This window comes from Streptomyces sp. WMMB 714 (assembly GCF_900090125.1).
GTDB classification, from domain to species: domain Bacteria; phylum Actinomycetota; class Actinomycetes; order Streptomycetales; family Streptomycetaceae; genus Streptomyces; species Streptomyces daqingensis.
Window position 1 is genome coordinate 56,307 of sequence record NZ_FMHJ01000018.1, and the last position, 56,283, is coordinate 112,589.

Annotated in this window: 39 protein-coding genes, 1 rRNA gene, 1 other RNA gene and 1 pseudogene (1 of these 42 cut by a window edge); 14 read left to right on the forward strand and 28 right to left on the reverse strand. The window is 70.7% G+C overall.

Features of this window, described 5'->3' with window-relative positions; all coding sequences use genetic code 11:
- From H181DRAFT_RS26420 to ftsE, 10 genes are all read right to left on the reverse strand, one after another.
- Window positions 1-242, reverse strand: partial view of an ABC transporter permease gene (locus tag H181DRAFT_RS26420; protein ID WP_045866959.1) — the beginning only. 610 nt of this gene lie to the left of the window's left edge; the window shows 242 of its 852 coding nt (coding positions 1-242); it begins with the start codon at window positions 240-242; the stop codon falls past the left edge of the window.
- Complete coding sequence (locus H181DRAFT_RS26425; protein ID WP_045866960.1) at window positions 239-1,348, reverse strand: ABC transporter substrate-binding protein; 1,110 nt, start codon at window positions 1,346-1,348, stop codon at window positions 239-241. The genes H181DRAFT_RS26420 and H181DRAFT_RS26425 overlap by 4 nt, the downstream gene beginning before the upstream one ends.
- 149 nt (window positions 1,349-1,497) lie before the next feature.
- Window positions 1,498-1,731, reverse strand: a complete 234-nt coding sequence (locus H181DRAFT_RS30305; protein WP_368073300.1) for a putative leader peptide — start codon at window positions 1,729-1,731, stop codon at window positions 1,498-1,500.
- Window positions 1,688-2,671: an oxygenase MpaB family protein gene (locus H181DRAFT_RS26430; RefSeq protein WP_045866961.1), complete on the reverse strand. Its 984-nt coding sequence runs from the start codon at window positions 2,669-2,671 to the stop codon at window positions 1,688-1,690. Before H181DRAFT_RS26430 ends, H181DRAFT_RS30305 begins: the two co-directional genes overlap by 44 nt.
- Before the next feature lie 20 nt (window positions 2,672-2,691).
- Window positions 2,692-3,360 (reverse strand): GOLPH3/VPS74 family protein, encoded by a 669-nt coding sequence (locus tag H181DRAFT_RS26435; RefSeq protein ID WP_045866962.1) that lies wholly within the window; start codon window positions 3,358-3,360, stop codon window positions 2,692-2,694.
- Window positions 3,361-3,851: 491 nt separating this feature from the next.
- Window positions 3,852-4,222, reverse strand: a transfer-messenger RNA (tmRNA) gene (gene ssrA, locus H181DRAFT_RS26440).
- 206 nt (window positions 4,223-4,428) lie between these two features.
- On the reverse strand, window positions 4,429-4,953 hold the full coding sequence (gene smpB, locus H181DRAFT_RS26445; RefSeq protein ID WP_045866963.1) for an SsrA-binding protein SmpB: 525 nt from the start codon (window positions 4,951-4,953) through the stop codon (window positions 4,429-4,431).
- Window positions 4,954-4,971: 18 nt separating this feature from the next.
- Window positions 4,972-6,189 carry a S41 family peptidase gene (locus H181DRAFT_RS26450; protein ID WP_045866964.1) on the reverse strand — a complete coding sequence of 406 codons (1,218 nt, stop codon included), beginning with the start codon at window positions 6,187-6,189 and terminating at the stop codon, window positions 4,972-4,974.
- Window positions 6,190-6,344: 155 nt separating this feature from the next.
- On the reverse strand, window positions 6,345-7,256 hold the full coding sequence (ftsX, locus tag H181DRAFT_RS26455) for a permease-like cell division protein FtsX (RefSeq protein ID WP_045866965.1): 912 nt from the start codon (window positions 7,254-7,256) through the stop codon (window positions 6,345-6,347).
- 96 nt (window positions 7,257-7,352) lie between these two features.
- Window positions 7,353-8,042 carry a cell division ATP-binding protein FtsE gene (ftsE, locus tag H181DRAFT_RS26460; RefSeq protein WP_045866966.1) on the reverse strand — a complete coding sequence of 230 codons (690 nt, stop codon included), beginning with the start codon at window positions 8,040-8,042 and terminating at the stop codon, window positions 7,353-7,355.
- A gap of 315 nt (window positions 8,043-8,357) precedes the next feature.
- On the opposite strand from ftsE, the gene H181DRAFT_RS26465 reads away from it, so the two are divergent.
- Window positions 8,358-8,552 carry a hypothetical protein gene (locus H181DRAFT_RS26465; protein WP_045866967.1) on the forward strand — a complete coding sequence of 65 codons (195 nt, stop codon included), beginning with the start codon at window positions 8,358-8,360 and terminating at the stop codon, window positions 8,550-8,552.
- Between the two features lie 252 nt (window positions 8,553-8,804).
- Here the strand turns inward: H181DRAFT_RS26465 and H181DRAFT_RS29585 are convergent, their stop codons facing one another.
- The 4 genes from H181DRAFT_RS29585 to H181DRAFT_RS26485 all read right to left on the reverse strand — a co-directional run bounded on the left by H181DRAFT_RS29585 (window position 8,805) and on the right by H181DRAFT_RS26485 (window position 14,075).
- Window positions 8,805-9,554, reverse strand: coding sequence for an LPXTG cell wall anchor domain-containing protein (locus H181DRAFT_RS29585; RefSeq protein ID WP_045866968.1), 750 nt, complete (start codon window positions 9,552-9,554; stop codon window positions 8,805-8,807).
- 251 nt (window positions 9,555-9,805) lie between these two features.
- Window positions 9,806-10,912, reverse strand: a complete 1,107-nt coding sequence (gene prfB, locus H181DRAFT_RS26475) for a peptide chain release factor 2 (RefSeq protein WP_052708755.1) — start codon at window positions 10,910-10,912, stop codon at window positions 9,806-9,808.
- Window positions 10,913-10,992: 80 nt separating this feature from the next.
- On the reverse strand, window positions 10,993-12,309 hold the full coding sequence (locus H181DRAFT_RS26480) for a serine/threonine-protein kinase (RefSeq protein ID WP_045866970.1): 1,317 nt from the start codon (window positions 12,307-12,309) through the stop codon (window positions 10,993-10,995).
- 119 nt (window positions 12,310-12,428) lie between these two features.
- Entirely contained in the window at window positions 12,429-14,075 is a 1,647-nt protein-coding gene (locus tag H181DRAFT_RS26485; protein WP_045866971.1) for a serine/threonine-protein kinase, read from the reverse strand.
- Between the two features lie 527 nt (window positions 14,076-14,602).
- Between H181DRAFT_RS26485 and H181DRAFT_RS26490 the strand changes: the two genes are divergently transcribed.
- The 4 genes from H181DRAFT_RS26490 to H181DRAFT_RS26505 all read left to right on the forward strand — a co-directional run bounded on the left by H181DRAFT_RS26490 (window position 14,603) and on the right by H181DRAFT_RS26505 (window position 22,414).
- Window positions 14,603-18,322: an FHA domain-containing protein gene (locus H181DRAFT_RS26490; protein WP_045866972.1), complete on the forward strand. Its 3,720-nt coding sequence runs from the start codon at window positions 14,603-14,605 to the stop codon at window positions 18,320-18,322.
- A 176-nt stretch (window positions 18,323-18,498) separates the two neighbouring features.
- Window positions 18,499-19,887, forward strand: coding sequence for an ABC transporter substrate-binding protein (locus tag H181DRAFT_RS26495; RefSeq protein ID WP_254666979.1), 1,389 nt, complete (start codon window positions 18,499-18,501; stop codon window positions 19,885-19,887).
- A 290-nt stretch (window positions 19,888-20,177) separates the two neighbouring features.
- Window positions 20,178-21,458 (forward strand): carbohydrate ABC transporter permease, encoded by a 1,281-nt coding sequence (locus H181DRAFT_RS26500; RefSeq protein WP_045866973.1) that lies wholly within the window; start codon window positions 20,178-20,180, stop codon window positions 21,456-21,458.
- On the forward strand, window positions 21,455-22,414 hold the full coding sequence (locus tag H181DRAFT_RS26505) for a carbohydrate ABC transporter permease (protein ID WP_045866974.1): 960 nt from the start codon (window positions 21,455-21,457) through the stop codon (window positions 22,412-22,414). Before H181DRAFT_RS26500 ends, H181DRAFT_RS26505 begins: the two co-directional genes overlap by 4 nt.
- Before the next feature lie 54 nt (window positions 22,415-22,468).
- Here H181DRAFT_RS26505 and H181DRAFT_RS26510 read toward each other — a convergent pair whose 3' ends face one another.
- Window positions 22,469-23,449, reverse strand: a complete 981-nt coding sequence (locus tag H181DRAFT_RS26510) for a class I SAM-dependent methyltransferase (protein ID WP_078895999.1) — start codon at window positions 23,447-23,449, stop codon at window positions 22,469-22,471.
- A gap of 367 nt (window positions 23,450-23,816) precedes the next feature.
- Here H181DRAFT_RS26510 and H181DRAFT_RS26515 point away from each other — a divergent pair, with 367 nt between their 5' ends.
- A complete protein-coding gene (locus H181DRAFT_RS26515) occupies window positions 23,817-26,402 on the forward strand; it encodes a glycosyltransferase family 4 protein (RefSeq protein WP_045866975.1) in 2,586 nt (861 codons plus the stop codon).
- Here the strand turns inward: H181DRAFT_RS26515 and H181DRAFT_RS26520 are convergent.
- The 4 genes from H181DRAFT_RS26520 to H181DRAFT_RS26535 all read right to left on the reverse strand — a co-directional run bounded on the left by H181DRAFT_RS26520 (window position 26,360) and on the right by H181DRAFT_RS26535 (window position 35,520).
- Complete coding sequence (locus tag H181DRAFT_RS26520; RefSeq protein WP_139131764.1) at window positions 26,360-28,642, reverse strand: hypothetical protein; 2,283 nt, start codon at window positions 28,640-28,642, stop codon at window positions 26,360-26,362. The genes H181DRAFT_RS26515 and H181DRAFT_RS26520 overlap by 43 nt on opposite strands.
- A gap of 202 nt (window positions 28,643-28,844) precedes the next feature.
- On the reverse strand, window positions 28,845-33,869 hold the full coding sequence (locus H181DRAFT_RS26525; RefSeq protein WP_045866976.1) for an NAD-glutamate dehydrogenase: 5,025 nt from the start codon (window positions 33,867-33,869) through the stop codon (window positions 28,845-28,847).
- Between the two features lie 288 nt (window positions 33,870-34,157).
- Window positions 34,158-34,844, reverse strand: coding sequence for an HAD family hydrolase (locus H181DRAFT_RS26530; RefSeq protein WP_045866977.1), 687 nt, complete (start codon window positions 34,842-34,844; stop codon window positions 34,158-34,160).
- A gap of 163 nt (window positions 34,845-35,007) precedes the next feature.
- Window positions 35,008-35,520, reverse strand: coding sequence for a DUF6912 family protein (locus H181DRAFT_RS26535; protein ID WP_045866978.1), 513 nt, complete (start codon window positions 35,518-35,520; stop codon window positions 35,008-35,010).
- 586 nt (window positions 35,521-36,106) lie between these two features.
- Between H181DRAFT_RS26535 and H181DRAFT_RS26540 the strand changes: the two genes are divergently transcribed.
- Window positions 36,107-36,529: an Rv3235 family protein gene (locus H181DRAFT_RS26540; RefSeq protein ID WP_254666980.1), complete on the forward strand. Its 423-nt coding sequence runs from the start codon at window positions 36,107-36,109 to the stop codon at window positions 36,527-36,529.
- Window positions 36,530-36,676: 147 nt separating this feature from the next.
- Here the strand turns inward: H181DRAFT_RS26540 and secA are convergent, their stop codons facing one another.
- Window positions 36,677-39,508 (reverse strand): preprotein translocase subunit SecA, encoded by a 2,832-nt coding sequence (gene secA, locus H181DRAFT_RS26545; protein ID WP_045866979.1) that lies wholly within the window; start codon window positions 39,506-39,508, stop codon window positions 36,677-36,679.
- A gap of 172 nt (window positions 39,509-39,680) precedes the next feature.
- Here secA and H181DRAFT_RS26550 point away from each other — a divergent pair, with 172 nt between their 5' ends.
- Window positions 39,681-40,262, forward strand: a complete 582-nt coding sequence (locus tag H181DRAFT_RS26550) for a GNAT family N-acetyltransferase (RefSeq protein ID WP_045866980.1) — start codon at window positions 39,681-39,683, stop codon at window positions 40,260-40,262.
- A 104-nt stretch (window positions 40,263-40,366) separates the two neighbouring features.
- The gene (locus H181DRAFT_RS26555; RefSeq protein WP_045866981.1) at window positions 40,367-41,551 is read left to right on the forward strand and encodes a winged helix-turn-helix domain-containing protein; all 1,185 of its coding nucleotides are present in this window, start codon (window positions 40,367-40,369) and stop codon (window positions 41,549-41,551) included.
- A gap of 125 nt (window positions 41,552-41,676) precedes the next feature.
- Here H181DRAFT_RS26555 and H181DRAFT_RS26560 read toward each other — a convergent pair.
- From H181DRAFT_RS26560 to mtnA, 7 genes and pseudogenes are all read right to left on the reverse strand, one after another.
- Window positions 41,677-42,336 (reverse strand): annotated as a pseudogene (locus H181DRAFT_RS26560) (response regulator); the annotation flags it as partial.
- A gap of 251 nt (window positions 42,337-42,587) precedes the next feature.
- Window positions 42,588-43,280, reverse strand: coding sequence for a ribosome hibernation-promoting factor, HPF/YfiA family (raiA, locus tag H181DRAFT_RS26565; protein WP_045866983.1), 693 nt, complete (start codon window positions 43,278-43,280; stop codon window positions 42,588-42,590).
- 285 nt (window positions 43,281-43,565) lie between these two features.
- Window positions 43,566-44,165, reverse strand: a complete 600-nt coding sequence (locus H181DRAFT_RS26570; RefSeq protein ID WP_175439831.1) for a ComF family protein — start codon at window positions 44,163-44,165, stop codon at window positions 43,566-43,568.
- Window positions 44,166-44,506: 341 nt separating this feature from the next.
- Window positions 44,507-46,348 carry an LpqB family beta-propeller domain-containing protein gene (locus H181DRAFT_RS26575; protein ID WP_045866985.1) on the reverse strand — a complete coding sequence of 614 codons (1,842 nt, stop codon included), beginning with the start codon at window positions 46,346-46,348 and terminating at the stop codon, window positions 44,507-44,509.
- Window positions 46,338-48,311, reverse strand: a complete 1,974-nt coding sequence (mtrB, locus tag H181DRAFT_RS26580; RefSeq protein ID WP_107068859.1) for an MtrAB system histidine kinase MtrB — start codon at window positions 48,309-48,311, stop codon at window positions 46,338-46,340. Before mtrB ends, H181DRAFT_RS26575 begins: the two co-directional genes overlap by 11 nt.
- Window positions 48,312-48,378: 67 nt before the next feature.
- Complete coding sequence (gene mtrA / locus H181DRAFT_RS26585; RefSeq protein ID WP_045866986.1) at window positions 48,379-49,056, reverse strand: two-component system response regulator MtrA; 678 nt, start codon at window positions 49,054-49,056, stop codon at window positions 48,379-48,381.
- Window positions 49,053-50,195, reverse strand: a complete 1,143-nt coding sequence (gene mtnA, locus H181DRAFT_RS26590; RefSeq protein WP_175439832.1) for an S-methyl-5-thioribose-1-phosphate isomerase — start codon at window positions 50,193-50,195, stop codon at window positions 49,053-49,055. Before mtnA ends, mtrA begins: the two co-directional genes overlap by 4 nt.
- Window positions 50,196-50,577: 382 nt before the next feature.
- On the opposite strand from mtnA, the gene H181DRAFT_RS26595 reads away from it, so the two are divergent.
- The 5 genes from H181DRAFT_RS26595 to H181DRAFT_RS26615 are packed head-to-tail and all read left to right on the forward strand — an operon-like array spanning window position 50,578 to window position 55,924.
- Window positions 50,578-51,558 carry a DUF7847 domain-containing protein gene (locus H181DRAFT_RS26595; protein WP_368073301.1) on the forward strand — a complete coding sequence of 327 codons (981 nt, stop codon included), beginning with the start codon at window positions 50,578-50,580 and terminating at the stop codon, window positions 51,556-51,558.
- Between the two features lie 4 nt (window positions 51,559-51,562).
- Window positions 51,563-52,342, forward strand: coding sequence for a DUF4129 domain-containing protein (locus tag H181DRAFT_RS26600; RefSeq protein WP_074468063.1), 780 nt, complete (start codon window positions 51,563-51,565; stop codon window positions 52,340-52,342).
- The gene (locus H181DRAFT_RS26605) at window positions 52,339-53,625 is read left to right on the forward strand and encodes a DUF4350 domain-containing protein (RefSeq protein ID WP_045866988.1); all 1,287 of its coding nucleotides are present in this window, start codon (window positions 52,339-52,341) and stop codon (window positions 53,623-53,625) included. Before H181DRAFT_RS26600 ends, H181DRAFT_RS26605 begins: the two co-directional genes overlap by 4 nt.
- Window positions 53,626-53,666: 41 nt before the next feature.
- Window positions 53,667-54,587 (forward strand): AAA family ATPase, encoded by a 921-nt coding sequence (locus tag H181DRAFT_RS26610; protein WP_078896004.1) that lies wholly within the window; start codon window positions 53,667-53,669, stop codon window positions 54,585-54,587.
- 29 nt (window positions 54,588-54,616) lie between these two features.
- The gene (locus tag H181DRAFT_RS26615) at window positions 54,617-55,924 is read left to right on the forward strand and encodes a DUF58 domain-containing protein (RefSeq protein WP_045866990.1); all 1,308 of its coding nucleotides are present in this window, start codon (window positions 54,617-54,619) and stop codon (window positions 55,922-55,924) included.
- Between the two features lie 85 nt (window positions 55,925-56,009).
- Here H181DRAFT_RS26615 and rrf read toward each other — a convergent pair.
- Window positions 56,010-56,126 (reverse strand): 5S ribosomal RNA (gene rrf / locus H181DRAFT_RS26620).
- Between the last annotated feature and the right edge of the window lie 157 nt (window positions 56,127-56,283).

Below are 56,283 nucleotides of genomic sequence, written 5' to 3' on the forward strand. Positions count from 1 at the left end.
CCGTCGGCGATCAGGTCTCCCGCGGTGGACACGACGGTCCAGGGCGGCGACAGCAGACGGGGCTCTATGAGACCCGCCGCGGAACCCGCCGACCAGACGGCGACCAGCACCACGGGCCCGAGCGCCTTGCCGAAGCGGCGCGGACGGCCCGGAGCGAGGCGCGGGCCCCGCGCCCCGGGTGCGCGCCCCGGCCGGTCCCCGCCGGCGGCACGCCCCGGGGCGGGTTTCGTCAGGGTGCTCACGGCTTCTCCTCCCCTTCCGTGCGCAGGGCCTTTGCCGCCACGGGCTCGAAACGGCGGTCGTAGAGCGTCGCCGCGTCGAAGCTGTCCTGGCCGGTCTCCCTCGCCAGCAGGTCGATCGTCTTCTGGTGCCGTCCGATGACCTCGTCCCAATCGGCGGGGATCCCCGGGGCGCCGTTGTGCTTGTGCAGGTAGGCACCGTCGGCGCGGCTCAGGCCCTGGTCCCGCACCGCGTACTCCTCGACCCACTCATCGGGGTGCTCGTAGGCCCACACCTGGGCCCGCGCCCAGTGCTCGACGAACTCCCGCACGGCGGCGGCCTTCCGGGGATCGGCGACGGTCTCCGTCGGCGCCCACAGGTGCGAGGCGTCGTCACGTATCCCGTGCGGGATCGTCTTGCCGCCCTCCTTGCCGTACTTGGCGGGGTAGCGCTTGAGGTTGACCGCGCCCAGCGGCGCGGCGTCGACCTGTCGCTCGCCGAGAGCGGTGGAGTAGACGTCGCCGGTGCTGGGCATCTCGACGAGCTTCACGTCGCTCTTCTCCAGTCCGGCCTTCGCGAGGATGCGCAGCACCAGCGCGCCCTGGGCCTGGCCGGGGCTGAAGGCGATCTTCTTCCCGCGCAGGTCCTTCAGTGAGTCGATGCCCGCTCCGGGGGCGATCCCCAGCCGGTAGACGGGATTCCGGAGAGGGTGCTTCCGTACCTCTGCGGCAACGAGCTTCGTGTCCAGCCCGGTCCAGCGGGCGTGCACGGACGGCACTTCGGCGGACGCGCACAGGTCCAGCGAGTGCGCCCGGAATGCCTCGGAGCACTGCGGGCCGCCGCTGATGTTCGCCCACTTCACCTTGAAGCCCAGCTTCTTCACGGCTCCGGTGAGCCGGAGGAGGACGCGGTCCTCGGGCGCTCCGACAGTGAGTGTCGTCCTGGGCGAGACCTTCGGGGGGATCTCGGTTTTCGCGAGCTTCGCGTCGCTGACCCCGCTGTCCTCTTGCTGGGCGCAACTGACGAGCGCAGCGGGGAGGGTGAGGGCGGCGAGCAGTACGAGAGGCCGTCGTACGCGGGTCTGTTCACGGCGACGGCGCTGCCGGTCGGCAGAGGGAGGGCTGGGCATGTCGGTGTCCCGGTTCGTTCTGGTGCGGCTGATCGGGGAACGCGCGCAACCGGCCCGGAGCACGGGAAGGAGAACGCGCGAACTGCCTGCGAGACGGCAGGAGCAGAGAAGACGCGGAGGCACGGCGAGGGCGTGCCTCCGGAAAGAGATCAGCTACACAGCGCCGAGGCGACGCGCCGGAGATCCACAGCGCGTCGCTGTGTGAGACGGGATCTGCGCATGGCGTCGAAGCTAACGACGCCCCTGACCAGGGTCAACAGCCCGCGCACCCGGCTGAGGGAACGCAACGCGGACTTCGTACGCGGGCCATCCGCCCGCAACAGAGCAGCCGCAGCGCCCCTACTCCTGCCGGCGCCCGGGCTGCCAACCTCCCGGCGGCGCATAGTGCTTGGGCGAGTCACGTTCGTCCGGGAGGGGCGCGTACCGCTCAGGGGACTCGACGCGAGGCGCGTGCGCGGACCGCCGCCCCGCCTCGCGCTCCCAGCCCGCCCTGGCCCGCGGGTGGTAGCGGAACCTGAAGGGCACCAGCCGCCACACGTGGTGCACGGCCCTGCCGATACGCCGCAGCCGGCGCTCGTCCCGCACGGTCCACCGGTAACCGAGGCGCTCCCGCACCGCGGGCGGGAAGAGACCGACCGTGAACCAGACGGTGAAGCGTGCCTGCGGCCCGCGCAGCGCCCGCCACACCGCGTGCGGCATCCACGACAGGGCCGGGGGCCGGGCGATGCGGCGGATGTCGAGGACGTCACGGGCAGGCCGGTTGTCCTCCAGCACTTCGGACGCCATCCGGTCCCAGTACGCGAGGAAGGCGGGCCAGCTCTCCGGCACCGGACGCATGCTCATCCCGTAGAGCCGCCACCACGTGACGTGCTCGTCGAAGAGCCGGTGCTTCTCGGCTTCGCTCAGACCGGGCCCGAAGCGGTCGGCCACGAGCAGCGTGAGCATGAAGAACGTGGAGTGCGCCCAGTAGAAGGTGTCGGGGTCGAGTGCGTGGTACGGACGCCCCTGGTCGTCCACGCCCTTGATCGCGTCGTGGAATCCGCGCACCTGCCGTGCCGTCTCCGCGGCCTTCGGACCGTCGTAGACGACGCCGCCGATCGGATAGAGCGAGCGGAAGAGCCGCTGCCACCGCTCCTCGAAGAAGCGCGAGTGCCCGGCCACGCCGGCACCCAGGCCCGGGTGCATGTTCTGCATCGCGCCCGCCCAGGGCGCGAGCAGCACCCCACGCCAGTCTCCGAAGTACTCCCACGTCAGCGACCCGGGGCCGAGCGGCTCCACGTCCGCCGCGCGGGAGACCGGCCGGGCGCGGGGCTCCTCGGCCATACGGCTCCTCCCGCCCCGGGTCAGCTGGAGCCTGCGGAGATGGCGGCGCCCACCGCGATCATGGTGGCGACCTGCATGTCGTTCAGCGCCCTCTTCAGCGCGGGACCCGCCTCTCCGGCGCGCTCCGTCAGCGCCTCGATGCGCTTCTTGTGTTCGCGCTGGTCCTTGCCGGAGATGACGGTCGGGAACCGGCCGGCGGCGGCGAGCGCGGTCAGCGCGGCCTGGCGGGTGCTGTAGTCCTTCACGGGACGCCCGCTCGTCAGCGTCTCGACGACCTCCGCTCGCAGCCGCTTCACGAGGGCCTGCTCCTTGACCACGATCCGGTCGTACCGCCAGGTGCGGCGCTCGATGGCGATGAGACGCGCCCGTTCGAGCTGCTGCTCGACGGCCTGGAAACCCTGCTTGCGGTGCAGCTGCACCAGGGCCTTCCACTTGCGGGGCTTGTCGGCCGCTATCCCGCGCAGGGCGTCGTCGAGCACCGGATCGCCGGTGCGCCGGTCGCCCATCGTGCGGGCCTTGCCCCCGTCGTCGGTGAGGCATCCCCGGTCGGTCAGTTCGACGAGCACCGCCGCCCGCAGGACGTTCCCGATGACGTCACGCTTCGTGAGCTTCTCCGTGTCCAGGTCGCAGGCGAGGAGGTAGATCTCGGCCGGGAGGGTGAGCTGGCTGTTGCTGTCCGTACGTTCCATGAGGCCATCACAGCACGAAAGCCGTCACGACCGAAGGGCTGAGTTCCGACCTTCCGGCCCGGCACCCGCGACGAGCTCCGCTCGGGCAGCAACCACCCCTTGCCGCACAAGAGTTGCCCGACGACAGGTCTCTGCAAATAGGGATACCGGAAACCAACTCAGCCTCAAAGGGGTCACAGAAGACCGAACCCCGACAAACAGAAAGCAAAACCCCACGGCACCCCAGGGGGACAAACCCCCAGAAACAGAGAGCCGCAAACCAACCCCACCCACCACGGCACCATAGAGGGGCAAACCCAAACAGAAAGCAGAAAACCAACCCCACCCACCGCGGGGCCGTAGGGGGCGAAGCCCCCACTGGGGGGCGTAGGGGGCGAAGCCCCCACTGGGGGTGCGGGTGGCGAAGCCCCCGCCCCGCGAGGCGAAGCCTCGCAAAACACGAAGAGGGCGACCCGGTCCGCGCTTTCCGCGGACACACGTCGCCCTCGACCTCGTGGAGATGGCGGGAATCGAACCCGCGTCCAACGGAGGGGAAGCAGGGCTTCTCCGAGCGCAGTCCACTTCGATTTTCTCGGCCCCGGAGATCACGTGGACAAGTCTCCGACGGGCCCAGTCACTGTTTGATGTCCCGGTAGGCCCCGTGACCGGGCCTACGCGGTGAGTTCCCTAGCTGATGCCAGGATCCGGGGCGGGAACGCACCCGGGCTGACACTTCACGCTCGCTGCTTAGGCAGCGAGGGCGAAGGAATCGCGCTTCTGATTGGCGATTATTTTTTTGCGGCACATGGTTAACGAGATCATTGCCGCGTTCCTCGGCTCGCTTCACCTACTTCGACATCCGCTGTCGAAACCGATCATCCCCATGTTGAGTTGACAAACCACGCGGCCTCTCGGGCTGCGCCGCTGACCATGGTACGTGACCCGGCCATGACGGTGCCAACTGTTAACGTCCGGCAGTTGTTCCCGTGAGCCCCTCGCCCGCCGCACGCTCCCGTCCTCCCGGGGCTCCGGAACCGGCTCGGCGCACCGCCGGTGCGGGCGCCTCCCGCGACCGGGAGCGCACCGTGTTCAGGCGCGTACTCTCTGCCTCCGGCGGGCGGCAGACATCGCCCGCTCCGACTCGCGGCGGTCCTGCTTCTCGCGCAGGGTCTGGCGCTTGTCGTACTCCTTCTTGCCCTTGGCGAGGGCGAGCTCGACCTTGGCCCGCCCGTTCAGGAAGTACAGGACGAGCGGGACCAGGGTGTGGCCCGTCTCCTGGGTCTTCCCGATCAGCTTGTCGATCTCGTACCGGTGCAGCAGCAGCTTCCGCTTCCGCCGGGCCGTGTGGTTCGTCCACGTGCCCTGCGCGTATTCGGGGATGTGGACGTTGTGCAGCCAGACCTCGCCGCCGTCGATCTGGCCGAAGCCGTCGACGAGCGATGCGCGCCCTTGCCGCAGTGACTTGACCTCCGTTCCCGTCAGGACGATCCCGCACTCGAAGGTGTCCAGGATGAGGTAGTCGTGCCGCGCCTTCTTGTTCTGCGCGATGAGCTGCCGGCCCTGTGCGTCCTTGGCCTTGCCCTTGCCCTTGTTCTTGCCGTCCTTCTTCGCCATAGCCAGGCCATTCTTCCACTAAGGACGGGGCTGCAGGCCACTCAATACTGTGCGGGCCCGCTCGGCGGCGTTCCCGGACGCGGCCACGGACAGGTCCGGGGTGATGCCCTTCCCGTCCAGGGTCCGGCCCGAGGGCGTCGCGTAGTGCCCGACCGTCAGCTCGGCGACGGAACCGTCGGAGAGCTTCCGCGGCATCTGGACGGAGCCCTTGCCGAAGGTCCGCGAACCGACGACGACGGCCCGCCCCCTGTCCTGCAGGGCTCCCGTGAGCAGCTCGGCGGCGCTCATCGTGCCGCCGTCCACCAGCACCACCAACGGATGCGCGGCCGATCCTCCCGACGACGCCTGCACGGCACGGGCGTTGCCGCTCGCTCCGCCGTCCGCGTACAGGGCCCGCTGGGTGCCGTTCTCCTCGTACGTGGCGACGAGGCCGCCGTCGAGGAACGCCGAGGCCGCCTCGACCGCCTCGCTGACCAGGCCGCCCGCGTTGCCGCGGAGGTCGAGCAGGATGCCCCCGCCCTCCGGCACGTGTTCGGCCACCGCGCGGTGGATCTGCCGCGCGGAGCCCTTGGTGAAGGAGGAGACCTTGATCCGCGTCGCGCCGCCGGCCGTGGGCCCGACGGTGACGGCGTCGACCGTGAGCCGCTCGCGCTTCAGCGTCTCCGTCCGGTGCCGTCCGTCGCGGTCGAGCCGGAGCTCGACGGAGCTGCCCGGCTCGGCGGGTCTGGCGTCCCGCCCCTGTCCGGCGGAGCCCCGAAGGCGGGCCACTACGTCCGTGACGGGCCGCTCCGCGACGTCTTCGCCGTCGACGGCGACGAGCCGGTCGCCGCGTCTGATGCCGGCACGGTCGGCCGGGCTTCCGGGCAGGACCCGGGCCACGGTCACGGAGAGCGTCGCCCGGGAGCCGCGCTCGCGCCGGACGGAGATGCCGACGCCGACGTACTCGCCGTCGAGCGTCTGCTTGAGGCCCTCGTACTCCCGGGCGGTGTAGGCGGCGGACCAGCGGTCGCCGCTGCGGCTCACCAGTTCCTCGGCCTCCGCGTGGCCGTCGGGGGCGCGGCCGTCGTCGTGCGTGCCGCCCGCCTTGCCGTGCGCTGCCCGCGCGCCGTCCCCGCCGAAGTGCGCGCTCGCGGGAAGAGGGCCCGCGGCGCTGTCGTTCGGGCCGGCGCCGGGCTGAACTCCCTCACCCCAGGCGCCGGTTGCGGCGCCCGTCGCGAGGACGCCCGCGAAAACCAATGCCAGACCGGTCCCTCGGCGCAACTGCTGCCGGGGACTCCCCCTTCGTTTGTCGGGGGATGGTCCGGAATACCACGAGTCCGACATGATTCGGAGTCTAAGCCAGACTGCGGGCGCCGTACGGGCCGTTGGCCGTAAGGCGCCCGCGTCGTGCGTCACACCTTGAGGTACTTGCGCAGCGTGAAGAACGCTGCCACGGCCGGCATCAGGACGCCGACGGCGATCAGCAGCGGCAGCACCTTGAACACGGCGTCCCAGCCGATGAAGTTGATCAGCGCGATCTTGTCGGCCAGCCAGCTGTCGATGAGGAAGAACTTGCCGCCGAGGAGGAGGACGCACGCGAAGCCCGCGCCGATCAGGCCCGCGATGGCGGCCTCCAGGATGAACGGCATCTGGATGTAGAAGCTGGACGCCCCCACGAGCCGCATGATCCCCGTCTCCCGCCGCCTGCTGAACGCGGAGACCCTGACCGTGTTGACGATCAGCAGCAGCGCCACGACGAGCATCAGCCCCATCACGAACAGGGCGGCGATGTTCATGCCGTTGAGCAGGTTGAAGAGGTTCTCCAGCAGGTTCCGCTGGTCCTGGACCTCCTGCACGCCCGGTCTCTCACTGAACGCGGTCTGCACGACCCGGTACTTGGTGGGGTCCTTGAGCTTGACCCGGTAGGACTCCTGCATCTGGTCCGGGGTGAGGGAGTCCGCGAGCGGGGAGTCCTTGAACTGCTCCTGGTAGTGCTTGAACGCCTCGTCGGCGGACTCGTGGTAGACCTTGTCGACCACGCGCAGCTTCTCCAGCTCCGACCGGATCTGCTGCTTCTGCTCGGCGGTGACGGCGCCCTTGGCGCAGTTGGGATCGGACTCCGCGTCGTTCTCGTTGCAGAGGTAGACCGACACCTGGACCTTGTCGTACCAGTAGCCCTTCATCGTGCTGACCTGCTCGCGGGCGAGCAGGGAACCACCCGCGAGCGCCAGCGACAAGGCGACCGACACGATCACCGCGAAGGTCATCGTGAGATTGCGGCGGAGACCGACGCTGATCTCCGACAGTACGAACTGGGCGCGCATGGCGTCCTTTCAGTGTTTGCTGTCTCAACTGCTCAGACTGCTCAGACCGTTGCCTCACGGGCGGCCCGGCCGCACCGGGAAGCGCCCGTGCCCGGCTCAGTGCTGGTAGCCGTAGACGCCGCGCGACTGGTCACGCACGAGCCGCCCGCGCTCCAGCTCGATGACGCGCTTGCGCATCTGGTCGACGATCTGCTGGTCGTGCGTGGCCATGACGACCGTCGTGCCGGTCCGGTTGATCCGGTCCAGCAGCTTCATGATTCCCACCGAGGTCTGCGGGTCGAGGTTGCCGGTCGGCTCGTCCGCGATCAGCAGCATCGGACGGTTCGCGAAGGCGCGGGCGATGGCCACCCGCTGCTGCTCGCCGCCGGAGAGCTCCCCGGGCATGCGGTCCTCTTTGCCGCCCAGGCCGACCAGGTCGAGGACCTCGGGCACGGTCTTGCGGATCTGGCCACGGGACTTGCCGATGACCTCGAGCGCGAAGGCGACGTTCTCACCGACCGTCTTGTTGGCCAGCAGCCTGAAGTCCTGGAACACCGTTCCGAGCTGGCGGCGCATCTGCGGCACCTTCCAGTTGGACAGCCGCGCGAGGTCCTTGCCCAGGACGTGCACCTGGCCCTGGCTGGCCCTCTCCTCGCGGAGAATTAGCCGCAGGAAGGTGGACTTGCCGGAGCCGGACGAACCCACCAGGAAGACGAACTCACCGCGCTCGACCTCCAGCGACACGTCGTGGAGGGCCGGGCGGTTCTGCTTGGGGTAGGACTTGGAGACGCTGTCGAATCGGATCACGGATACACCACGTCGGCCTGGGGTAGGGGCGGCGGGAGCCGCGGGCGCGGCTCCCTCGGGGACCTCCCAGCGTCAGCTGGGTGGGGTGTGGCGACCTTACGCGAACGGGCGGAGGGCGCGCAGTCGGCGTCCGTCGTTGGTGGGTTCGGTCACGGTGCCTATAGGTACAAACCCGGCAGAGGGGGCACTCGAACCGCCCGGGAACCCCGCACGGGGATGCCTCTGCGTCCGGCCGTGGAGCCTGGCACAGTGGAACGAGGAGCCCGGGGAACCAAAGCCTCCGGGGCCTCGTTGGCAGACAGAGGAGGATCTCGCATGACATGCGACCGACTGGTGTGTGCCAACTGCGCAGGCCCCGTGAGCGAGGGGCGCTGCTCCGTCTGCCGCGCCCACCGCGAGCGGCTGCACCGGGAGTCCCCCCTCGGCGGCCTCTCGCCGATGACGCTCCTCACTCTGCTTCTCGCCCTGCTGGCCGTGGCCTTCCTCGCGCAGCGGGTGGCCGTCGCGTAACCGTGCGCAGTCGGAGCGTCCGGTAGCCGTCGGTGCCACCGCGCAGCCGGGCCGCCACAGACGGTCTCCCGCGGACGCGCAGCCCCGCGGACGCGTACGAAAAGCGTGATCACGAACCGCCCGCCAGGGCGCCGCGATCCTGAACGTACGAGGGGCCCGGAACGGCGCTGTGCGCTGTTCCGGGCCCCTCGCTCTGCTCGCGTGCGCGTGAGTGGATCACGCGCGCTGCGGCCTACCGCTCATGTACGGACGTCAGGCGGCCGTACGGCGGTTGATCATGCGCGGCATCATGCGGAAGGCGACGCCGCCCGCGATCATCGTCGCGGCACCGACCAGCAGGAAGGCGGTCTCGGAGGAACCGGTGTCCGCCAGCTCCTCCTTCGGGGCCTGCGGCTGCTGCTCGACCGGCTGGCTGTCGGTGCTGTCCGGCTGGGTGTTGCTGCCTTCGCACTCGACGCTGTCGTCGTTCAGGTCGCAGGTGTCGTCGCCGCCGCCGGAACCGCCGATGGTGGCCGGCTCCTCGCCGCCGCCGGTGTCGCCACCGGTGCTGCCGCCCGTGTCACCACCGGTGTCACCGCCGGTGTCACCACCCGTGTCGCCGCCGTTGTCGCCGCCCGTGTCACCACCGGTGTCGCCACCGGTGTCACCACCGATGTCGCCGCCCGTGTCACCACCGGTGTCGCCACCGGTGTCGCCACCGGACACGGTGCCCTCGGTGTCACCGCCGGTGTCGTCGCCACCGGAGACGGTGCCCTCGGTGTCACCGCCCGTGGTGGTGTCACCAGTCGTGCCGCCGTCGGTCTCCCCGCCGGTGCCGCCGCTGTCGCCACCGCCGATCACGCCACCGAGGATTCCGCCGATGAGGCCGTCCTGCTGCTTGGCGGCGGACTCGCCGCCGTCCGCGGCCTCCGCGGCGCCCGCGGCCGTGAGCGAGGCGCCGACGGCGAACACAGCGCCGGCAGCAACGCGCGCCACACGCAGCCGCGTCTTCGATTTGATCATTGGCCAACTACCCCCAGTAGTTTCATTTTTCAGTGGAGCAGCTGTGTGACGGGCTGCGGAGCCTCAGTAGGGACACGGACTCGTCCGCTCACCCCCGCACGCGCCCCTGACACAGGCATGCCGAGCGGACAGCTTTCCCAGTTTTCACACCTCCGTCAAGCGAAGACAGTGTGAAATGCCCATGTGGACAGGCCAGTTCGGCGGATGGGGCTCAAATCGTTATCTGCGGCAGCGGGATTCCGCCGCGGCCGCTACTGGTCCTGCTGCTTGCGCCAGCGGATACCGGCCTCGAGAAAGCCGTCGATATCGCCGTCGAGAACGCCCTGGGGATTACCGACTTCATGTTCCGTCCGCAGATCCTTCACCATTTGATAAGGGTGCAGGACGTACGAACGCATCTGGCTGCCCCACGAGTTGCCGCCGTCGCCCTTGAGCGCGTCCATCTTCGCCTGCTCCTCCTGCCGGCGGTGGGCCAGCAGGCGTGACTGCATGACGCGCATGGCGGCCGCGCGGTTCTGGATCTGCGACTTCTCGTTCTGGCAGGAGACGACGATGCCGGTGGGGATGTGCGTCATACGGACCGCCGAGTCGGTCGTGTTGACCGACTGGCCGCCCGGACCGGAGGAGCGGAAGACGTCGATCCGCAGTTCGTTCTCCGGGATGTCGATGTGGTCGACCTGCTCCACCACCGGCAGCACCTCGACACCGGCGAAGGAGGTCTGGCGGCGCCCCTGGTTGTCGAACGGGGAGATGCGCACCATGCGGTGGGTGCCCTGCTCGACGGAGAGAGTGCCGTACGCGTACGGCGCTTTCACCGCGAACGTCGCGGACTTGATGCCCGCCTCCTCCGCGTAGCTGATGTCGAAGACCTCGGTGGGGTGGCCCTTGCGCTCGCTCCAGCGCAGATACATCCGCATGAGCTGCTCGGCGAAGTCCGCCGCGTCGACGCCGCCCGCCTCCGCGCGGACGCTGACGACGGCCTCCCGGGGGTCGTACTCACCGGAGAGCAGGGTGCGGACCTCCATCTCGTCCACAGCCTTGCGCAGAGACTCCAGCTCGGACTGGGCCTCGGTGCGCGCGTCCGTGTCGTCCTCGCTCTCGGCGAGTTCGAAGAGCACCTCGACGTCGTCGATGCGCGAGCGCAGCTCCTCGACCCTGCGCAGCTGGCCCTGCAGATACGACAACCTGCTGGTGACCTGCTGCGCGCGTTCCACGTCGTCCCACAGGTCGGGGGCCGCCGCCTGCTCCTCGAGCGACGCGATATCTGCCCTCATCCTGTCGAGGTCGATCACTGCCTCGATCGACTCCATGGTGGAGGAGAGGGACTTGAGCTCTTCGGAAAAATCGGGGGCTGCCACACCTCCACCCTAACGGCTGGCCCCGTGCCGCGTTCGCCGCCCGGGTAGCGCACGGACCCGCACGCGGGGCGCCCGCCCCGTCACGGCTCCTCCGGCTGCTCGACCGCGGGCGCGGGCTGCGTGGTGTCGCCGTCGTCACCCGACGTCGCCAGCCAGCTGCCCAGGACTGCGGCCACGGCAACCGCCGTCGCTGTGGCGCCCAGCTTGATCCTGCGGCGCCGTGCCGCTGCGGCGGAGACGCGGTTGCGTGCCGAACCCGCCCGCGGCGTCCCCGCGGCGCGGGGAGCCCGCGCCGTGCCGTGAGCGCCGCCCGCCAGTTCGTCGGCGCCGGGCACGCGCATGCTCGTGTGGGTGTCGCGGTTGGAGTCGGGGCGGGCGCCGCCGTGGACGAGCGGCACGGCGCCGCGGCTGCCGCCCGCAGGCGCGGCGCGGCCGCCGCCCGGGGCGTGAGGGTGCTGCTCGTGGCTGGACGTCGGCGCGTGGCCGCCGGGGGCCGCATCGTCCGCGTCGCCCTGGACGTCGTACGGCTCGTAGGGCTCCTCGGCCTGCTCGTCGATGTCCAGCGGCGGGAGGTCCACGAGGTCCGGCAGCAGTTCGCGCAGCCCGGCCGCGACCTCCTCGGCGCGGAGCCTGGAGGCGGGCGCCTTCGCGAGGCACTGGTGGATGAGCTGCCACAGCTCGTCGGGGATGCCCGGCAGCGGCGCCACGGACTCGGTGACGTGCCTGCGCAGCACCGCGCCCGGATGTCCGCCGCCGAACGGCGTGAATCCGGCGAGGAGTTCGTAGAGCACGGTGGCGAGGGCGTATATGTCGACGGAGGCCCGGGGCGGCAGTCCCTCGACGATCTCCGGGGCGAGGTAGTCGGGCGTACCGATGATCGACGTGGCCCGGGTCGTGCGCGGCGAGTCGATCAGCTTGGCGACGCCGAAGTCCGTGAGCAGGGCGGGCGGCGCGCCTCCCGGGCCGGGCGGGGCCAGCGCGTCGAGCAGGACGTTCTCGGGCTTGACGTCCCGGTGCACGATGCCCGCCGTGTGGGCTGCCGCGAGCGCGTCGGCGACGTCCGCCGCGATGGCCGCGGCGGCCTGCGGTGCGAGCCTGCGGTCGTGTTCCAGACGCGTGCGCAGGTCCGTGCCGCGCACCAACTGCATGACGAGGGCGAGGTCGTTGCCGTCCACGACCAGGTCCCGGACGCCGACCACATGGGGGTGGTCGAGGCAGAGCAGCGCACTGCGCTCCCGTACGAACCGCTCCACCAGGTCCTGGTCCGAAGCCAGGTCCTCACGCAGGAGTTTGACCGCGACGGGGCCCTCGGGGCCCTCGCCGAGCCACACCGTGCCGGCGCTGCCGCGTCCCAGGATCTGGTGAGCCGTGTAGCGACTGCCGATCTTCCGTGCCATAGCGACAAAACTACGCGGCGGAAGGGCCGTTGAGGGCCAAGGAAGCCGCAACCGTCACTTTCGAGCGGGAATTCCCACCCAGGAAGTCGACAAATCTCCGAACTCGCCTGTCTGCAGGGCTAATTCTGAGCGCTGTCGATCAAGCCGCCGAGCTCCTTGAAGACGTTCTCGACCGACTGCCAGAAATCCTTGCCCGCTTCCCACCACTCGGGAAGCGGAGTGAAGTTCCACACCAGCACCGCCGCCACGACCATCAGCAGGATCATGAACAGGCAGCCCTTGAGGCAGCCCAGCCCCGGAATGTGCATGGGGTTCGCGCTGCGCTGCCGCGGCTCGCGCGGCGGACGGGGTTCCCGGGCCGGCGGACGCTGCGGCTCGTACCGGCGCTGCGGCGGCTGCTGCGCGGGCCTGCGCTGCGGCTGCGCGTACTGCTGGGGCGGCTGCTGGCGCCGCTGCGGCGGCTGCTGCGGCTGGCGCGGGGGGCGCCGCCGGAGCGGGTCCATGCTCGGGTCGAGCGGCTGCACCTGCGTCTGCTCGTTGCGGTCGCGCGCCGCGCGCATCTGGCTCTGCCAGGGGTGGGCGCCGTCGGGCGTAGCGCCCTGCGGCGACTGCTGCGGGGGGCCGCCCGGCACGGGCGGCATGACCTGGGTCGGGTCCGCGTTCGGGCCCTGCGCCCCCTGGTTCTGGCCTCCGGCCCCGCCGTTCTGCGGCAGGACGCTGGTCGCCGCGTTCGGGTCGTAACCGCCCTGGCCCTGGGCGGACGCGGAGTGCGGCAGCACCTGGGTGGGATCGGCGTCGCCCGCTCCCCCGCCGGGGGCCCCGGAAGAGGCGGTCTGGTCCGGGACCGGCGCCGGCGCCGGGTCGGGGGCCAGCAGCGCGGCCACGCCCATGGCCGCCGCCGCCTGCTCGGGGGTGGCCTGGGCTCCTGTGCCGGCGGCGACCGTGCGGAGCGCGTTGGCGAGGTTGACGGCGCTGGGCCGCTCCTCGGGCCGCTTGCTCAGGCACCGCTGCACCACCGTCCACAGCGGGTCCGGCATGCTCGGCGGACGCTGCGGCTCCTCGGAGAGGTGGCGGTGCAGCACTTCGAGAGCGGTGGCGCCCGCGAAGGGCGGACGGCCGGTCGCGAGCTCGTAGAGCAGGATGCCCGCGCCGTAGATGTCGACCGCGGAAGTCTGCGGGCGGCCCTCGGCGGACTCGGGCGCCACGTAGGCCGGCGTCCCCACGAACTCCTGGGTGCGCGTCAGGCCGGGCGAGTCCGCGAGCCGCGCGATGCCGAAGTCGGTGAGCATGGGGCGCATGCCCTCCGGGCCGTCGGCGAGCAGCACGTTGGCGGGCTTGAGGTCGCGGTGCACGACGCCGTCGGCGTGGCTCGCGGCGAGCGCATCGGCCACCTGCGCGGTCACCAGGGCGGCGGCCACCGGCGAGAACGGGCCGTTCTCGCGCAGGTAGCGGTGCAGGTCCGGACCGTCGACGAGGTCCATGACGAGGGCGAGCATGTCGCCCTCCACCACGAGGTCCCGGGTGCGGACGATGTTGTGGTGGGTGAGCCGGAGCAGGACGGAGCGCTCCCGCAGGAAGCGCATGACCACGTCGGGGTCGTTGGCGAGCTCCTCCTTGAGGACCTTGATCGCCACCGTCTCGCCGGGCTGCCCGGCCACGGCCGCCTCGGCGCCCGCGGTCTCCCGCTGCTGCGCCCGCCACACGGTGCCAGTGGCGCCGCGGCCCATCGGCTCCTCGAGCAGGTATTTGCTGCCTACAGGCCGCACGTCATGAGCTCCCTGGTGTCGTACTGCAATCCCGCCCACAATAGTGCCGTCTCGCGAACGGTCGAACTGCCGTATGTGAACAGAGGCACGATTCTCTGGGAAGACGCGCGGCACCACTGCCCCGGTTGCGTCAGGACGGTGCGCGGCGCATGCCGCGGCAGTCCCTTGCCGGCCTCCCGCGACCGGATTCGGACGTATGCGGCCGGACCCGGGCGGGGCGGGATCCGGGGACGGCAGCGGAGCAACGGGGGCGGGGGAGCCCGCGACCTGCGCATCCGGTGGACGAGGCGGCCACGCCCCCTTGCGCGGCGGCCTCATCCGTCAAGATCATTGGGCGACGCGAGCGGACGCTGTGTCAGTGACGGGTGCGAAGATGCATCCGGCATCGGCGGCACTGTGCGCGGAGCGCGAGCGCGGAAGTGTTGTCCGTTGCGACATGTGTGCCGGGCGCAGCGCGCGGCGGGGCCGACCACCTCGCCGCAAGCCGCAGCAGGCCGGCACACCGGTGTTCTGGACCGGGAGGGCCGATGCAGATCCGGCTGACTGTCACCCTCGGGCCCCGCGGTGGCGGCCCAGGAGCGGGGGAGGCGGCGGCGGTGCCGGGTGCGGCCCCGTCGTGCGACGTCATCGTCAGCGCGCCGTCGGGCACGCCTCTGTCGGCGGTGACCGGCGCCCTGGTCACGACGGCCGCCTCGGCCGCGGGCGCCTCCGGCGCGAGCGGCACGCAGGGCGCCGCCCCCGCCGACTCCTCCCCGGACTCCTCCGCCGCGGTCTACGTGGGCACCGAGCGGCTCGACCCGCACCGCCAGATGCTCGGCGAGCCCCCGCTGGTCGACGGCGCCGTGGTCTCGCTGCACGGCCCCGCCCCCGTCACCACGGCCCCGGCCCTCGCGGCGTACGGCTCGGCGAAGGCGCGGCTGCACGTGACGGCGGGCCCGGACGCGGGCGGCATACACCTCCTGCAGGGCGGCAGGGTCCAGCTGGGGCGCGCGGCGGACGTGGACGTACCGCTCGACGACCCCGACGTCTCGCGGCTGCACTGCGCGATCACCGTCTCCGACGGAGGAGCCGTCACGGTCACGGACCTCGGCTCCACGAACGGCACCTCGCTGGACGGCGCTCCCGTCGGCACGCAGCCCGTGCTCTTCCGCCCCGGCTCGACGCTCCGGATCGGCGAGTCGGTGCTCCGGCTGGAGACGTCGGCGAACGGGACGCAGGCGCAGTACGGCGGTCAGGGCCCCGGCTCCCGGGCCGGCGGAGCGTCCCCGGGCCCGCTCCGCACGGTCCCCGACGGCGCCGGACAGCTGCGGCTGGTGGACGGCGGCCCCCGCAGCGGTGGGTCGGGGGCATCCGGCGATGAGGCCGCACCGCCCGCTGCCCCGTCACCGGCGGGCACCCCCGACAGCTCGCACGGCTACGCGCGCGGAGACGGGCCGTTCCCGGACGCCGGCGGGCCGGACGGCGGGACCACGCACGGCTCCGGACTCGCCCAGCACGCCCGGTACGCCGAGCAGTTCCCCCCGGCCGGGCAGACGGCTCAGCCGGCGCCCGGTTCCGCGCCGGCGGGCCCACATCCGGGCGTACCGGCGGCGCGGAGCCCGGAGCGGTCCCGTCCGCGCGGGCTGGGGGCCTGGGCGCGCCGCTTCGCCGGCGCCCGCCCGGAGGACGAGGCGGTGCGGCGCTCGGGTCCGCCCGGTTCCGGCGCGGCCGTCCCCGGAGCTGCGGCGCAGGTGCCATGGGGCGACGAGCGCTGTCCCGATCCGGCCACCGTGCTGCTCACCTCGCTCGGCCCGGGGCTCCGCCTCTGGGAGCGCGAACCGGATCACCCCGACGCGCTGACCGTCCGGATCGGCACCGCGCACCACAGCGGATCGGATCCCGACGGGCTGCTCACCGTCGGCCTCCGCCGGGCGGGCTCGCTCGGCCTCGCGGGTCCCCGGCCTCGGCTGACGGGGCTGGCACGTTCCGTGGTGGCGCAGCTCGCCGCGCTGCACGGCCCGAGCACTCTGGAGATCGTGCTCCTCTCCGCCGACCGCTCGCGCGAGAGGGAGGAACGCACCGCGGAATGGTCCTGGCTCGGCTGGCTGCCGCACCTCCGGCCGGTGCACGGCCAGGACTGCCGTCTGCTCATGGCCTTCGACCGGGACCAGGCGGCGGCCCGCGCCGCGGAGCTGGTCCGGCGGCTCGACGAGGAGGTGCAGGGCGCACCGGCCCAGGGCCTTGCCGCCGGGCACCGGGCGTCTCCCGGACGGGGCGCGTCCCGGCACTCCGGGCCGTACACGCTGCTCGTCGTGGACGGCGACCCGGGCTCGGCGGAGCTGCGCACCTCGGTCGCCCGCCTCGCGGCGGAGGGGCCCGCCGCCGGGATCCATCTGCTGTGCCTCGCCGAGACCCCGGCCGCGACTCCCTCGTCGCCTCTCTCCGAGACGGTGGAGACGGCGTGCGAGACGTCCGCGGCGTTCCGCGAGTGCGGTGCGCTGGCCCTGCTCAGCGGGGCGGTCGCGACAGCGGTACGGGTGGTGCACCGTCAGCCCGGCGCGCAGACCACACCGCGCGCCCCTGGCGCGCTGGGGACGGTCGGCACCGTCGACGCGGTCTCCGCGGCCTGGGCGGAGCGGTTCGCCCGCGCCCTGGCGCCGCTCCGCGAGCCGGAGGGCACGGCCGTCCGTACGGGCACGGCCTCCCGCGCCGCGGTGACGCTGCCCCGGTCCTCCCGCCTGCTGGACGAGCTGGGGCTGGCCCGCGCCACCCCCGCCGCGCTCCTCTCCCGCTGGGCGGGCTCCGCGCGGCCGGGCCCCGGTCACGCCCGTCTGGTGTTCGGCGCCGGACCGCGCGGCCCTCTGGAGGCCGAGCTGAACGGCGCCAGGGGGCACTGCCTCGTCACAGGGCCCTCCGGTTCGGGGAAGACGGAGCTGCTCCGCTCCCTCGCCGCCGCGCTCTCCGCGGGCGAGCGGCCCGACCGTCTGCGGCTGATGCTGCTGGAGGGGGACGGCGCGGCCCGCGAGGATCTGCGGAGCTGCCTGGATCTCCCCCATGTCCGGGGGCACTTGGCGGCCAGCGACCCGGTGCGGATGCGGGAGTTCGCCCAGGCGCTGAGCGGCGAGCTGAAGCGCCGGGCCGAGCTGATCGGGCCCGAGGGCGACTACGAGAGCTTCGCGGGGGGACCGGTCCGCGCCGTCCGCAGTGCGACGCCCCGTCAGCTCTCCGGGCAGGAGGAGCCCGGCCGTGGCACCGAGCGGGCGGGCGTCGACTCCGCGGACGCCGGACGCGGGGCGTCCCGCGCGACCGCTGGAGCGTTCGCGCAGTCAGCGGCGGGGGCGGGCCGTGAACCCGCCCCGCACGAGCCGGGCGGCGCCCCTGGCGCGGATGCAGGTTCCGCACCGGCGACTCTGCGGCTCCGGGTGCCTGACGGCGACGTGTTCGGCGGGCCCGGGTCCGGGGCGGCCCCGCCGTCCGGACCGGAAGGCGGGGCCGGGGCCGCGAGCGGGGTGCCCGGCCCGTCCGGCGCTGCCCCGTCACCCGACGCTCCGCAGACGGCCGGAAGGCCGGGCGGCACGAGGATTGAACAGCCCACGGTGCCCCCGTCGGTTCCGCAGGGCCGGGCGGCCGCGCACGAGGCCGCGACCGGCGGAGATGACGCCTCGGTCGTTCAACACTTGGAAACATCGACGGGCTCACTTCCCCGACTCGTCGTCCTCGTGGACGACTTCGACACCCTCGTCGACCCCGCGCTCGGCAACCCCGGCCGGCCGGCGGCCGGTTCCGTCGTGCGCGCCCTGGAGGCCGTCGCGCGGGACGGCGCGCGGCTCGGTGTGCACCTCGTGGCGGTGAGCGGCAGCGCGGAGCGCACGGTCCGGACGGCGGTGGCCCGGTCCGCCTCGCTGCGCGTCGAGTTGTCCTGGGCGGGCGGCGGAGGCGGCGCCGGCGAGGAGAAGGCGAGCCCGGGGCGGGGAGCCCTTGTGCACGCCGACGGCAGCGTCACGGCCTTCCAGGCCGGCCGGGTCACGGGCCGTATCCCGCGCACTTCGACGCAGCGCCCCACCGTCGTCCCGCTGGAGTGGGCGAGGGCCGGGGACCCGCCCGCGCGGCGTCCCGTGAGGGAGCTCGGGAACGGCCCCACCGATCTCGCTCTGCTCGCCAGCGCGGTGGGCCGGGCCGCGCGCTCGCTCGGGGTGGACCCACAGGAATCGGACGCCCCCGCAGCGAACAGATCACGGAGTGGTCAAGATGAGGTTCTTGAAAGCTGACAACGTATTGCGAGCCGTCCGCGTTCAGGCGTAGGACTTTGCGCACGGGACTGTGGGAGAGAACTGATGCCCTCATGCCCAGTGACCAAAACGGCGCGGCGGACCGGGTCTCCGGGACCGCGCCTCCGATGGGGACGGCGGGAGCTATGCGTAATACGGTTCGTGCGACTGGTACCTTGAGTACCAGGAGCAACACCAGCATCTTCAACACCAGGGCGACTGCACGTGGCGCTGTGGCGCTCTGCGCCGTCGCAGCCCTGTCACTGACGGCCGCATGCGGCGGCGGCGGTGACAAGGGGGAGGACAAGGGCGGTTCCTCGCAGACTGAGCAGGAGACCGTCAAACTGCCCAAGCTCAAGGGCGAGAAGATCCAGGTCGCCGCCGTCTGGACGGGCGACGAGGGCAAGAACTTCGAGAAGGTCATCGACGCGTTCAAGAAGCGCACCGGTGCCGAGGTCGAGGTCACGCCCACCGGCGACAACGTCGCCACCTACCTGGGCTCCAAGATCGAGGGCGGCGCGCCGCCGGACGTGGCGATGCTGCCGCAGGTCGGCGTGTTGAACCAGTTCGCGGAGAAGGGCTGGCTCAAGCCCCTCGACGACGCCACCAAGAAGCAGCTCAGCAAGAACTTCTCCAAGGGCTGGCAGGAGCTCGGCTCCAACAAGGGCAAGCAGTACGGCGTCTACTTCAAGGCCGCCAGCAAGTCGCTGATCTGGTACAACACCAAGGCCTACGAGAACGCGGGCGTCAGCGAGGCGAAGACCTGGAAGGAATTCCTCACCAACGCGCAGACGATCGCCGACTCCGGCGTGGAGCCCGTCTCCATCGGCGGTGGCGACGGCTGGGTGCTCACGGACTGGTTCGAGAACATCTACCTCTCGCAGGCCGGCCCCGAGAAGTACGACCAGCTCGCCAAGCACGAGATCAAGTGGACCGACCCTTCCGTGAAGAAGGCCCTCACCACGCTCGGTCAGCTCTTCGGCAAGAAGGAACTGCTCGCGGGCGGCAACAAGGGCGCGCTGCAGACCGACTTCCCGACGTCCGTGACCAAGGCGTTCGACGACACCGAGGCGCCGAGCGCGGCCAGCGTCTTCGAGGGCGACTTCGTCGGCATCAACGTCGCGAACGACACCAAGGCGAAGATCGGCAAGGACGCGAAGGTCTACCCGTTCCCGGCCGTCGGCAGCGATGCTCCGGTCGTCACGGGTGGCGACGCCGCCGTCGCCCTGAAGGACAGCAAGGCCGCCCACGCCCTGCTCACCTTCCTCGCCTCTCCCGAGGCCGCCGCTGTCTGGGCGCAGGAAGGCGGGTTCGTCTCGCCGAACAAGAACCTGGACGGCAAGGCGTACCCGGACGACGTCCAGCGTGAGATCGCCAAGGCGTTGATCGACGCCGGCGACGACTTCCGCTTCGACATGTCCGACCAGGCCCCGGCCGCGTTCGGCGGTACCAAGGGCAAGGGTGAGTGGAAGGCCCTGCAGGACTTCCTGAAGAACCCGAAGGACGTGGCGGGCGCCCAGAGCGCTCTCGAGGCCGCCGCCACCAAGGCGTACAAGAAGGACTGACAGCCCGGCGGCACCACCGCCGGTGCCGGGCCCGTCCGATGGGACGGGCCCGGCACCGGCGGCGCCGCAGGCTCTGCGCCCGGCGACGCCAAAGGCCCTCGGCCCTACCTCGCCCTGCACTAACCCGGACCCGGACAAGGGACACCATCGTCATGCCCACCCCCACCCCCACTCCGCCGACTGACGAACCACCAGGGGGCGAAGTTCGTCCCGGTGCCGTCACCGGCACGGAGCCCAAGGACGCTTCCGCCGCTCCGGCGGGCAAGCCCTCTCCGCCCAGCGCCTCAGTGATGCGCTCACGGCCCTGGATAGCCTTCACGTTCCTGCTGCCCGCGCTGGTGCTGCTGGGAGCCCTGGTCGTCTATCCGATCGTGTACTCGATCTTCCGCAGCACCCTCGACGCTTCCGGAACGGGCTTCGTCGGACTCGGCAACTACGTCGAGGTCTTCACCGACGACGACATCCTGACGGCGTTCAAGAACAACATCATCTGGGTCATCGTCGTCCCGTCCGTCTGCACCGCCCTCGGCCTGATCTTCGCGGTGCTCACCGAACGGGTGCGCTGGGGCACAGCGTTCAAGCTCATCATCTTCATGCCGATGGCGATCTCCATGCTCGCCTCCGGCATCATCTTCCGGCTCGTGTACGAGGAGAACCCGAAGCAGGGCGTCGCCAACGCCATCTGGGTCGGAGTCCACGACACGTTCGCCGAGTCCTCCGCCTGGCCCGGCGCGAACCCGCGCCCGAACTCGGAGCTGGCCAAGTCCGGCGGCGGCGACTACACGACCAAGTCGACGGTCTCCGCCTCCGACCCGGCGAACCTCCCGCTGGTCGGCCTCCCGCCCAAGGAGGTCGCGGAAGCCGCTCCGGCCAAGGCCGCGACGCCCGGCAAGAGCGGTGAGGTCACCGGCACCGTCTGGCTGGACTTCGCTCCCGGCGGCGCCGGCAAGCCGGACGTCATCGACCAGAAGGAGAAGGCCCTCAGCGGCATCAAGGTCGAGGCGGTGAAGGGCGGCAAGGTCGTCGCCACCGCGGAGACCGGCGGGGACGGTACGTTCTCGCTCCCCAAGTCCGCCGAGGGATCGAAGCTCCGGCTGCCGGCCGCGAACTTCGCGGAGCCCTACAACGGAATCGAGTGGCTCAGCTCGACTCTGGTGACGCCCTCCATCATCGGTTCCTACATCTGGATGTGGGCGGGCTTCGCCATGGTGCTCATCGCGGCCGGACTCGCGGGCGTGCCCCGTGAGTTGCTGGAAGCGGCACGGGTCGACGGCGCGAACGAGTGGCAGGTCTTCCGCAAGATCACGGTGCCGGTGCTGGCCCCGGTCCTCGGAGTCGTCGTCGTCACTCTGATGATCAATGTGCTGAAGATCTTCGACCTCGTCTACATCATCGCTCCGAGCCAGAGCCAGAGCGATGCCAACGTGCTCGCCCTTCAGCTGTATCTGTCGTCCTTCGGCGCGGGATCGAACCAGGGCGTGGGCAGTGCCATCGCCGTCATCCTGCTGCTGCTCGTCCTGCCGGTGATGGTCGTCAACATCCGTCGCCTGCGAAGGGAGGCACGCCGATGACCGCGGTCAGTGCGGCAAAGCCCGATCCCACCGCCGCCCTCAAGTCGTCGAAGACTTCGCCTCCCCAGCAGGAGAAGAAGACTTCGTTCGCTTCACGGCTGGTCACCGTCACGGGCCACTGGGCCGTCCGGCTCGGCCTCGTCGTAGTCGCCCTCATTTGGCTCACGCCGACGGCGGGGCTGCTGAGTTCGTCGCTGCGGAGCCCTGAGGACATCTCCCTCTCCGGCTGGTGGCAGATCTTCGACCTCAACTCCAGCTTCCCGTGGGTGATCGACGCGGGCCAGCTCACCGGGGCGAACTACGAGTCGCTGTTCGCCAACGAACTGGTGACCGGCTCCCTGTTCACCACGATGCTGATCACGATCCCGTCCACCGTGGCGGTCGTCGTCATCGGCGCGCTCGCCGGTTACGCCTTCGCGTGGCTGGAATTCCCGGGCAAGGACTGGTTCTTCCTGATCGTCGTCGGGCTGCTGGTGGTGCCCGTCCAGGTGGCTCTCATCCCGGTCGCGAAGCTCTTCAACATCGTGGGGCTCTTCGAGACGACGCCGGGTGTGGTCATCTTCCACTGTGCCTTCGGCCTGCCGTTCGCGATCTTCCTCCTCCGCAACTTCTTCGCGGAGATCCCGCGCGAGCTGCTGGAGGCCGCCCGTCTCGACGGTGCCGGCGAGGTCCGGCTGTTCACCCGGGTCGTGCTGCCGCTGGGCGGCCCCGCCGTCGCCTCGCTGGGCATCTTCCAGTTCCTGTGGGTGTGGAACGACATGCTGGTCGCTCTGATCTTCTCGGACGCGAGCAGCCCGCCGATCACGGTGGCCCTGCAGCAGCAGGTCCGCCAGTTCGGGAACAACATCGACGTGCTGGCTCCCGGAGCCTTCATGTCGATGGTGATCCCGCTGATCGTCTTCTTCGCGTTCCAGCGCCAGTTCGTCTCCGGCATGATGGCCGGCGCCGTGAAGTAGCAGCCGGCAAGCGGAACAACTGCACAACGGACGACGCGGAGGCGGACCGCCTCCTCACCTGGCCCGGGCGCGCAACGCCCGGGCCAGGTGCCGGGCCACCACCGGCGGCAGCACCTCGCGGGCTATCCGGCGGGTGCGTGCCCCGGCCCGGAGACCGGACGCACCGCCCGCCTCCGCGCCGTCCCCCTTCCGGCGATCCCGGGCTCCGGCCCGGGATTTCGCATGCCGGGACACCGGAAGGCGTGGAGGCGCGGCCTTGCCCGCACCGACGAGCAGCAGGCGGTGCCCGGCGACGTCCTGCCACTGGAGCCAGCAGTCGCCCCGTTCACGCAGCCGCGCGTACAGCTCGTCCTGGACGGGGCGGGGGTCGCCCCACGTCCCGTAGAACTTCTGCCCGCTGACGCAGACCGGCCGCAGCCCTCCCTCCAGCACGGCCTGCCACGTCGCGCAGGCGACGCCGGGAGTGTGGGACGAGCGGTAGTCGTCCAGTACGACCATCCCTTCGGGCGTGAGCACCCCTCGGGCGGCGCTGATGTCGGGCCGCACGTGCTCGTACAGGTGCGAGGCGTCGATGTGGACGAACCGGCAGCTTCCCGGGGCCACTTCCTCCGGGACGACAGAGGTCGGCGCGTGCAGGATGCGGGGCAACTCGTCATGGAACGAGAGGTAGTTGGTCTCGAACGCCGCGCGGGTCAGCCTCGCGTAGGAGCCTCGCATCTCGCGTTCGTTCCGCTCGGTGGGCGCCTCGGAGCCGAAGAGGTCGCACACCGTGAACGTCTCGCCCTCCCCGAGGTACGCCCGGAGAACGATGGCGCTCCTGCCCATGTAGGCACCCATCTCCAGCAGGTCACCGCGCTGTTCCAGGCGCTGCTGCCGCCGGAGGAACCAGTCGAACAGGACGGCGTCGGTGTTGTGGAACCAGCCGGGCACGTCGTGGAGGGAACGGGGCCGGGGCAACTCCTCGCCGGGGGTCGAGGTGCGCCCTCCCGGTACTCCGGAGGTCGCCGTCGCAGCTTCGTTCGCGGTGCCCTTCATCGCACTTCTCCCTCGGGGCGCGGAGACGGAAAGCGTCAAGAATCCAACTCACCCGGGACGCAGACACCCCGGGTCCTGAAGCCCTGTATACGAGCCGCGCACCCCCGCACGCACGTCTTCACGCCGCCCCCGAGCACGGCTTCCGCAAGCCGACCGCTCCTGGTCACCGGCGGTTCAGCTGCTGTTGGCGGCGGGACATCCCGCCGGGAGGCAAGCCCGGGAGAGGGGTGGGACGCGGCATCAGGCCGCATAACACGTCGACTTCACGCCCTGCTGGCTATATTCACACGGTATATGGACAATACAGGCGCTAGGGTGCAATAAGGATCAGATGCCTTCCGAGTGAATCCAGTGAGGAACGGGCCGCATGAAGATCGTCTTTCTGCTGGACAACGCCTACGGGATCGGCGGAACGATCCGCTCCACGGTGAACCTCTCCCGGGCCCTCGCCGACCGCCACGACGTCGAGGTCGTCAGCCTCCGCCGTACCGTGCGGGAGACCGCGCTCCAGTTCGATCCGCGCGTGACGATGACCCACCTGCTGGAGCTGCGCCGGGACGCCCGCGGATTCGACGGCGACGACCCCCGCTTCCACCAGCCGAGCGTCCGCTTCACCGAGGGCCCCGACCACCTGGAACGCGGCGTCGCGACCCGCCTGGGCGACGTGCGCGTCGAGGAGTTCCTGCAGAACACGGACGCCGACGTCGTCATCGCCACCCGCCCCAAGATCAACGACTACCTCGCGGCATACGGCAGCGACCGCTACCTGCGCATCGGCCAGGAGCACCTGACCCACGCCATGCACAGCGACCACGTCCGCGGCCACCAGGACGCCGCCATCCCCCAGCTCGACGCGTTCGTCACCGTCTCCTACGCCGACGCCGAGAACTACCGGGCCGCCATCACCGGCTCCGGCACCGCGACCGCCCGCGACGACGCCCTCATCACCTGCATCCCCAACGCCGTCCCCGCGGTCGACGTCGAGCCCTCCGACGGCGACAGCAAGCTGATCGTCGCCGCCGGGCGGCTCATCAAGGTCAAGCGCTACGACCGCCTGATCAACGCGTTCGCCCTCGTCTCCGAACGCCACCCGGACTGGCGGCTCCGGCTCTACGGGCGCGGCCGCCAGCAGGCCGCCCTGCGCAAGCGGATCGACCACCTCGACCTCTACGACCGAGCCTTCCTGATGGGCCCGCACGCCCCGATCGAGGCGGAGTGGGCGAAGGGCGCGATCGCCGCCGTCTCCTCCGACGCCGAGTCGTTCGGCATGACCCTCGTCGAGGCCATGCACTGCGGGGTCCCCGTCGTCAGCACGGACTGCCCCTACGGCCCCGGGGAGATCATCGGCAACGGGCAGGACGGACTGCTCTCGCCCCTCGGCCCGACGGAGAAGACGAACGTGCGGGCGTACGCCGACGCCCTGATGCAGCTCATCGAGAACCCCGAGCTGCGCTACCGGATGAGCCGTGCGGCGCTGCAGAAGGCGGAACGCTACTCGCCGGACCGCATCGCCCGCGAGTACGAGCAGCTGTTCGAGAAGCTGGCGTCCCAGCGCCGGACACGTACCGCCGCCCGTCCCGTACAGGACGCGGCCGGCACCGGGACCGCGGAGAACCCCACGGCTCCCGCACCCGCGCCCCTGACCCCGCCCGCCGCCGGCGGGAAGCCGGCGGGCACGAAACCCGCCGGCGCCGCAAACCCCGCCGCCGCGGACGCCGCCACGGCGAAGTCCCCCGCGGGCGCGACGCCCCCGGCCAAGGCGGGCGGAGCAGCCGCCCCCCAGAGCAGCTCCCGGCCCATGCGCCGCCTCGCGCTCCGCACGCTGGGCCCCGTGCTCCGCCCGGCGCTGCGCATGTGGCGGGCACACCGCAGCGCGGCCCGCCCCGCCGCCAAGCTCCGGCGCCCCCTCGGCCGCGCCCGGGTCGCCACCGACGGCTCGGTGGTGATCCGGCTGCTGGCGAAGCGGCTGCCGAAGACCTCGTCCGTGCTGCTCGTGCGGTCGCGGCGCGACAGCGGGGCGCCGCACCGCATCCCGATCCCTCCCCGCAGCGAGGCCGTCGAGGGGTGGGTCGAGGTACGGCTGGAGCGTGCCGCGCACCCGCTCGCCGAGGACCGCTGGGACACGTACGTGGAGCGCGTGGCGGACGGCAAGCGCAAGAGGGTCCAGTCGGAACTCGTCGAGACCGCCCGCCTGCTGACGATGCCCCCGCCCCTCGACGCGGACGGCGTGCTCGGCCCCCGCGTTCCCTACACCACCCTCGACGGCTACCTCGCCGTGCGCGCCTGGCACCGGCCGGGGCACGCCGAAGTCACCTCCGTGGAGCTCGGCCGGCAGGCCGGAACGGTACGCGCCGAGCTGTACGGAGCCGCCGCGCGCGCGGCGAAGGACGGCGAAGGCGCGATCGTCGCCGTCTCCCGTACGAAGGCCGAGCCGGACTTCGAACTGCCCTTCCAGCTCTCCGCCGGGCCCCGGCCCTCCGGGACGCCTGCCCCGACGGCACCGGACGGCTCCGCACCCGCGGCAGCACCCGCGGGCGAGGTACCGGTCCTCTCCTTCGAGCTTCCCTACGACCTGCCGGCCGCGCTCGACTCGGGAGGTTCGAAGGGCGTCTGGGACCTGTGGTTCCGGCCCGGCCCCCAGGGCACGCCGCGCATCCGCTTCGCCCGCCTGCTGGGCGACCTGGCCGACCGCAAGAAGACCGATCTGGTGCCACGCGTCAGGCTCGGCGAGAGCGAGACCGGCCTGTGGTTCTACTTCTCCCTCGCCAACGACCTCGTGTGCGCGCTGCAGCCCCTGCCGGTCGACGAGCCCGCCAGGGTCGCCGCGGCCGTACCGGCCGCCACGGACGCGCAGAGCCCGGGCACCGGCGCCCCCACCGCGTCAGGCGGCACGCCTTCCGGCTCCCGGGCTCAGAGCGCCTCCTCGTCGCCGGACGCGTCGGCCAGCAGCTGACCGGAAGCGGCCCCTGACGACGGCGGGGCCGCTTCGGGGCGCGGCCGGGGGCCGTTCCCCGACCCGGCCCCCTCGAACTGCTCACCGACGAACCGCTCCTCGACGGCCGCCGCGACCGCGGGCGGCTCGGCCGGTCCTCCCGCGAGTCCCTGCGCGATGCCGTCGTCGATACCTTCCGTGATGCCGTCCGCCGGCCCTTCCGCGGCTGCTCGCTGCCGCGCGTCACGGCGGGCCCTGCTGGCCGCCGCGGACGCCCGCAGCTCCTCCACGGCCCGGCCGAACCGCGTCAGCGCGGGCGGATCGTCCGGACCCAGCAGATGCGCCCTGAGTTCGGCGCGCGCCTCCCGCATGGTGTCCGCTTCCGGGTTCCGCACCGCCTCCAGCAGGGCGGGCAGTCCGTCCGCGGCCGGTGTGAGGACCGCGGCCGCCCGTACCGTCGCGAACGCCGTCCTGAAACTCTCCTCGGGGAGTCCGGTGGTGTTGACGACGGCGTAGGGCTTCCCGCTGGTCAGGAAGTCCGACACCACGCTGGAGACATCCGAGACGAGCACGTCGGCCTGGTTGAAGCACGCGTAGATGCCGGGGCGCGGCCCCGCGAGGACCAGATGCTCGTCCGGGGCGTGGGCCCGCCAGAAGCACTCCTCCCAGGCCTCGACGGCTTCGAGGACCCTCGCGGCGGGCGGGTCCACCGGGGCGCGCTGCCTGTCCATGCGTTCGGCCTCGTCCTCGCTGCGGCGGGCGCCCGTCCCCGCGAGGCTCCTCAACTCGGCGGTGCGCCGTTCCAGTTCGGCCGCGGCGGCATCGACCTCCGCGGGCCTGGCACGCCCCGCCGGGTTCCGTCGGACGGCCTCTTCGATCATCGCGCGGATGCGCCGGTCGGCCTCTCCCACCGCCGGATCCACCGAACCGGTCATCGGATGGGGCTTGTACAGCAGCCGCACCCCCGGATCGTCCAGGAGCGCGCGGACGATCCGCTCCCCCGCCAGGGGCAGCGAGGTGTTGCCGGGATCGTCCGTCCACCCCTCCCACGTCGGTGCGTACAGCACGGTCGTACGCGCGTCCGGTGCCGGCGGCCCCGCGCAGGGCCTGATCGGTGCGAGCTGCGGACGTCCGACCTCCACGACGTCCGCGTCGTCCACGCCGATGTCGGCGAGCTGGTAGCGCTCGCGGGCGGCGGGACCGGCGACCCACACCTCGTCGTAGGCCTTGGCGTAGGGGTTGCAGGAGGAGAGCTTGTCGCTCTCGCCGTGGTTGATGAAGGCGTGCTTGATCGTGGGGATGCGCAGCACCTGCGAGGTCTTGCCGGAGTTCGCCGGGTGCAGCATCACCGGCAGCGACGAGCGCTCCAGACGCATCAGATGCGCGACCTTCGGGACGCAGACGATCGGCACGTCGGTGACGTCGATCTGCTGCACCATGAACCGCTCCCGCAGCACGATGAGCGGTCGTCCGCCCAGCTGCTCCAGCGTCGAGAGCCACATGTTCGCCTGGTACGCGGAGGAGACCCCTCCGGAGAAGTACATGCCGACGGTCGGCCTGTACGCGTCCAGCCAGCCGTCCAGCCAGGCCAGCACCTCCTCCTCCCCCGCCGGCCGCCGACCGGGCAGCAGGCGCACCGCCAGCAGCGCGACGCCGCAGACGAGGACGGACCAGCAGCCGAGCGCCGCCGCGGATCCCCACGCCGCCGAGCCCGTCACGGCCGTCGCCGCCAGTCCCGCCGTGACGACGGCGGAGCAGGACAGCAGGCGCAGCGCGCCGAGGCGCCCGAAGATCGCGGGAGGGGCGGGGCCGAGGCGCAGCGAGGACGCGTCGATGTTGCGCGTGACGATCGGCAGCCTCCTGGAATGCCGGACCCGCGCGGCCACCGCCTGGCACACGAAGTGCCCCGCCCAGCAGCCCAGCACCGCGACCAGCAGCAACGTGGCCTGCGGCGGCGGGCCCAGTACGTCCAACCGCGCGAGCCCGGCCAGGAGCAGGGCGTCCCTCAGCAGCTGCCGCACGGGGTGGTAGAGCTGCGCACGGCCCAGACCCCGGGCCAGCGCACGCCATCTGCCCAGCAGCCACGCCTCGGTCGCGACACCGAGGGCGGCACCGGCGACGACGAGAGCCGCCGAGGCGAGTACGAGGCCCAGCAGCTGGCCGAGATAGCCCGCGGCCAGCAGTCCCAGCAGGGTCAGGGCGGTCGCCGTGCGGCGCGAGAGCCGGCGGCCGCGCAGGGCTGCGTTCAAGTCGGTTCGCATGATGCTCCCCTTGACGGTCTCTTCCACTTAAGACCGTCGGAGAGCGCGCAGCGCCCTGGGCAGGGCCGAACGCGTGCCCCGGGCACCGTCAAGGCGGCGGTGCCGGTCCGGGGACACGTACGGCGGCCCTCGTACGGGTGAACCGCACGGGGCCGCCGTCGTGGATGTCCGCGGGCGGGGCTCCGGGCCCCGCCCGCCGGCGTCAGCGGTTGCTGCGCAGCAGCGTGCGCATCGTCCTCATCGCGACCGAGAGATTGGCCAGGTCGAAGGTCTCCGACGACTGGATCTCGTCGAGGGTGGCCCGCGCACGCGTGAGGATGGTGTGGTTCTTCGCCTCCCACTTCTCGTACCGCTGCTCGGGCGTCGCCTTGCCGCCGCCTTCCGAGAGGACGTCCGCGGCGATCAGCTGGTGCGCGGCGTAGAGGTCCTCGCGGATGGCCGCCCGGGCCATCGACTGCCAGCGGTCCGCACGCGGCAGTTCGCTGACGCGCTCCTGGAGCTGGGTGATGCCCAGCCGGTCCGCGAGGTCGTAGTAGACGGCGGCGACGTCGAGGAGCTGCACCCCGGTGCGGTCCGTCACGGCCACCACGTCCAGCGCGGAGAAGGCCGCGGAGAACCCGGCGACACGCACGGCCAGTTCGGACGGCACCCCCGCCTCGTCGAGCCGGTCCAGGATCGTCTGGTGCCAGTCGCGGTCGTCGCCCTTGAGCAGCTTGGGCAGTTCCTCCCAGACCTCCGCGACCCGCTCCTGGAAGAGATCGATGGTCTCGGCGATCAGCAGCGGCTGCGGCCGGTTGTTGAGCAGCCAGCGGGTGCCGCGCTCGACGAGCCGCCGCGACTGGAGCCGGATGCTGGTGAGGACGTCCGCGCTGACGATGTTGTCCAGCGCCTCCGCCTCGTCCCAGATCTCCCCGAGCCGGAAGATGGCGCGGGCCGCGGTGTGCGCCCGGACGATCTCCTCCGTCGAGGCGCCGGTCTCCTCCTTCATGCGGTGCACGAGCGTCGAACCGCCCGTGTTGACCGTGTCGTTGACGAGCAGCGTCGTGACGATCTCCCGGCGCAGCGCGTGCTGGCCGATCTCGTCGGGGAAGCGCTCGCGCAGGGCCTTCGGGAAGTACTCGTAGGCCAGCCGCCGCAGGTACGGGTCGTCGGGCAGCTCGGTCCCGAACAGCTCGTCCGTCACCGTGATCTTGGTGTACGCGAGGAGGACGGCGAGCTCGGGCTGCGTGAGGCCGTGTCCGGCCGCGAGGCGCTCGCGGATCTGCTTGTCGCTGGGGAGGAACTCCAGGCTGCGGTCCAGGCGCCCCTCCTTGCCGAGGCTGCGCATGTACCGGTTGTGCGCCTGCAGCAGGCTGGCCGCGCCCTCGATCGCGTTGGCCAGCGCCGTGTTCTGCGCGTAGTTGTTGCGCAGCACCAGCGCGCCGACCTCGTCGGTCATCTCGGCCAGCAGGCTGTTGCGCTGCTTGACCGTCATGTCGCCGCCCGCGACGACAGCGTTGAGCAGGATCTTGATGTTCACCTCGTGGTCGGAGGTGTCCACGCCCGCGCTGTTGTCGATCGCGTCGGTGTTCACGCGGCCGCCGTGCAGCGCGAACTCGATCCGGCCGAGCTGCGTCAGACCGAGGTTGCCGCCCTCGCCGACGACCTTCACCCGCAGGTCCTCGCCATTGACGCGGATCGCGTCGTTCGCCTTGTCGCCGACCTGAGCGTCGGTCTCGGCCGACGCCTTCACGTACGTGCCGATGCCGCCGTTCCACAGCAGGTCGACAGGCGCGCTCAGGATGGCCCGCATCAGCTCGGCGGGGGTCATCTTCGTGGCCTTCGACTCGATGCCCAGGGCCTCCCGCATCTGCGGGGTGACGGGCACGGACTTCGCGCTCCGCGGATAGACGCCGCCGCCCGCGGAGATCAGCGAGGAGTCGTAGTCCTCCCAGGAGGAGCGGGGCAGTTCGAACAGCCGGCGCCGCTCGGCGTACGAAGTCGCCGCGTCCGGCTGGGGATCGACGAAGATGTGCCGGTGGTCGAAGGCGGCCACGAGGCGGATGTGCTCCGAGAGGAGCATGCCGTTGCCGAAGACGTCTCCCGACATGTCACCGACGCCCACGACGGTGAAGTCCTGCGTCTGGGTGTCGTGGTCCAGCTCGCGGAAGTGCCGCTTGACCGACTCCCAGGCGCCGCGGGCCGTGATGCCCATGCCCTTGTGGTCGTAGCCGGCGGAGCCGCCGGAGGCGAAGGCGTCGCCGAGCCAGAAGCCGTAGGCCTCGGCCACCTCGTTGGCGATGTCGGAGAACCTGGCGGTGCCCTTGTCGGCGGCGACGACGAGGTACGTGTCGTCGCCGTCGTGGCGGACCACGTCCTGCGGGTGGACGATCTCGCCGCCCACCAGGTTGTCGGTGATGTCGAGCAGCCCGGAGATGAAGGTCTTGTAGCAGGCGATGCCCTCGGCCATCCAGGCGTCCCGGTCCGCCGCCGGATCGGGGAGCTGCTTGCACACGAAGCCGCCCTTGGCGCCGACCGGCACGATGACCGTGTTCTTGACCTCCTGCGCCTTCACCAGCCCGAGGATCTCCGTACGGAAGTCCTCACGCCGGTCCGACCAGCGCAGGCCGCCGCGCGCGACCTTGCCGAAGCGCAGGTGCACGCCCTCGACGCGGGGCGAGTAGACCCAGATCTCGTACTCGGGACGCGGCGCGGGCAAATCGGGGATCGCCTGCGGGTCCAGCTTGATCGAGAGGTACTCGTGCGGCTGTGCCGACTCGTCCTTCCCCCCGCCGGTCCTGGTGCCCGCGTCCGCGTTCTGGAAGTAGTTGGTGCGCAGCGTCGCCTTGATGACGGTGAGGAAGGAGCGCAGGATGCGGTCCTCGTCGAGGCTGGCGACCTGGTCCAGCGCGCCGTCCAGCTCCTCCAGCAGCCCGTCGGTCAGTTCGTGCCCGGCCTGCGAGCGGCCCGGGTCGAGACGCGCCTCGAAGAGGTTCACCAGCAGCCGCGTGGTGTGCACGTTGCGGCCGAGCGTGTCCTCCATGTAGCTCGGGCTGAAGGTCGCCCCCGCCTGCCGCAGGTACTTCGCGTACGCCCGCAGCACCATCGCCTGCCGCCACGTCAGACCCGCCGACAGGACGAGGGAGTTGAGCGCGTCGTTCTCGGCGCGGCCCGTCCACACGGCGGCGAACGCGTCCTGGAAGCGCTCACGTGCGTCCTCACCGAGGCCGTGCACGTGTGAGCCGGGCAGCCGGAGGCCGAAGTCGTAGATCCACGCCTTCGTGCGGTCGCTGCAGCGCAGTTCGTACGGCCGCTCGTCGACGACCTCGACTCCCATCGCCTGCAGCGCGGGAAGCACGGCGGAGAGGGAGACCGGCTGGCCGATACGGAAGATCTTGAAGCGGCGCTCGCCGGGGCTCGCCCCGACCGGCTCGTACAGGCTGAGCGAGAAGTCCGACGTGCCGTTCTCCCCGCGGGCGAGCCTGTTGAGGTGCTGCAGGTCGGCGACGGCGGCGCGCGGCGGGAAGTCGGCCTTGTACCCCTCGGGGAAGGCGTTCGCGCTGTACTGGTGGCCCAGTTCGGCGGCCTGCTCCTCGCCGAACTCCGCGTTCAGCGCCTCCATGTAGCCGTCCGCCCAGTTGCGGGCGGCCTCCGCGAGGCGCGCCTCGATGCGGTCGGCCTCGTCGTCCGTCAGCTCCGGAAGCTGCGTCCCCGGCTTGAGGCGGATGACGAAGTGCAGCCTGGTGAGCACCGATTCCGTGTTCCAGACGCTGAAGTCCACATTGCTGCCGCCCAGTTCCTCGGTGAGGATGTCCGTCAGGCGCAGGCGCACCGTCGTGGTGTAGCGGTCCCGCGGGAGGTAGACGAGCGCCGAGTAGTAGCGCCCGTACTCGTCCTTGCGCAGGTACAGCCGCAGCTTGCGGCGCTCCTGCAGGTAGAGCACGGAGGTCGCGATGGAGCGCAGCTCGTCGACGGGGATCTGGAACAGCTCGTCCCTCGGATAGGTCTCGAGGATCTGCAGCAGGTCGCGGCCCGCGTGGCTGTCCGGCGCGAAACCGGCCGAGCTCAGCACCTCGGAGACCTTGCGGCGGATCACGGGGACCCGGCGCACCGACTCCGTGTAGGCGGCCGAGGAGAACAGCCCGAGGAAGCGCCGCTCCCCCACGACGTTGCCCTCGGCGTCGAACTTCTTCACGCCCACGTAGTCGAGGTAGGACGAACGGTGCACCGTGGCGCGGCTGTTGGCCTTGGTGAGCACCAGCACCTGGTGCTCTCGGGCCTTCGCGCGCGCGTCCGCCGGAAGCCGGCTGAACGACGGCGACGCCGGGTGGCCGTCGTCACCGCTGCTGTGCTGCGGATCGGAACGCAGGATGCCCAGCCCCGTGCCCGGGAGGGACTTCAGCGTCAACTCCCGCTCCCCGTCGTCGGCTTCGTCGGAGAGCTCGTACTCGCGGTACCCGAGGAAGGTGAAGTGGTCGTCGGCGAGCCAGCGCAGCAGCTCCTGCGACTCCTCGACCTCCTCCTTGCGCACGTCGTGCGCGACGGGCTCCGACTCCAGCTCGTCGGCGATGTTCAGCGCCGCTTCGCGCATCTTGCGCCAGTCCTCGACCGCCTCGCGCACGTCGGACAGGACGCGCAGCAGATCGCTCGTGATCTGCTTCAGGTCTTCGCGTTCGGTCTCGCGGTCGATCTCGACGTGGATCCAGGACTCGGTGACCGCGTCGTGCGGCAGCTCCCGCTTCTCCTCCACGGACGCGCCGCCGGGGCCGGGGACGAGCTTGTCCCGGCCCGCGTCGAGCACCTCGAGCAGCTTCCCCGTCACGTCGCGGCGGACGATCATCTGAGGGTGGATCACCAGGTGGATTCCGCGCTTCTCACGGGAGAGCAGGTTGGTGACGGAGTCCACGAGGAACGGCATGTCGTCGTTCACTACTTCAACGACGGTGTGCGTGGTGCAGGTCCACCCGTTCTCGTCGACCGACGGGGTGTGCACGCGCACGTTGGCCGTGCCCTGGGGCCGGTTCTGCGCCAGCCGGTAGTGGGAGAAGGCAGCGCCGAGGATGTCCACGGGGTCGCGGCCGGCGAGGTCTTCCGGAGCGGTGTGCAGGTAGTAGCGCTGGAGGAACGCCCGCAGTGCGCCGTTCTCGAGGCCCCGCGCCGGATGCTCCCCCCCTGCGGGGCTCTCTTCAGCTACCCGGGCGGCCTCTTCCAGCCGCTCGGCCTTTGCTTCATCCAGCTTGGTCTGCATGTCCTGGCTCCTGTCGCGCGCCGTTGCGTGACGTCGGTATGGCGGAGGCGCGGCATCGGAGCACGGGATGTCCGTTCAGGCCCGACGCGCGCCGTGAGAGACGACCAGCGGAGGCCCCGGCGCTGTCGCGCGGGGGGCACGGGGCGGGGGCGACGATGCCCGCGCGGGATATAGCGCTGATCACGTGCGTAGGCTATCGCCCCCGTGCCCGGGGCCGTCATGGACCTTATGTGTACAAAATCAGTGGAGACTCTTGGACGAAGTGGACAGCGGACAGCTGGTTCCGCCTCATCTTCGTACGCCGGCTGCCCAGTCGGCAGCCTCGATCGCCTCCTCCAGAGTGTCCACCACGGGCACCCCGGCTGTCTCCAGACTGGCCCGGCTGTGTGAACCGCCCGTGTAGAGCACCGCTCGCGCCCCCACGTGCGCCGCTGCCACCGCGTCGTCGACGGCGTCCCCGATGACCACGGTGTTCTCCGCCTGGACCTGATCCAGAGCGAGCAGATGACGCGCCATCTGCTCGGCCTTCACCCCGCCCGACGGGCCCGTCGCTCCGTCGACGCGTACGAAGTGGCCGTCGATCCCGTGCGTCTTGACGAGCGGAACCAGCCGGTCGTGCGGTGCGAGCGAGCACAGCGACTGCGTGCGCCCCTCGGCCTTCTGCGCCGCCAGCAGCTCCGCGGCCCCCTCGACGAGGCCGGCGTCCCGCGCCCGCAGCCAGTAGTGGCGGTGGAAGGACTCGTCCATGACCTCCCACTCCCGCTCGCTCGGCAGCCGCCCTATGAGCCGCTCGTAGAACCGGGGCACGGGTACGCAGTACAGCTCCCGGTAACGCTCGAGCGTGATCGGCGGAAGGCCGAGCTCCGCGAAGGCAGCGTTCGTCGCGCCGATGACGGCGTGGATGTCGTGCAGCAGCGTGCCGTTCCAGTCCCACACGATGTGGGCGGTGCGCCTGCCCGAATGCCCCGGTTTCATGGAGAAGACCGTACGTCGGGGGTCTGACATTCCGACACGGGGTTCCAGGACAGCCGGCGCCGCGCCGTGCACCCCGCCGCCGCGCCCCGCCGCGGAAAGGCCGGGTGCGTGGGCAATGTCACCCGAGGCGGCTTCACCCGAGGCCGCTTCAACCGAGGCCGCTTCAACCGAGAATGTGCGGGATCTCCTGCGTGGCGTACCAGAGCAGTTCGTGGTCCTCGGCGCCGTCCACCGTGAACCGTGCGTCCTCGTCGCCCATGTCGGCGGCTCCCAGCGCGTCGGCCGCCGCGGTGACGTCCGCCGCCGCGTCGTCCGCGTCGATGTGGACGGCCGCCGCCTTCGCCAGCGCCACGGGCGTGCCGATCCGCACCTGCCCCAGCGATTCCCGGTCCAGGACCTGGTCCGGGTCGAAGCTCACCTCGCCGTCGGGGATGTCGGCGGCGAGGACGACCCGGCGCCGCGGCGCGTCGGGGCGTGCCGCCAGAAGACGCAGCGACGCCTGCGCGGCGCGGTTGAGGGCCGCGTACTCCAACTCCTCGCTGTCGTCGGAGACATACCACTCGCGCAGGCCGGGGGTGACGGCGTAGGCGAGGATCGCTCCGGGCTCCGGCGCCAGTTCCCCGGCGGCGTGCGCGTCCCGCAGGGCTGGCAGAGTCAGAGGCACATAGACACGCATCGATGCCGCTTTCGTGTATCGCCGGACGGTCTGTCAGGTCAGGATACGGCCCGGGCAGCGGCCGCTCCCCGTACGGACGTTGACTGAAAGCCGCAGGTGGAGACGGCGCCCGTCACCTTCGCTCCGCACGGCCCCACTGATAGGTGAATCACTTTCCGCAGCCGACCCGCCGCCCGTCACGCGTTGCGACCGCCCGAACCGTGTCGGTACAACCGACCCGAAAGCTACTGCCGGGTACAGACCCGTTCCCGGCCTCTCGGACGCACCACTCATCGGGGGATCCATGCACGCCGCACCCATTCCGCCCGCGCAGTTCGACGGCACCACGGGCCGAGCACCGCACACCGCCGCGGACTCCGGAGCGAGCCACGCACGGCCCGTCTCGGACGCCGCTCCATACGCCCCGGGGAACGCCCGCGGAGCCGCCGCAGAGGGCGCCCCCGGCCCCGCAGCACCTCCTCACGGCCATGCCGGGACGAGCGCGCCCGCGACCGCACAGGTACGCGGCCACAAGCCGTACGGTCCGAGGCCCTCCGCCCGCACTGGCCCGCCCGGCCGCCGTGACTCACGCCGTCCCGGGACGCACGTGACGGGACGCCCCGGTGCCGCTCCCGGCCGTCCCTCGGCGTCCGCCCTGCGTGCCGCGGCCGCCCGGGAACGCGAACGTCAGCCGCCCTACTGGTTCGCCAGCCGTCTCCTCCTCGTACTCAGCGGGCAGCGTCCCGTCCACACGCTCCTGCAGCACACCCGCGGACCGGCCTACGAGGAGCTCTCCAGCCTCGCCTCCCACGCTCCGCTGCGCCCCCGCGGAGCGGACCGCACCAGCCCCGAAGTCCTCGACGCCCGCGGCAGCCGGCCCCGCGACGGAGTGATCGAGGCGTTCGCACGCATCGTCACCGGCGACCGCCAGCGTGCCATCGCGTTCCGGCTGGAACTGTGCGCCGACCACCGGTGGCGGTGCGCGGCCGTCGAACTCGACGGCCAGTCCACGGGCCGCAGCCGTCCGTGAGCAGCCCGGCACAGCGGCACGGACGGTGCGGACGGGTCCCACGGACGCCCCCGTCCGGCCGTCGCACGCCTCCGCACAGCGCTACGGGCTGGTGCCCGCCACCCGTGGGGCGACGGGCACCAGCCCGTACACGTCAGCGCGCGAAGGTCACTTCTTGCGGCGCTTGCCCTTCTGCGCCTTGCGCCGCTCGGCCCGCGTCAGGCCGTCGGCCGCCGAGCGGACGGGCTCGCCGGGTGCCCCGGTCTCCAGCTCGCCCTCCTCGACGCCGCCTTCCGCCGTCGGCGCGGAGTAGTGCAGCCGGTCGGGACGCTGCGGCGCGTCGAGGCCCTTGGCGCGGATGGCCGGAGCCGGGCCCGTCGCCGCGCCCGCGGCCACCGCCTCCTGCGGCTCCTTCTCCAGCGACGCCTTGACCTCGGGCTTCTCCTGGACTGGAACCTCTTCGACCTGCTGCTCGACCTGGACCTCCAGGTTGAACAGGTAGCCGACGGACTCCTCCTTGATGCCGTCCATCATGGCCTGGAACATGTCGTAGCCCTCCCGCTGGTACTCCACCAGCGGGTCCTTCTGGGCCATGGCACGCAGGCCGATGCCTTCCTGGAGGTAGTCCATCTCGTAGAGGTGCTCGCGCCACTTGCGGTCGAGCACGGAGAGCACCACGCGCCGCTCCAGCTCGCGCATGATCTCGCTGCCGAGCTCGGCCTCGCGGGCGTCGTACTGCTCGTGGATGTCGTCCTTGATGGACTCGGAGATGAACTCGGCGGTGATGCCTTCGCGCTCGCCCGCGGCGTCTTCGAGCTCCTCGACCGTCACCTTCACCGGGTAGAGCTGCTTGAAGGCGCTCCACAGCCTGTCGAGGTCCCACTCCTCGGCGAAGCCCTCGACGGTCTCCGCCTGGACGTACGCCTCGATGGTGTCGTCCATGAAGTGCCGCACCTGCTCGTGCAGGTCCTCGCCCTCCAGGACGCGGCGGCGCTCGCCGTAGATCACCTCGCGCTGCCGGTTGAGGACCTCGTCGTACTTCAGGACGTTCTTGCGGATCTCGAAGTTCTGCTGCTCGACCTGGGACTGGGCGGAGGCGATGGCGCGCGTGACCATCTTGTTCTCGATGGGGACGTCGTCCGGCACGTTCGCCATGGACATCACACGCTCGACCATCTGCGCCTTGAACAGCCGCATCAGGTCGTCGCCCAGCGACAGGTAGAAGCGGGACTCGCCCGGGTCGCCCTGACGGCCCGAACGGCCGCGCAGCTGGTTGTCGATGCGGCGCGACTCGTGGCGCTCGGTGCCCAGGACGTAGAGGCCGCCGAGCTCCTTGACCTCGTCGACCGCGTCCTTGACCGTCCGCTCGGCCTTCTCCAGGGCGGCGGGCAGCGCGGCGCTCCACTCCTCGGAGTTCTCGACGGGGTCGAGCCCCCTCGCGCGGAGCTCGTTCTCGGCCAGCCCCTCGGCGTTGCCGCCGAGCTTGATGTCGGTACCGCGCCCCGCCATGTTCGTCGCGACCGTCACGGAGCCCTTGCGGCCCGCCTCGGCGACGATCGCCGCCTCACGCTCGTGGTTCTTCGCGTTGAGCACCTCGTGGCGCACGCCGCGCTTGTTGAGCTGCTCCGACAGGTACTCGGACTTCTCGACGGACGTCGTGCCGACCAGGACCGGCTGGCCCTTCTCGTGCTTCTCCACGATGTCGTCCACGACCGCCGAGAACTTGGCGACCTCGGTGCGGTAGATCAGGTCGGCCTGGTCCTGGCGGGCCAGCGCCCGGTGCGTCGGGATGGGCACGACGCCGAGCTTGTAGATCTGGTGGAACTCCGCCGCCTCGGTCATGGCCGTACCGGTCATGCCGGAGAGCTTGTCGTAGAGCCGGAAGAAGTTCTGCAGGGTGATCGTGGCGAGCGTCTGGTTCTCGTCCTTGATCTCGACGCCTTCCTTGGCCTCGATCGCCTGGTGCATCCCCTCGTTGTAACGGCGGCCGGCGAGGATACGGCCGGTGTGCTCGTCCACGATCATGACTTCGCCGTCGAGGACGACGTAGTCCTTGTCCTTGTGGTAGAGCTCCTTGGCCTTGATGGCGTTGTTGAGGTAGCCGACGAGCGGCGTGTTCACCGACTCGTAGAGGTTGTCGATGCCCAGCCAGTCCTCGACCTTGACGACGCCGGCCTCGTGGATGCCGACCGTGCGCTTCTTCTCGTCGACCTCGTAGTCCCCGGACTCCGGCTTCTGCGTACGCGGGTCGCCCGGCTCGCCCTTCTCCAGGCGCTTCACCAGCTTGGAGAAGTCGCTGTACCACTTGGTGGCCTGGTCGGCCGGACCGGAGATGATCAGCGGTGTACGGGCCTCGTCGATGAGGATCGAGTCCACCTCGTCGACGATGGCGAAGTTGTGGCCCCGCTGCACCAGTTCGTCCTTCGACCACGCCATGTTGTCGCGGAGGTAGTCGAATCCGAACTCGTTGTTCGTGCCGTAGGTGATGTCACAGCTGTACTGCTCGCGGCGCTGCGCGGGCGTCATGTGCGCCACGATGCAGCCGACCGTCAGGCCGAGGAAGCGGTGGACGCGGCCCATCCACTCGGAGTCACGCTGCGCGAGGTAGTCGTTGACCGTGATGATGTGGACGCCGTCACCCGAGATCGCGTTCAGGTACGCGGGGAGCGTGCCGACGAGGGTCTTGCCCTCACCGGTCTTCATCTCGGCGACATAGCCGAGGTGCAGCGCCGCACCACCCATGATCTGCACGTCGTAGTGGCGCTCGCCGAGCACCCGCTTGGCGGCCTCACGTACGGTCGCGAAGGCCTCGGGCATCAGGTCGTCGAGGCTCTCGCCCTGCGCGTACCGCTCCTTGTACTCGTCCGTGAGGGCGCGGAGCTCGGCATCGGACAGGTCGACGAAGTCCTCTTCGATCGAATTCACCTGCCGCGCAATGCGGTCCAGCTTGCGCAGGATCTTCCCTTCACCTGCGCGCATGAGCTTGCCGAAGACGGACACTTAGGGTGGCTCCTTGCCGGTCGAACCTGGCACGGTCAGTGCGCGGACGCGACGATACGGTCTTCGCCGCACCGGCCATCGTATGCGAGGGACGTACGCCCCTGTACCCCTAACGGTTCGGAGCGGTGGATGGTGCCGGAAGCGGGTCGGCCGCCGGCGGCACAATCGGTCCATGGAGCCCACCACTCTCACCACGGCGCGTCTGGTCCTGCGGCCCTTCACCGAGCAGGACGTGGAGGCGCTGGAGACGGCCTGCCAGGACCCGGACATCGCCCGCTGGATACCGGTCCCGGACCCCTACACCCGCAAGGACGCGGAGGACTTCGCGCTCAGGGCCAGCGCGGACGGCTGGCGCGAGGACACCATGTACAACTTCGGCGTCTTCACCAAGACAGGTGCCCTGGTGGGTTCGATGGGCCTTGTCCGCCTCGCTCACCTGCGCACTCCGGAACGCCAGGCCGAACTCGGCTTCTGGACGGCCGCTCCGCAGCGCCGCAAGGGGTACACCGTCGAGGCGGGCCGCGAGGTGTGCCGGTGGGCGTTCACGGAGCTGGGGACCGAGCGGCTTGAGTGGGTGGCGGAGGTCGGCAACGAAGGGTCGCGAGGCGTGGCCCGGCGCCTGGGCTTCGTGATGGAGGGGACGCAGCGGGCCAGGATCGTGCACCGCGGCACCAGGCGGGACGCGTGGGTCGCCGCGCTTCTGCCGACGGATCTCGGCATGCGGATGGACAAGCCCTACCTGCCGGCGCGGTGACCTGAGCGGCGGTGTTCCCGGGGCGGGCCGCCCCTGCCGCGCCCCGGAGGGCGCCACAGTGCGGCCGGGGACCGCTGTCAGTGGTGCCGCCTATCGTGTGCCGCATGAACTCCGCCGAGATCCCGCTCTCCGCCGACGAGGCCCGGAGGCTGGCCCTGCGGGCGCAGGGCCTGCTGGGCGCGCCCGACCGCCGCGCCGGGGTCCGGGGCATGCTGCGCCGGCTCGGCGCCGTCCAGCTCGACACCATCTCGGTACTGGCCCGGTCTCACGAACTCGTGCCGTACGCGCGGCTGGGCGCGGTCGGCCGGCAGGCGGTGGAGTCGGCCTACTGGAGCGACGGCCACAGCTTCGAGTACTGGTCGCACGCCGCCTGCATCCTCCCCGTCGAGGAGTGGCCGCACTTCGCGTTCAGGCGCCGGGAGCGGCGTGCGCGCGGCCACCGGTGGCACGTCCTGGAGGACAAGGACCGCGCCTGCGCGCTCGTCCGGGACAGGCTCAAGGCGGACGGCCCTCTGACGACCACGGAACTCGGCGGCGGCAAGAACGGCGGCGAGTGGTTCGACTGGTCGGAGACGAAGATCGCTGTGGAGTGGCTGCTCGACACAGGCGAGGTCGTCTGCACCGAGCGCCGCGGCTGGAAGCGGGTCTACGACCTCGCCGAGCGCGCCATCCCCGACGACCTGCTGCACGACGACATCGACGACCACGAGTGCGTGCGCCGTCTCGTCGCCCAGGCAGGCTCGGCGATGGGGGTCGCGACGCGTGCGGATCTCGCGGACTACCACCGTCTCAAGGGCGAGCAGGTGGAGGCCGTGCTGCCCGGGACGGGGCTCGTCCCGGTCTCCGTGGAGGGGTGGGGGAAGCCCGCCTGGGCGGATCCCGCGGCTCTCGCCTCCGCCCCGCGCGGCCGCCACCGCACGACGCTGCTCTCGCCGTTCGACTCGTTGGTGTGGGACAGGCCGCGCACACAGCGGATGTTCGACTTCACGCACAGGCTGGAGGCCTACGTCCCCAAGCCGAAGCGGATACACGGGTACTTCGCCATGCCGCTGCTGGCCGGCGGGAAACTGCTCGGGCGTGTCGACCCCGGGCGTGAGAATTCCGCTCTCGTGGCGCGCCAGGTGTCGCTCGCGGGCCGCAAGGCGGTCGCCCCCATGGCCAAGGCGCTCTGGGAGGCGGCGAGTTGGGTGGGATGCGACGAAGTCCGCGTCGGGCGCTGCGACGACGCCGAACTGCGCGAAGCGCTGGTGAAGGCTCTGGCGGAAGGCCCCTCGGGGCCGGTGGACTGACAGCCGCGGCGGGATCACCGCCCCAGCCCTGGCCGGGCCACTCGAAACGCGGGCGTCGACGCCGCCCGTTCAGCGCCCGGGGCACCCCGTACAGGGCTGCCACCAGGCTGCGCGGCCGCCGCGCCTCAGCGGATCTCCAGGATCTTCTCGCGCATCGCGTAGACCACTGCCTCCATACGCGAGTGGAGCTGAAGCTTCTCCAGGATGTTCCGCACGTGGTTCTTCACCGTGTTCTCGCTGATGAAGAGTTCCTTGGCGATATCGCGGTTGTTCATCCCCGTGGCGACGAGCTTGAGCACCTCCAGCTCCCGCTCGGTCAGCTTCGGCGCCGGTACGAGTTTGCTCTCGTCGGTCCGCTGGATCATCGACTTGAACTCAGTGAGCAGCTTCGCCGCCATCGAGGGGCTGATCTGGGACTGCCCGTCGGCCACCGCCCGGATCGCGGCCGAGACCTCGTCCGTGGAGATCTCCTTCAGGAGGTAACCGGTGGCTCCGGCCTTGATCGCGTCGTAGAGATCGGCTTCCTCGTCACTGATCGTCAACATGATGATCTTGGCGCTCGGAGCCACCTCCTTGATCGAGGTGCAGGCCTCGATGCCGCCGCGTCTGGGCATCCGCACGTCCATCAGCACGATGTCGGGCAGCAGGTCCGCCGCCTTCTCCACCGCTTCGGCGCCGTCCCCCGCCTCACCGATGACCTGGATGTCCTCTTCCTGGGCGAGGACGATCTCCAGTCCGCGGCGGAAAAGCTCATGGTCGTCGACGACCAGCACCCGGATGGGTTCGGGCGGCTGACGCTCGCGCATGTCGCCGTCGTCCATCGTCACCCGTACCGGGTGTGCGTCAGGCACAGGCATCGCTGGCCCGAAGCTGTCCGCCATCGTTCCTCCCCCTGCAGGCTATGCCGCACCAACCGCGCTGCACAGCAGACCGGTTGGCCATGAGGCCGTGAGTGAAGCCATGATTCCACGCCCGCGCCCCCGGTCGGATTCTCGGCCCGGCCGGGGGCGCGATCACGTCTGGTCAGTTCGAGCAGTCAGCCACCGAGCGAGCCGCCGGCTTCCGGGGGCGGATCCACCGCGAACGGGTCCGGATCCAGGTGGATCACGCCGTAGTCGTAGCCGTGCCGACGATAGACGACGCTCGGCTGCTTGGTTTCAGAGTCCACGAAGAGGTAGAAGTCGTGACCGATCAGCTCCATTTCGTAGAGAGCCTGGTCGAGAGACATGGGCGCCGCGGCATGCGTCTTCTCGCGGACGACGAGCGGCCCCTCCCCCTGCACCTCCAGCGGACCGACCTTGGTGGTCATCGGCGGCTCTTCGACCTTGGTGGCCGCGGACGACGCCGCGGCGTCCAGCTGGCCGTTGAGTTCTGCCGCGAGGTGCGCGGTTGCCGCCGCGACGCTGATCGGCGTGCGGCCGCCCCGGTGCACCCGGCGCTTGTCGTGCTGCTTACGGAGTCGTGCTTCGAGTTTGGCCGCTGCCAGATCCAGCGCGGCGTAGGTATCGGAGGCGGCAGCCTCCGCGCGAATGACCGGTCCGCGTGTGACCAGGGTGATCTCGACCCTGTCGGAACGGTCGGCCTGCCGGGGGTTGTGTTCCTTGCACACCTCGACATCCAGGCTGATCACCTTTCCGTCGAGCTTTTGGATCTTCGCCAGCTTTTCGGCCACGTGCTTGCGGAACCTCTCGGGCACCTCTGTCTTGCGGCCCTTGACGACGATGTCCACGCAGAACTCCGTTCCCGGAGCGCTCCGCCGTTGAGGAGCGGAGCACCTCCTTTGTGCACTGACACCGGAGGCTCAGGGCGTCTTGCCGCCAGCCTCCGGAATTCGGCTTGCGACTTTCACCTCCTTCTTCCCAAAGGGAAGATCGCCACCTCATCTCGAACGTACCTCCAGCGGACGACGGGCGGCACCCCCTACTGGCACGTACCTACGTTCAGGTATCAATTCACGACAACCGCCAGCGACGAAGCGCGATCTCTGCTAGCTGTCAGCAACATTCGACCGCTCCTACCCGCCCGGCCTGGGACGGAAGGCAACGACAGCCGCAGCGGTCGGCTCCCGGCCCCGGACGCGGACGGCACGCCCCGCCTCGGCGAGTGACGCACCCGTCGTCATGAGGTCGTCGACGAGTACCGTCTCTCCTTCCCCAAGAAGCCGTTCGCCATCCGGCACTATTTCGAGCGCACCGTCGAGGTTCGCGAGGCGCTGCCGGGCGGTGAGGCCGGCCTGGTCCGCCACTGGGCGTCCGTGCCGCAGTACGGCGAGCACTCTGGCCGGGACGCCCCTGCGCCGCAGTTCGCTTGCGGCGGCCAACGCCATCCGGCGCACCGGGTCATGGCCCCGCGCGGCGACGGACGGCCTCGCGGACGGAACCGGCACCAGCGTCAGCGGCGGCACCTCCGGTGAGCCAGCCGGCCAGCCGCGCGGACTGTGCGTACCGAGTTGCCCGCGCGGACCGCGCGGACGGGGCCCGACACCGGCTGCTCCTCCCGACGGGCCGCGGGCACGCGCGGATGCCGTGCGCACGACGTCGGCGAGGACCTCTCCCAGAGGGGCGGCCAGCCGCAGCGCACCGCGCTCCTTGTGCGCGAGCAGTACCTTCCGCACTTCGCCGGCGTACGGCAGCGCCGCGTACACCCGGGGCGGCCGGGACGGCCGGGACGATGCCGCCAGCGGGTGCACGCGCCTTGGCACCGCGCTCCGCAGCGCTTCGGCGCACGAACCGCACAACTCCCCACGCACCCGCGTGCGGCCGCAGCCGGCGCACTCTGAAGGCAGCACCAGACCTGCGAGTTCGTCGATGAGTACACGCCACTGATCCCCCATGACATGAACTCTGGCACCGATACGCGAAACGGGACAGGCCTGTGGATAACTCCCGCCCCGAGCCGACGAGTACGGCTGTCCTGCCGGTTGAAGACTCGCCCGGCGCGCTTCACACCCTCGTGTCAGCCGGGATAGGCCGGGCTCGACCCGCTGTCCGTGAGCGTCTTCCAGTTCGCGTCAGGAGGCAGCCTGAGGATGCCGTCCTCCGAGTCCGCCAGCAGCGGCTTGCTCTCGTCCTCCGAAGCCGCCACGCCCGTCACGTCGTTGATGCCCGGCAGGATCGGCTGGTTGGATCCGGAGCCGTCCGTCTCCGTGTACTGGATCTGCTGGACGCTTCCCGACTCCCGCCCCACGACGACCAGCCGGCTGCCCCCCGCCCACGACACCGCCGCGACGTCCTCGAACTGCGGCGCGAGAGGCCTCAGTTCCGCGACGGTCACCTTCGGCTTCTCCGCCGACCCGGCACGCTGTACGCGGCCGAGCTTCAGCGTCCGCTTGCCGTCCTCCTGGCGTATTCGCAGCGCCATCCGTACACCGTCGGACGCGATCCGCAGTGACTCGATCCGTTCGCCCTCGCGCAGATCGGGGACGTCCACCTCTTCGGGCTTCTCCTTGCCCCCTCGCAGACGCAGCAGCCTCGGATCCTCAGGGTCCCGGTCGGCGACCCACAGGTCGCCCAGGCCGTCCCAACTGGGCGCTGTGAGCCTGTCCTTCTCCTTCTTGGCCTTGCTCGTGAGCACCGGTTCGCCCAGCTTGCTGTCCGCGTTCAGCCGGGCCACGTACAGCGCGCGGCCGGCGCGTGAGACGGCCGCGCCCTCCTGCTCGGCCCGGTTCACTGCGACAGCGCCCATCTCCGTCTCGCCCTGGCCCAGCGCGCCCTGGACCGGCCGGGGTTCCTCGCTGGTGCCGTCGAAGGCGGACACGCGGTGCTCCTCGTCGACGAAGTACTGCCTCGCCGCCCGCCCGTTGAGCCGTCCAGGCTCGAAGTCCTCGGCCTGCTCGCGGGTGCGTTCGCACAGCGTCCTGCCGTCGGGACCGGCCAGATGCACGCGGCTCACCTTGGCCGAAGCCTGCCCCTGGACGGTGTGCAGCACCTGGGACGCCATCCGGCCGCATCGGGCGAGTCCCGCACGGGCCCCCTCCGCGTTCAGCCGCACGCTCAGCGCACCGGAATCGTCCAGTGACAGCCTCTCCCCGCGAGCCAGCCGCGTACCGCTCGGGAAGGCGGAGGTGACCACCGGCTCGAACCAGCGTGTCGGCCCGGACAGCAACGCCTTCACGGTCGACGTGACGGGGTCGATGCGGCGCCGCAGGTAGACCGGGTCCGCCACCAGCACGTTCTTGCCGCCCGCGATCGATTCGGCGTCCGCCCCGAGCCGCGCGTAGTAGTAGTTGTTTATCGGACGGTAGATGCGCTGGAAGTCGGACTCCCCTATCGCGAGGCCGTCCGGAAGCTGATCGATCCGCCACTCCCCGCGCACCTTGGTCAGGTGGAAGTCCTCGCGGTAGTCGCCCTCACGCGGCGAGTAGGCGTGCTTGTCGTCGACCTCCGCCATCCTGCTGCCCGAGACCTCGACCGTGTAGCCGCGCCGGCCGCCGGAGTCCTCGCGTACCTTCCCCGGACTGGGACCGTCGGAGAGCACGCTCGTGCTGGCGAACGGCTCCCACTCCTGCGCCTTCCGCTCGGTCAGGTACTTCTTCGCCGTGGAGAACGTGGCCTCGTCACTCGTCGTCGCCTCGAGGAAGCCGCGGACGATCTGCTGCGGCCGCTCCCCCTTCTGCGGGCTGACGCCGAAGACACGCACCTGCGAGTCGGGGTCTGCGCGGTGGGAGGAGTCGACCCGGTCGACGCTCCCCTCGTCGGGCATGGAGGCGCAGCCCGACAACAGCAGCGCCACCGCGAGCAGTTGCACTGCGACAGCGCGGCTGCGGTGAGTGCGACGGCTCCGCGGCTCAGCTCCCATCACGCTGCTCCTCCCGTACGGGCTCGCGGTCCGGTGCGGCGACCGCCGAGGCAGGCGCGGACACCTGCCCGGAAGCCTGGGCAGAGGGCCGTTCGGAAGCCGGCGAGCTACCGCCGGACGGCTCCCGGGCCGCCCCTGGACCCGAGGACGCCCGCACAGTCGACGTCCTGCCGGCCCCTGTCTCCGCCGCCCCGTCCTCGCCCTGTCCCGGAACGGAGATCTCCGCCCGTCGCGGGCGCCGGCTGTCAGCGGGCTCCAGGGGAAGCGGTGACGAGCGCAGTGCCTCTCCGGCAGTGCACGGCAGGGTGAGCCGGAACTGGGAGCCCCTGCCCGGCTCACCCCAGACCTGCAGCCATCCGCCGTGCAGCCTGGCGTCCTCAAGAGCGATCGACAGTCCGAGTCCCGTTCCCCCAGTCGTACGGGCACGCGCAGGGTCGGCACGCCAGAAACGGTTGAACACGTGCTCCGCTTCGCGACGGGTCAGTCCGACGCCGTAGTCCCGTACGGCCACCGCAACCGCTCCGCCGCGCGAGGCCATGCTGACGACCACGTCGCGTCCCTCGCCGTGCTCTATCGCGTTGTCGACCAGGTTGCGCAGCACCCGCTCGACGCGCCGCCCGTCCGCCTCGACGACCACCGGCTCCTCGTTCCCGCGGACCACCACGCTGCTGCCCTTGCGGTCGGCCAGCGGCTCGCAGCCGTCCACGACACGGTTCACCACGTCGCGCAGGTCGATCGGCGCCGCGTCGAGGTTGGCCGCTCCCGCGTCGAAGCGGCTGATCTCCAGCAGGTCGCCGAGGAGCGACTCGAACCGGTCGAGCTGGCCCAGAAGCAGCTCCGCGGAGCGTGCGGTGGCCGGATCGAAGTCCTCCCGGGCCTCGTGGATCACGTCGGCAGCCATCCGGACCGTGGTGAGGGGCGTGCGCAGTTCGTGCGAGACGTCGGAGACGAAGCGGCGCTGCATCCTGGAGAGCTCCTCCAGCTGCTGGATCTTCAGCTGCAGGTTCTGCGCCATCTTGTTGAAGGACTCACCGAGCCGGGCGATGTCGTCCTCGCCCGTGACCTTCATCCGTTCCTGCAACCTGCCCGCAGCCAGCCGTTCGGAGATCCCGGCAGCCATCCGCACCGGGGTCACGACCTGCCGGACGACAAGCCACGCGATGGCCCCGAGCAGCACGACCACGAAGACACCAGCCGTCGCCAGCGTGCCCTTGACCAGGTTCAGCGACTCCTCCTCCAGCGTGAAGGGGAAGACGTAGTACATCTGGTACGGCGCCCCGCTGGCGTCGTTCAGCCGCTTGCCCACGATCAGACCGGCGGTACTGCCGCCGCCCTGCCTGTAGACCTTCGCGTACCGCTGGTGGGTCCCCGGCTGCTCGTCGAGGGCCTTGCGCAGGTCGGCGGGGATGCTCTCCTCCGGCCGGATGTCGCCGGAGGCGCGCGGGCCCCGGGTGGAGGAGCGGTCGTTGCCCACGAAGGGCGAGTCGTCGTTCTGCGAGCCGAGAGCGACCACCGAGTAGACACCCTGGCCACCGCTGGCGAGCTGCTCCACCAGGTTGTTCAGCCAGGTGCCGGTGTTCTGCGAGCTCCGGCCGCCGGAGCCCGGGCTCTGGCCGCTGCGCCCGCTGCTCGCGCTGTCGGCCATCTCCTGGGCAGCGGCGAAACCTCCCGCCGCCTGGCTCTGAGCGGTCTTCTCCTTGGCGTCGAGCAGGCCGTTGCGGACCTGGCCGATGACGACGATGCCGAGCAGCAACACCACGCCCAGCGACATCAGCAGCGTGGCCGCGACCACCCGCAGCTGGATGTTCCGCCGCCACAGGCGGAGCACGGGCAGCAGCGGACGCCGCACCCACCTGATGAAGAAGCGGACAGCGGGATGTGCCCGCGGCCCGGTCGTGCCCTCTGGAAGCAGACCTTCCGAGAAGAGCGCCCCACTGCGCCACAGACGCCTGAACTTGGACATTTCAGACTCTTGTGGTGCGACTCCGTCCCCACTGGGGCGGTGCGGGACGGAGCCGTTCCGGGCCATTTCAGCCAGGTCCCGCCTTGTAGCCGACCCCCCGGACGGTCACGACGATCTCCGGCCGCTCCGGGTCCTGCTCCACCTTCGAACGCAGCCGCTGCACATGGACGTTCACCAGGCGCGTATCAGCCGCGTGCCGGTAGCCCCAGACCTGCTCCAGGAGCACCTCACGGGTGAATACCTGCCAGGGCTTACGGGCCAGCGCCACCAGGAGGTCGAACTCCAGCGGCGTCAGCGCGATGGACGCCCCGTCCCGCTTCACGGAGTGGCCGGCCACATCGATCACCAAGTCGCCGATGGTCAGCTGCTCCGGCGCGGGATCGTCGGACCGCCGCAGCCTCGCCCGGATTCTCGCCACCAGCTCCTTCGGTTTGAACGGCTTCACGATGTAGTCGTCGGCCCCCGACTCCAGGCCCACCACCACATCCACCGTGTCGCTCTTAGCGGTCAGCATGACGACCGGCACCCCGGACTCGGCGCGGATCAGGCGGCAGACCTCGATGCCGTCCTTCCCGGGCAGCATCAGGTCGAGGAGCACCAGATCCGGTTTCGTCTCGCGGAAGGCGGCGAGCGCCTTGTCGCCGTCCGACACGAACGACGGTTCAAAGCCTTCGCCGCGCAGCACGATGCCGAGCATCTCTGCCAGTGCGGTGTCGTCGTCGACGACAAGGACGCGTCCCTTCATGCGTTCATCATCCCATTACCCCATCGTGACGTTCTCGTTCGTGACGGGGAACACAGCCCCGCGACAGTCTCCCTGGTCACAGGCGAAACGACCCCGCACTCGGTGACAATCGCCGTCACCAGGTCCGGCGGAGTCACATCGAAGGCCGGGTTGTACGCCTCTGCCCCGTTCGGCGCCAGGCGGACAGTCCCCCCGCCGACCGCGACCCCGGCGGGCCGGGACGGAGATGAGATCTGCGTCACTTCCTCCGCCGGCCGCTGCTCCACCACGATGTCGCGGCCGTGCTCCGTCGCGCCGTCCACGGTGGTGACCGGAGCCACGACCAGGAACGGAACCCCGTGGTGCCGTGCCAGCACCGCCAGCGGATAGCTCCCCACCTTGTTGGCCACGGCCCCGTCGGCCGCGATCCTGTCGGCGCCTATCAGCACCGCATCCACCTCCCCCGCCGCGAACAGCGAACCCGCGGCACTGTCCGCCAGGACGCTGTAGGGCATCCCTTCCCGCTCGGCCTCGTACGCCGTGAGCCGCGACCCCTGGAGCAGCGGCCGGGTCTCGTCGACCCACAGCCGCTCGAGGTCACCCGCCTCGTGCACCGCGGCGACCACCGCGAAAGCAGTGCCCCGCCCTCCCGAGACCAGACACCCCGTGTTGCAGTGCGTGAGGAGGCGGAGACGGCGTCCCGGCAGCAGCTCCCCCAGCAGCTCACGCCCCAGGCGCGCCATGCGCGAGCTCGCCGCCGCGTCCTCCTCGTGCAGGGCCTTCGCCTCCGCCAGCGCCGCCGCTGCGGCCTGCTCGTCGTCTGAACCACCGTCGACGGCAGCCCTGTACGCACGTTCCACCCTGCGCACTCCCGAGGCGAGGTTCACCGCCGTGGGACGTGAGGACGCCAGCCGGTCAGCCGCCTCTGCCACGTCCCCGCCCAGTGCGGCGGCGAGCGCGACACCGTAGCCGCCCGTGACACCCAGCAGCGGTGCACCTCGCACCGACAGAGCGCGGATGGCCGCCACCAGGTCGCTCACGTCCTTGCACACCAGCTCGACTTCCTCAGCCGGCAGCCTCGTCTGATCGAGAAGCACCAGCCTCGGCGCCCCCTCAGCGGACTCGTCCCAGCGCAGCACCGCTGTCGCGTGATCTTCCATTGGCACAGTCTGCCTTCACCTGCGACAGCTTCTGAAGGCAAGTTGAGACCTCAGGGCCCGGTCGGCCCCCACCCCGCCCATGGGACGATGGCATGACAGCCAGGCAGCGACCCACATCACGAGGTGACCACACGTGAACGACTCTCCGGGCTGGACCTCGCCCGGATCCTCCCCGTCCGAGGGTTCACCCGAGAGCGGCCAGTCTTCGCAGACTCCCGGCAGCGCGCCGCAGGGGCGGCCCGCGGACGGGCCTCCCAAGAACTGGTCCGCCCAGCAACCTCCCGCATACGGAGGCGCAGGCTGGGGTGGGCCGCCCGCGCCCCCCGGCTGGGGCAAGGCGGGCGGCGCCTGGAGTCATCAGCCCCCCGCTGCCAAACCCGGCGTGATCCCCCTCCGGCCACTGGGAGTGGGCGAGATACTGGACGGCGCCGTCACCACCATGCGCGCACACTGGCGCACAGTGCTCAGCATCTCCCTCGTCGTGGCTGTTGTGGTCCAACTCGTCGGGACACTGGTCACCGGCTTCTGGCTGCGCGACGCCACGGATCTGACCGCGCTCAGCAAGAACCCCGAGCCGTCGCCCGAGCAGCTGATGGACGCCATGAGCAGCGCGCTCAGCAGTTCCGGCGTCGCTGTCCTGGTCGACACCCTCGGCACGGTCATCGCCACGGCCATGCTGATGATCGTCGTCAGCCGTGCCGTGCTGGGGCGCACAGTCGATGTCGGAGAGGCCTGGCGGGACTCCCGCCCTCAGCTGCTCCGTCTGCTCGGCCTCCTCGTGCTCGTTCCTCTCCTCGTCTCCCTCACCCTCGTTGCCGGCGCTGCACCGGGGCTCGTCGCCCTCGCCGCAGGCCTTGAGGCCCTGGGCGTGGTCCTGATGGTCCTCGGCCTGGTGGGAGGCCTGGTAGGTGCGATCTGGCTCTGGGTCCGCTTCAGCTTGGCCGCCCCCGCCCTGATGCTTGAGAAGCAGGGGGTCCTCACCGCGATGCGCCGCTCCGCCAAACTCGTGCGCGGCAGCTGGTGGCGTGTGTTCGGCGTGCAGATTCTGGCTGCGATCCTCGTCTTCATCGTCGCTTCGATCATCCAGATGCCCGCGACCCTCGTCGGGGCACTGGTCAGCGGTGAGGGCATCTCCACCCTCACCGACCCGGCCGCCGGCACGAGTTGGCCCTCTCTCGTCTCGACCGGGATCGGCGCGGTCATCGCTTCCACGATCACCTTCCCGATCCGCGCGGGCGTCACCGCGCTGATCTATCTCGACCAGCGCATCCGCAGCGAGGCGCTCGACCTCGAGCTCGCGCGCGCCGCCGGCATCTCCGGCTACGGCGAGCAGCAGGCCGACCGTCCCGCCGCCGGGGGCTGAACCGATGCCGGGGGCATGGGTCACGGCGATACTTCCGACCGGCGTCGCCGTACACGGAGCGAGAGCCCGTCTCGGCGACGACGGCCCTCCCGTCACCACGCCCCGCGCCCCCGCACGCGAAGCGGCAGAACGCGAGCTTTCGAAACAGGAGTACCACCAGGACGAGCCCGGCTTCCTCCGGCGCCTTCTGGACTGGCTGCAGGAGCAGTTCACTTCGCTGCTGGACGCCGCCGCGACAGCGACACCGGGGGGCTGGACGGGACTCGCCGTAATCGCAGGGGTCGTTGTGCTGCTGCTCCTCGTCCTGCGGCTCCGGCTCGGCAGTCTCCGGCCGGAACCGACCACGTCCGAGCAGCCCCTTTTCGGGAAGGGCCCCCGCACTGCCGCCGACCATCGCGCCATCGCCGAGACGCACGCCGCAGCAGAGCGTTGGACCGATGCCGTCAAGGAACGGATGCGCGCGCTCTTCCGCTCTCTCGAAGAGCGCGGGCTGCTCGCGGGCGGTCCGGGGCGAACGGCCGACGAAACAGCGCTCGAAGCCGGCGCCGTCCTACCGGAGCATGCGGTGGCGCTCCGCAACGCAGCCAGATCGTTCAACGAGGTGGCGTACGCGGACCGACGGGCGGACGCGGCCACATACGTCACCGTCCGCGACCTCGACACCTCCATCCAAGGGGCTACACCCCTGATGACGGCGCTCAGCACGTCGCCCGACGTCGACAGCGCGGAGCCCCGCGGCGACGAGGCCGGCGCCGCCGACCGCTCGGACGGAGGGGGCCGTTGAGCCCCGAACCCGCTACCTCCCTCTCCCCCACCGCTGTCCAGATCTGGCGGCGAGCTCGCGGCCTGCTGTTCGCCGCGGCCGTACTCGCCGTTTCCGGAGTGGCCATCGCTGCGATCCGATCCGGACCGGAGTACGGACTGCTCGACCCCCGGTCCACGGACAAGCACGGCAGCAAAGCCGTTGCCGAACTCCTGAGGAAGCGCGGCATCTCGACCGATGTCGTCGCTACCTCGGCCGAAGCGGAGAAGGCCGCCGACTCGGATACGACGGTGCTGGTCACCGATCCCGACGCGCTCTCCCGCCATCAGGCCGCCGAACTGCGAACGGTGAGCCGGCGCGGCGGACGGACCGTGCTCGTGGCCCCAGGCCGCACGGCCACGAGGACTCTCGCCCCGGGTGCACGGGCCGGGACGCCGACGCCCGTCGAACTGACGCCGCCGGACTGCGACTTCCCGCCCGCCCTGCGTGCCGGGGACGCCGAAGTCGGCGGTGTGCGTTACCGGGTCACCAGCGACCAGGCCGACACCTGCTACCTGCACCGGAGTCTTCCCTCGCTCGTGCGGTTGCCCGTGGACGGCGACGGTGGCAGCGACCGCACTGGCGCGAACGCCGGCGACACCGTCCTGCTCGGGGCACCCGACCCCCTCTACAACCAGCGGCTCGCGCACCGCGGCAACGCTTCTCTGATGCTGCAACTGCTCGGCTCCCGCCCACATCTGGTCTGGTACGTCCCCTCTTCGAGCGGCTCCGCCGCCGACAGCGACGACGAACGCGGCCTGCTCGAACTGCTCCCTGGCGGCTGGTCCTGGGCGGCGATTCAGCTGTTCGTCGCTGCCGTCCTTGCAGCCTTGTGGCGATCGCGCCGCCTGGGTCCCCTGGTGCAGGAGCAACTCCCCGTCTCCGTACGGGCCTCCGAAGCCGCAGAGGGAAGAGCCCGCCTCTACCAGAGGGCTGACGCCCGTGACAGCGCCGCAGAGGCACTGCGTTCCGCCACCCGTCAGCGCATCGCGAACCTTCTCGGTCTCGGTGCAGCGGAAGCCCACTCGCCGCACGTACTCACTTCCGCAATCGCCACTCGAGTGCCGACGAGTAAGCCTCTCGGCCTGCCCACCGCCTCACCGCCACCGGACGGCTCTGCGAACCTGAACTACCTCCTCTTCGGTGCGGCGCCGGCGAACGACGCAGAACTCGTCCGTCTGGCCGACGAACTCGACGCACTCGAACGCCTTCTCTCCCCCGTCACACCCACGACAAGCCGACCCACAGACAAGGAACGCACGTGAGCGTCCCCTCAGCCGAGAGCGCCCGCAACGCCCTGGAAGCAATGCGCCTTGAGATCGCGAAGGCGGTGGTCGGCCAGGACGCCGCCGTGACCGGCCTCGTGGTCGCTCTGCTCTGCCGCGGTCATGTGCTCCTCGAAGGCGTTCCAGGCGTCGCCAAGACCCTGCTCGTACGCACCCTCGCCGCCACGCTCGAACTGGACACCAAGCGACTTCAGTTCACCCCCGACCTGATGCCCAGCGACGTGACCGGCTCCCTCATCTACGACACGCGCGCCGCGGAGTTCTCCTTCCAGCCCGGTCCGGTATTCACCAACCTCCTCCTCGCCGACGAGATCAACCGGACACCGCCCAAGACGCAAGCGTCGCTACTCGAAGCCATGGAGGAACGCCAGGTCTCCGTCGATGGCACCCCGCGGAAACTCCCCGACCCGTTTCTGGTGGCGGCAACTCAGAACCCGATCGAGTACGAGGGCACCTATCCCCTCCCTGAAGCCCAGCTCGACCGCTTCCTGCTGAAGCTGCAACTGCCGCTGCCGGCCCGCGACGAAGAGATCGACGTCCTCACGCGCCACACAGAGGGCTTCGACCCGCGCGACCTGGCGGCAGCCGGAGTGACCGCCGTAGCGGGACCCGACGATCTCGAAGCCGCTCGCACCGCGGTGGCGGCCACATCCGTGGCTCCCGAAGTCGTGGGCTACGTAGTCGATATCTGCCGTGCCACTCGCGATTCCCCCTCGTTCACGCTCGGCGTGTCCCCCCGTGGAGCCACCGCGCTACTGTCCAGCGCACGCGCCTGGGCGTGGCTCATCGGCCGCGACTATGTGATCCCCGACGACATCAAGTCCTTTGCCCTGCCCACTCTGCGGCACCGTGTGCAACTCCGCCCCGAAGCCGAAATGGGAGGCGTCACCCCGGACAGCGTGATCAACTCGATTCTCGCCCATGTCCCCGTCCCCCGTTGAAGTCAGTGAGTGATTGAGGAGCCTGCTTCATGGCGCTCACAGGCCGCACGGCCCTCGTCGCCGCCCTCGGAGCCCTTCTGGTCGGCTTCGCGCTGCCCAGCTGGACCGGAGTACTCGCAGTCGAACTCCCGTTGCTGCTCGCAATTCTTTATGACCTCGCACTCGCGGCGCCAGTGAATCGGCTGGGGTTCATTCGTTCCGGTGACACCTCAGTTCGACTTGGAGAACATGCGTACGTACACGTGCTCGTCACCAACCAGTCCACCCGCCTGGCGCGCCTGCGCATCCGTGACGCATGGCCTCCCAGCAGCTGGCAGACACAGGCAGAGGCCCTCGACCGCCATACCCTTCGCATCCCGGCAGCGGAACGGCAGCAGTTCACGACCGCTCTTCATCCATCCCGACGGGGCGACCGCAAAGCCGACCGCATTACGGTGCGTTCGTTCGGACCTCTGGGCCTCGCGGCACGCCAGGGCAGCTTTGCGGCCCCCTGGACCGTACGCGTCCTCCCAGCCTTCAACAGCCGGAAGCACCTCCCAGGAAAATTGGCCCGGCTCCGCGAACTCGACGGCCGCACAAGCATCCTGACCCGAGGAGAAGGCACGGAATTCGACAGCCTCCGCGAGTACATCCCCGGTGACGACACCCGCTCCATCGACTGGCGCGCCACCGCCCGTCAGTCGACAGTCGCCGTCCGCACGTGGCGTCCCGAACGCGACCGGCACGTCCTGATCGTCCTCGACACCGGCCGCACGTCCGCGGGACGTATCGGGAACTCACCGCGCCTGGACGCGGCGATGGACTCAGCCTTGCTCCTCGCCACCCTCGCCTCTCGCGCCGGCGACCGAGTCGACCTGCTCGCTTACGATCGTGCACCTCGAGCAACCGTCAAGGGACGGACAGCCCGTGACGCCCTCGCCGCCTTCGTGTCGGCAATGGCCCCACTAGAGCCGGCCCTGGTCGAGTCCGACACCAGGGGACTCGTATCGACGGCTCTGCGCATGGCTCGGCACCAGTCCCTCGTCGTCCTGCTTACCGGCCTTGAAGCGGCGCCCGTCGGAGAGGGCCTCCTTCCTGTCCTTTCGATGCTCACCCAGCGCCATACCGTCCTGGTTGCATCCATCTCCGATCCGCGCATTGCAGAGATGGCCGCTTCACGCGGGACAACCTCCGAGGTATACGCGGCAGCTGCCGCAGCCCGAACTCAGTCGGAACGCACCCAGACTGCCGATCAACTTCGACGTCGAGGTCTGATCGTTGTCGACGCTCTGCCAGACGACCTGCCACCCGCCGTTGCTGACGCCTACCTCTCGCTCAAGGCAACTGGCCGACTGTGACACCCACTTGCAGGTAAGGGTCGGTAAATGAGAATAGCCCCGTTGGTGGGGTTAACCATCCAACGGGGCTATTCTCTCAAGATTTGTTCGGCGGTGTCCTACTCTCCCACACGCTCCCGCATGCAGTACCATCGGCGCTGTCAGGCTTAGCTTCCGGGTTCGGAATGTAACCGGGCGTTTCCCTCACGCTATGACCACCGAAACACACCACCACTACCATGGGTGGTGGAAACCTGTATCGGCAACACACACTCACTCTGCAATTATCACAAGCGGGTTGTTGTCTCAGAACTGACACAGTGGACGCGAGCAATCAATGGTCAAGCCCTCGGCTTATTAGTACCAGTCAACTCCAACCC

Bases quoted from the DNA above. Each gene is read 5' to 3' on its own strand.
- H181DRAFT_RS26425 (WP_045866960.1), bottom strand. From the start codon at position 1,348: ATGCCCAGCCCTCCCTCTGCCGACCGGCAGCGCCGTCGCCGTGAACAG.
- H181DRAFT_RS30305 (WP_368073300.1), bottom strand. From the start codon at position 1,731: ATGCGCCGCCGGGAGGTTGGCAGCCCGGGCGCCGGCAGGAGTAGGGGC.
- H181DRAFT_RS26430 (WP_045866961.1), bottom strand. From the start codon at position 2,671: ATGGCCGAGGAGCCCCGCGCCCGGCCGGTCTCCCGCGCGGCGGACGTG.
- H181DRAFT_RS26435 (WP_045866962.1), bottom strand. From the start codon at position 3,360: ATGGAACGTACGGACAGCAACAGCCAGCTCACCCTCCCGGCCGAGATC.
- smpB (WP_045866963.1), bottom strand. From the start codon at position 4,953: ATGGCGAAGAAGGACGGCAAGAACAAGGGCAAGGGCAAGGCCAAGGAC.
- ftsX (WP_045866965.1), bottom strand. From the start codon at position 7,256: ATGCGCGCCCAGTTCGTACTGTCGGAGATCAGCGTCGGTCTCCGCCGC.
- H181DRAFT_RS26465 (WP_045866967.1), top strand. From the start codon at position 8,358: ATGACATGCGACCGACTGGTGTGTGCCAACTGCGCAGGCCCCGTGAGC.
- H181DRAFT_RS29585 (WP_045866968.1), bottom strand. From the start codon at position 9,554: ATGATCAAATCGAAGACGCGGCTGCGTGTGGCGCGCGTTGCTGCCGGC.
- H181DRAFT_RS26480 (WP_045866970.1), bottom strand. From the start codon at position 12,309: ATGGCACGGAAGATCGGCAGTCGCTACACGGCTCACCAGATCCTGGGA.
- H181DRAFT_RS26490 (WP_045866972.1), top strand. From the start codon at position 14,603: ATGCAGATCCGGCTGACTGTCACCCTCGGGCCCCGCGGTGGCGGCCCA.
- H181DRAFT_RS26500 (WP_045866973.1), top strand. From the start codon at position 20,178: ATGCGCTCACGGCCCTGGATAGCCTTCACGTTCCTGCTGCCCGCGCTG.
- H181DRAFT_RS26505 (WP_045866974.1), top strand. From the start codon at position 21,455: ATGACCGCGGTCAGTGCGGCAAAGCCCGATCCCACCGCCGCCCTCAAG.
- H181DRAFT_RS26510 (WP_078895999.1), bottom strand. From the start codon at position 23,449: ATGAAGGGCACCGCGAACGAAGCTGCGACGGCGACCTCCGGAGTACCG.
- H181DRAFT_RS26515 (WP_045866975.1), top strand. From the start codon at position 23,817: ATGAAGATCGTCTTTCTGCTGGACAACGCCTACGGGATCGGCGGAACG.
- H181DRAFT_RS26520 (WP_139131764.1), bottom strand. From the start codon at position 28,642: ATGCGAACCGACTTGAACGCAGCCCTGCGCGGCCGCCGGCTCTCGCGC.
- H181DRAFT_RS26525 (WP_045866976.1), bottom strand. From the start codon at position 33,869: ATGCAGACCAAGCTGGATGAAGCAAAGGCCGAGCGGCTGGAAGAGGCC.
- H181DRAFT_RS26530 (WP_045866977.1), bottom strand. From the start codon at position 34,844: ATGAAACCGGGGCATTCGGGCAGGCGCACCGCCCACATCGTGTGGGAC.
- H181DRAFT_RS26535 (WP_045866978.1), bottom strand. From the start codon at position 35,520: ATGCGTGTCTATGTGCCTCTGACTCTGCCAGCCCTGCGGGACGCGCAC.
- H181DRAFT_RS26550 (WP_045866980.1), top strand. From the start codon at position 39,681: ATGGAGCCCACCACTCTCACCACGGCGCGTCTGGTCCTGCGGCCCTTC.
- H181DRAFT_RS26555 (WP_045866981.1), top strand. From the start codon at position 40,367: ATGAACTCCGCCGAGATCCCGCTCTCCGCCGACGAGGCCCGGAGGCTG.
- H181DRAFT_RS26575 (WP_045866985.1), bottom strand. From the start codon at position 46,348: ATGGGAGCTGAGCCGCGGAGCCGTCGCACTCACCGCAGCCGCGCTGTC.
- mtrB (WP_107068859.1), bottom strand. From the start codon at position 48,311: ATGTCCAAGTTCAGGCGTCTGTGGCGCAGTGGGGCGCTCTTCTCGGAA.
- mtrA (WP_045866986.1), bottom strand. From the start codon at position 49,056: ATGAAGGGACGCGTCCTTGTCGTCGACGACGACACCGCACTGGCAGAG.
- mtnA (WP_175439832.1), bottom strand. From the start codon at position 50,195: ATGGAAGATCACGCGACAGCGGTGCTGCGCTGGGACGAGTCCGCTGAG.
- H181DRAFT_RS26600 (WP_074468063.1), top strand. From the start codon at position 51,563: ATGCCGGGGGCATGGGTCACGGCGATACTTCCGACCGGCGTCGCCGTA.
- H181DRAFT_RS26610 (WP_078896004.1), top strand. From the start codon at position 53,667: ATGCGCCTTGAGATCGCGAAGGCGGTGGTCGGCCAGGACGCCGCCGTG.
- H181DRAFT_RS26615 (WP_045866990.1), top strand. From the start codon at position 54,617: ATGGCGCTCACAGGCCGCACGGCCCTCGTCGCCGCCCTCGGAGCCCTT.